This window comes from Xylophilus ampelinus (assembly GCF_003217575.1).
Taxonomy (GTDB): domain Bacteria; phylum Pseudomonadota; class Gammaproteobacteria; order Burkholderiales; family Burkholderiaceae_C; genus Xylophilus; species Xylophilus ampelinus.
Genome location: NZ_QJTC01000003.1, coordinates 112,038 through 168,946 on the forward strand (window position 1 = coordinate 112,038; position 56,909 = coordinate 168,946).

General features: G+C 69.4%; 47 protein-coding genes and 1 pseudogene (2 of these 48 cut by a window edge). 21 read left to right on the forward strand and 27 right to left on the reverse strand.

What is annotated here, in order from left to right; all coding sequences use genetic code 11:
• The 5 genes from DFQ15_RS03435 to DFQ15_RS03455 form a co-directional block, all read right to left on the reverse strand.
• Positions 1–506, reverse strand: the start of a protein-coding gene (locus DFQ15_RS03435; protein WP_110464628.1) for a TRAP transporter large permease. 790 nt of this gene lie to the left of the window's left edge; 506 of the gene's 1,296 nt are visible here — the first part of the coding sequence; its start codon is at positions 504–506; its stop codon lies beyond the left edge, outside the window.
• A 120-nt stretch (positions 507–626) separates the two neighbouring features.
• Positions 627–1,115, reverse strand: a complete 489-nt coding sequence (locus tag DFQ15_RS03440; RefSeq protein ID WP_110464629.1) for a TRAP transporter small permease — start codon at positions 1,113–1,115, stop codon at positions 627–629.
• A 132-nt stretch (positions 1,116–1,247) separates the two neighbouring features.
• Complete coding sequence (locus DFQ15_RS03445) at positions 1,248–2,213, reverse strand: TRAP transporter substrate-binding protein (protein ID WP_110464630.1); 966 nt, start codon at positions 2,211–2,213, stop codon at positions 1,248–1,250.
• Between the two features lie 56 nt (positions 2,214–2,269).
• On the reverse strand, positions 2,270–3,178 hold the full coding sequence (locus tag DFQ15_RS03450; RefSeq protein ID WP_110464631.1) for an SMP-30/gluconolactonase/LRE family protein: 909 nt from the start codon (positions 3,176–3,178) through the stop codon (positions 2,270–2,272).
• A 49-nt stretch (positions 3,179–3,227) separates the two neighbouring features.
• Positions 3,228–4,079: an NAD-dependent epimerase/dehydratase family protein gene (locus DFQ15_RS03455; protein WP_110464632.1), complete on the reverse strand. Its 852-nt coding sequence runs from the start codon at positions 4,077–4,079 to the stop codon at positions 3,228–3,230.
• 147 nt (positions 4,080–4,226) lie between these two features.
• Between DFQ15_RS03455 and DFQ15_RS03460 the strand changes: the two genes are divergently transcribed.
• The 6 genes from DFQ15_RS03460 (at position 4,227) to DFQ15_RS03485 (ending at position 10,626) form a co-directional block, all read left to right on the forward strand.
• Entirely contained in the window at positions 4,227–4,988 is a 762-nt protein-coding gene (locus DFQ15_RS03460; protein ID WP_233504249.1) for a FadR/GntR family transcriptional regulator, read from the forward strand.
• Between the two features lie 145 nt (positions 4,989–5,133).
• Positions 5,134–6,108: a Bug family tripartite tricarboxylate transporter substrate binding protein gene (locus DFQ15_RS03465; RefSeq protein WP_110464633.1), complete on the forward strand. Its 975-nt coding sequence runs from the start codon at positions 5,134–5,136 to the stop codon at positions 6,106–6,108.
• Between the two features lie 181 nt (positions 6,109–6,289).
• Positions 6,290–7,207, forward strand: coding sequence for a 5-dehydro-4-deoxyglucarate dehydratase (gene kdgD / locus DFQ15_RS03470; RefSeq protein WP_110464634.1), 918 nt, complete (start codon positions 6,290–6,292; stop codon positions 7,205–7,207).
• A gap of 48 nt (positions 7,208–7,255) precedes the next feature.
• Entirely contained in the window at positions 7,256–7,714 is a 459-nt protein-coding gene (locus tag DFQ15_RS03475) for a nuclear transport factor 2 family protein (RefSeq protein WP_110464635.1), read from the forward strand.
• 67 nt (positions 7,715–7,781) lie between these two features.
• On the forward strand, positions 7,782–9,128 hold the full coding sequence (gene gudD / locus DFQ15_RS03480) for a glucarate dehydratase (protein WP_110464636.1): 1,347 nt from the start codon (positions 7,782–7,784) through the stop codon (positions 9,126–9,128).
• Between the two features lie 49 nt (positions 9,129–9,177).
• Complete coding sequence (locus DFQ15_RS03485; RefSeq protein ID WP_110464637.1) at positions 9,178–10,626, forward strand: aldehyde dehydrogenase family protein; 1,449 nt, start codon at positions 9,178–9,180, stop codon at positions 10,624–10,626.
• Between the two features lie 24 nt (positions 10,627–10,650).
• On the opposite strand, the gene DFQ15_RS03490 is transcribed toward DFQ15_RS03485, so the two are convergent.
• The gene (locus DFQ15_RS03490; protein ID WP_110464638.1) at positions 10,651–11,658 is read right to left on the reverse strand and encodes a LysR family transcriptional regulator; all 1,008 of its coding nucleotides are present in this window, start codon (positions 11,656–11,658) and stop codon (positions 10,651–10,653) included.
• A 308-nt stretch (positions 11,659–11,966) separates the two neighbouring features.
• Between DFQ15_RS03490 and DFQ15_RS03495 the strand changes: the two genes are divergently transcribed.
• The 10 genes from DFQ15_RS03495 (at position 11,967) to DFQ15_RS03540 (ending at position 22,749) form a co-directional block, all read left to right on the forward strand.
• Positions 11,967–13,016, forward strand: a complete 1,050-nt coding sequence (locus DFQ15_RS03495; protein ID WP_110464639.1) for a 4-hydroxythreonine-4-phosphate dehydrogenase PdxA — start codon at positions 11,967–11,969, stop codon at positions 13,014–13,016.
• A 42-nt stretch (positions 13,017–13,058) separates the two neighbouring features.
• Positions 13,059–14,246 carry an L-rhamnonate dehydratase gene (locus DFQ15_RS03500; RefSeq protein WP_110464640.1) on the forward strand — a complete coding sequence of 396 codons (1,188 nt, stop codon included), beginning with the start codon at positions 13,059–13,061 and terminating at the stop codon, positions 14,244–14,246.
• Positions 14,247–14,255: 9 nt separating this feature from the next.
• Positions 14,256–15,059, forward strand: coding sequence for a cytochrome b561 domain-containing protein (locus tag DFQ15_RS03505; protein ID WP_199399804.1), 804 nt, complete (start codon positions 14,256–14,258; stop codon positions 15,057–15,059).
• Positions 15,049–16,158: an ABC transporter ATP-binding protein gene (locus tag DFQ15_RS03510; protein WP_110464641.1), complete on the forward strand. Its 1,110-nt coding sequence runs from the start codon at positions 15,049–15,051 to the stop codon at positions 16,156–16,158. Before DFQ15_RS03505 ends, DFQ15_RS03510 begins: the two co-directional genes overlap by 11 nt.
• Positions 16,159–16,188: 30 nt before the next feature.
• Positions 16,189–17,523, forward strand: a complete 1,335-nt coding sequence (locus DFQ15_RS03515) for an ABC transporter substrate-binding protein (protein ID WP_110464642.1) — start codon at positions 16,189–16,191, stop codon at positions 17,521–17,523.
• An 89-nt stretch (positions 17,524–17,612) separates the two neighbouring features.
• The gene (locus tag DFQ15_RS03520; protein WP_110464643.1) at positions 17,613–18,503 is read left to right on the forward strand and encodes a carbohydrate ABC transporter permease; all 891 of its coding nucleotides are present in this window, start codon (positions 17,613–17,615) and stop codon (positions 18,501–18,503) included.
• A complete protein-coding gene (locus tag DFQ15_RS03525; RefSeq protein WP_110464644.1) occupies positions 18,500–19,369 on the forward strand; it encodes a carbohydrate ABC transporter permease in 870 nt (289 codons plus the stop codon). The genes DFQ15_RS03520 and DFQ15_RS03525 overlap by 4 nt, the downstream gene beginning before the upstream one ends.
• 76 nt (positions 19,370–19,445) lie before the next feature.
• Positions 19,446–20,855: an extracellular solute-binding protein gene (locus DFQ15_RS03530; RefSeq protein WP_110464645.1), complete on the forward strand. Its 1,410-nt coding sequence runs from the start codon at positions 19,446–19,448 to the stop codon at positions 20,853–20,855.
• Positions 20,856–20,875: 20 nt separating this feature from the next.
• Positions 20,876–21,808: an SMP-30/gluconolactonase/LRE family protein gene (locus DFQ15_RS03535; protein ID WP_199399805.1), complete on the forward strand. Its 933-nt coding sequence runs from the start codon at positions 20,876–20,878 to the stop codon at positions 21,806–21,808.
• Positions 21,805–22,749: a YncE family protein gene (locus tag DFQ15_RS03540; RefSeq protein WP_110464646.1), complete on the forward strand. Its 945-nt coding sequence runs from the start codon at positions 21,805–21,807 to the stop codon at positions 22,747–22,749. Before DFQ15_RS03535 ends, DFQ15_RS03540 begins: the two co-directional genes overlap by 4 nt.
• A 130-nt stretch (positions 22,750–22,879) precedes the next feature.
• Here DFQ15_RS03540 and DFQ15_RS03545 read toward each other — a convergent pair whose 3' ends face one another.
• The 4 genes from DFQ15_RS03545 to DFQ15_RS03560 form a co-directional block, all read right to left on the reverse strand.
• Positions 22,880–24,472, reverse strand: coding sequence for a glycine betaine ABC transporter substrate-binding protein (locus tag DFQ15_RS03545; RefSeq protein ID WP_110464647.1), 1,593 nt, complete (start codon positions 24,470–24,472; stop codon positions 22,880–22,882).
• A 172-nt stretch (positions 24,473–24,644) separates the two neighbouring features.
• Positions 24,645–25,196, reverse strand: coding sequence for a DedA family protein (locus DFQ15_RS03550; protein WP_110464648.1), 552 nt, complete (start codon positions 25,194–25,196; stop codon positions 24,645–24,647).
• A gap of 39 nt (positions 25,197–25,235) precedes the next feature.
• Entirely contained in the window at positions 25,236–26,606 is a 1,371-nt protein-coding gene (locus DFQ15_RS03555) for a phospholipase D-like domain-containing protein (RefSeq protein WP_110464649.1), read from the reverse strand.
• Positions 26,607–27,958: 1,352 nt separating this feature from the next.
• Positions 27,959–29,539, reverse strand: a complete 1,581-nt coding sequence (locus tag DFQ15_RS03560; RefSeq protein WP_110464650.1) for a sensor domain-containing diguanylate cyclase — start codon at positions 29,537–29,539, stop codon at positions 27,959–27,961.
• Positions 29,540–29,787: 248 nt separating this feature from the next.
• Between DFQ15_RS03560 and DFQ15_RS03565 the strand changes: the two genes are divergently transcribed.
• Positions 29,788–31,545, forward strand: a complete 1,758-nt coding sequence (locus DFQ15_RS03565) for a methyl-accepting chemotaxis protein (RefSeq protein WP_110464754.1) — start codon at positions 29,788–29,790, stop codon at positions 31,543–31,545.
• 151 nt (positions 31,546–31,696) lie between these two features.
• Here DFQ15_RS03565 and DFQ15_RS03570 read toward each other — a convergent pair whose 3' ends face one another.
• Both DFQ15_RS03570 and DFQ15_RS17670 read right to left on the reverse strand, forming a co-directional pair.
• Complete coding sequence (locus DFQ15_RS03570; protein WP_310593101.1) at positions 31,697–32,368, reverse strand: glutathione S-transferase; 672 nt, start codon at positions 32,366–32,368, stop codon at positions 31,697–31,699.
• Positions 32,359–32,559, reverse strand: a complete 201-nt coding sequence (locus DFQ15_RS17670) for a hypothetical protein (protein WP_233504250.1) — start codon at positions 32,557–32,559, stop codon at positions 32,359–32,361. The genes DFQ15_RS03570 and DFQ15_RS17670 overlap by 10 nt, the downstream gene beginning before the upstream one ends.
• A gap of 102 nt (positions 32,560–32,661) precedes the next feature.
• Between DFQ15_RS17670 and phhA the strand changes: the two genes are divergently transcribed.
• Positions 32,662–33,558, forward strand: coding sequence for a phenylalanine 4-monooxygenase (gene phhA / locus DFQ15_RS03575; protein ID WP_110464652.1), 897 nt, complete (start codon positions 32,662–32,664; stop codon positions 33,556–33,558).
• Between the two features lie 102 nt (positions 33,559–33,660).
• Here the strand turns inward: phhA and rpoD are convergent, their stop codons facing one another.
• The 9 genes and pseudogenes from rpoD to DFQ15_RS03620 all read right to left on the reverse strand — a co-directional run bounded on the left by rpoD (position 33,661) and on the right by DFQ15_RS03620 (position 49,641).
• Complete coding sequence (rpoD, locus tag DFQ15_RS03580; RefSeq protein WP_110464653.1) at positions 33,661–36,078, reverse strand: RNA polymerase sigma factor RpoD; 2,418 nt, start codon at positions 36,076–36,078, stop codon at positions 33,661–33,663.
• 296 nt (positions 36,079–36,374) lie between these two features.
• Positions 36,375–38,360, reverse strand: coding sequence for a DNA primase (gene dnaG, locus DFQ15_RS03585; protein WP_110464654.1), 1,986 nt, complete (start codon positions 38,358–38,360; stop codon positions 36,375–36,377).
• Between the two features lie 23 nt (positions 38,361–38,383).
• Positions 38,384–39,958: an alkaline phosphatase D family protein gene (locus tag DFQ15_RS03590; RefSeq protein WP_110464655.1), complete on the reverse strand. Its 1,575-nt coding sequence runs from the start codon at positions 39,956–39,958 to the stop codon at positions 38,384–38,386.
• 396 nt (positions 39,959–40,354) lie between these two features.
• On the reverse strand, positions 40,355–44,764 hold the full coding sequence (locus DFQ15_RS03595; protein ID WP_110464656.1) for a translocation/assembly module TamB domain-containing protein: 4,410 nt from the start codon (positions 44,762–44,764) through the stop codon (positions 40,355–40,357).
• Between the two features lie 36 nt (positions 44,765–44,800).
• Positions 44,801–46,720, reverse strand: a complete 1,920-nt coding sequence (locus DFQ15_RS03600) for an autotransporter assembly complex protein TamA (protein WP_110464657.1) — start codon at positions 46,718–46,720, stop codon at positions 44,801–44,803.
• Positions 46,721–46,723: 3 nt separating this feature from the next.
• Positions 46,724–47,910: pseudogene (locus DFQ15_RS03605) on the reverse strand (vWA domain-containing protein).
• 26 nt (positions 47,911–47,936) lie between these two features.
• The gene (locus DFQ15_RS03610) at positions 47,937–48,539 is read right to left on the reverse strand and encodes a GNAT family N-acetyltransferase (protein ID WP_110464658.1); all 603 of its coding nucleotides are present in this window, start codon (positions 48,537–48,539) and stop codon (positions 47,937–47,939) included.
• On the reverse strand, positions 48,539–48,790 hold the full coding sequence (locus DFQ15_RS03615) for a hypothetical protein (protein ID WP_110464659.1): 252 nt from the start codon (positions 48,788–48,790) through the stop codon (positions 48,539–48,541). Before DFQ15_RS03615 ends, DFQ15_RS03610 begins: the two co-directional genes overlap by 1 nt.
• Complete coding sequence (locus DFQ15_RS03620) at positions 48,787–49,641, reverse strand: AAA family ATPase (RefSeq protein ID WP_110464660.1); 855 nt, start codon at positions 49,639–49,641, stop codon at positions 48,787–48,789. The genes DFQ15_RS03615 and DFQ15_RS03620 overlap by 4 nt, the downstream gene beginning before the upstream one ends.
• A gap of 122 nt (positions 49,642–49,763) precedes the next feature.
• Here DFQ15_RS03620 and DFQ15_RS03625 point away from each other — a divergent pair, with 122 nt between their 5' ends.
• Positions 49,764–50,438, forward strand: a complete 675-nt coding sequence (locus DFQ15_RS03625) for a c-type cytochrome (RefSeq protein ID WP_110464661.1) — start codon at positions 49,764–49,766, stop codon at positions 50,436–50,438.
• Between the two features lie 168 nt (positions 50,439–50,606).
• Here DFQ15_RS03625 and pcaG read toward each other — a convergent pair whose 3' ends face one another.
• Positions 50,607–51,236: a protocatechuate 3,4-dioxygenase subunit alpha gene (pcaG, locus tag DFQ15_RS03630; protein WP_374940997.1), complete on the reverse strand. Its 630-nt coding sequence runs from the start codon at positions 51,234–51,236 to the stop codon at positions 50,607–50,609.
• 10 nt (positions 51,237–51,246) lie between these two features.
• Positions 51,247–51,975 carry a protocatechuate 3,4-dioxygenase subunit beta gene (gene pcaH, locus DFQ15_RS03635; protein WP_110464662.1) on the reverse strand — a complete coding sequence of 243 codons (729 nt, stop codon included), beginning with the start codon at positions 51,973–51,975 and terminating at the stop codon, positions 51,247–51,249.
• A 177-nt stretch (positions 51,976–52,152) separates the two neighbouring features.
• Between pcaH and DFQ15_RS03640 the strand changes: the two genes are divergently transcribed.
• Positions 52,153–53,148 carry a LysR substrate-binding domain-containing protein gene (locus tag DFQ15_RS03640; protein WP_233504251.1) on the forward strand — a complete coding sequence of 332 codons (996 nt, stop codon included), beginning with the start codon at positions 52,153–52,155 and terminating at the stop codon, positions 53,146–53,148.
• A gap of 285 nt (positions 53,149–53,433) precedes the next feature.
• The gene (locus DFQ15_RS03645; protein WP_146228637.1) at positions 53,434–53,859 is read left to right on the forward strand and encodes a hypothetical protein; all 426 of its coding nucleotides are present in this window, start codon (positions 53,434–53,436) and stop codon (positions 53,857–53,859) included.
• Positions 53,860–53,940: 81 nt separating this feature from the next.
• Here DFQ15_RS03645 and DFQ15_RS17370 read toward each other — a convergent pair whose 3' ends face one another.
• The 4 genes from DFQ15_RS17370 to DFQ15_RS03660 form a co-directional block, all read right to left on the reverse strand.
• Positions 53,941–54,105: a hypothetical protein gene (locus DFQ15_RS17370; RefSeq protein WP_158528998.1), complete on the reverse strand. Its 165-nt coding sequence runs from the start codon at positions 54,103–54,105 to the stop codon at positions 53,941–53,943.
• Between the two features lie 310 nt (positions 54,106–54,415).
• The gene (locus DFQ15_RS03650) at positions 54,416–55,711 is read right to left on the reverse strand and encodes a tryptophan--tRNA ligase (RefSeq protein WP_110464665.1); all 1,296 of its coding nucleotides are present in this window, start codon (positions 55,709–55,711) and stop codon (positions 54,416–54,418) included.
• Between the two features lie 32 nt (positions 55,712–55,743).
• Positions 55,744–56,412 (reverse strand): site-2 protease family protein, encoded by a 669-nt coding sequence (locus tag DFQ15_RS03655; RefSeq protein WP_110464666.1) that lies wholly within the window; start codon positions 56,410–56,412, stop codon positions 55,744–55,746.
• Positions 56,413–56,587: 175 nt separating this feature from the next.
• Positions 56,588–56,909, reverse strand: the 3' portion of a protein-coding gene (locus tag DFQ15_RS03660) for an L-threonylcarbamoyladenylate synthase (protein ID WP_110464667.1). It continues 320 nt past the right edge of the window; 322 of the gene's 642 nt are visible here — the last part of the coding sequence; its start codon lies off the right edge, out of view; the stop codon is at positions 56,588–56,590.

Here is a 56,909-nt window from a genome sequence, read left to right on the forward strand (position 1 = left end):
GACACCTTGCCGCCCGCGGCCAGCGAATAGATGATCAGGTTGTGGCTGGTGGGCATCAGCGCGCCGACCAGGGCCGCGTGGGTCGTCACGTTGACCGCGTAGTCGGCGTGGTAGCCCTCCTTCTTCATCATCGGGATCATCACCGCGCCCATGGCCGAGACGTCGGCCACCGGCGATCCCGACACACCGCCGAAGAGGGTGCAGGCCACCACGTTCGACATGCCCAGGCCGCCGCGCACATGGCCGACCAGGTTCTTGGCCAGCGCCACGATCCGGTCGGCGATGCCGCCGTAGAGCATCAGCTCCCCTGCGAAGATGAAGAACGGGATCGCCAGGAACGAGAAGATGCCCATGCCCGAGGTCATCTGCTGGAAGCCGACCTCCAGCGGAAGGCCTTCGTAGGCGAGCGTCGCGAGAGCCGACAGCCCGATCGAGAACGCGACGGGTACGCCGAGCACCAGCAGCAGCGTGAAGGTGACGCAGAGAATCAGAAGAGGAATGGTCACGGCAGTACCTGGCCTATGAATTTTAAGAAGTACCGCAGAGCCGGCTTTGCCGGGCTGCTGGTGCTGCCCGCTGCGAGGGGGTCGGCGGCCACACGAAGTGGGCGAGCCTGGGGGTGTGCTTCATGACCAGGAAGGAGCAACTTCCTGGCCGCGAGCCAGGGCGATGATGTGCTCGACCGAGAACATCACGATGAGGACGCCGGCGATCGTCGCGGGCACGTATTTCCAGCCTTCGGACAGCGGCAGCGTGGGCAGGCGGTAGTCCCAGACCGACTGGGCGAGCGAGGCGCAGTTCCAGGCCATCGCCGCGCCGAAGACCAGCACCAGCGCGTGGATCAGGAATTCCATCTTGATGCGCACGCCCTCGGGCGCCAGCACCAGGAAGGATTCGAGACCGATGTGGCCGGCGTCGCGCACGCCGACGGCCACGCCGAACATCGTCACGTAGAGCACCAGCAGCAGGGCCAGGCTCTCGGCCCAGGTGGGCGTGTCGTTGAGCACGTAGCGGCCGAACACCTGCCAGCTGACCGCGCAGATGAGCGCGACCAGTCCGGCGATGCCCAGCCACATGCAGGCGCGGGCGAGCGCGCGGCAGAGTCGGGTGTACATGGATTGCTGTCCGAAAAAATTGGAGGTGGTGCGCCCATCCAGGAACACCGCGGAACCGGCTTCGCCGGGCCGCAGGTGTTGCCCCCGGTAGGGGGTTGGCGGCTACACGCAGTGAGCAAGCCTGGGGGCGAGCTAGTCCGCCTGCGCCCGCTTGACCAGATCTTTGAGTTTTGCGTCGGTAATGAACTTGTCGTAGACCGGCTTCATCGCGGCCTGGAACGGGGCCTTGTCGATCTCGAAGAACTCGGCGCCGCCGGCCTTGGCGGTGTCGAACGACTTGATCTCGCGCTCGGCCCAGAGCTTCCTCATGTGCGGCACCGATTCCTTGGCGGCCTGGCGCACCTGTGCCTGCTCCTCGGCCGAGAGGCGGTCCCAGGCGCGCTTGGAGAACAGCAGGATCTCGGGCGCCATCGAGTGCTCGGTCTTGGTGTAGTACTTGGCCACCTCGAAGGCGCGCGAGCTTTCGTAGGTGGGGTAGTTGTTCTCGGCGGCGTCGATCAGGCCGGTCTTCAGGCCGGTGTAGACCTCTCCCTGCGGCATCGGCGTGGCGTTGGCGCCCATGGCTTCCATGGTGCTCACCCACAGGTCGGATTGCTGCACCCGCACCTTCAGGCCCTTCATGTCGGCGATGCTCCTGACCGGCTTCTTGGCGGTGAACACCGAGCGCGAACCGCTGTCGTAGAAGGCCAGGCCGACGAAGCCCTGCTTCTCACAGGCCTTCAGGATTTCTTCGCCCACCGGGCCGTCGAGCACCTTGTGCATGTGGTCGACCGACTTGAAGAGGAAGGGCATGGTCGGCACCAGCGTCTCGGGGCAGATGTTGTTCATCGCGCCGACGTTGATCCGCACCATCTGCAGCGCGCCGATCTTGGCTTGCTCGATGGTGTCCTTCTCGCCGCCGAGGGCGCCGTTGTTGTAGACCCGCACCGTGTTCTTGCCGCCGGAGAGCGCCTTCAACCGCTCGCCCATGAACTTGACGGCTTCGACGGTGGGGTAGCCGTCGGGGTGGATGTCGGCCGAGCGGAACTCGTTCGCCTGGGAGGTCAGCGGCGCCAGGACCGCGATGGACAGTGCGAGGAGGGTGCGGTGGAATTTCATGCTTGTCTCTGTTTTTGCGTAGTGATGAAACGGTGGAAGGAAACGGGAACGGTGTTTTATCCGCGGCAGGCAGGCTCCGGAAGGCCCTGCACGCCGGGGCGCAGCGCGAAGACGCCGCCGGCCAGCGGCTGGTCGGACAGGTCGCCTACAGGGCGGATCGAGGTGACGAAAAGCGTGTCGAGCCCCGCGCCGCCGAAGGCGCACATCGCGGGCTTCTTGACCGGCACCGCCAGGGAGCGGTCGAGCCGGCCGTCGGGCGTGAAGCGGTGCACCAGGCCGGCGTCGTTTCCGCAGATCCAGTAGCAGCCGTCGGCATCGACCGCGGCGCCGTCGGGCCGGCCGGGCAGGGCGGTCATGTCGACGAAGACCCGCCGGTTCGACGGGGTGCCGGTGTCGGTGTCGTAATCGAAGGCCCAGACGGTCTGAACGTTCGGATGCGAATCCGACAGGTACATCGTCCGGCCGTCGGGGCTGAAACCCAGCCCGTTGGGCACGATCAGGGGCGAAATCGGCCGGTAGCCGTCGATCCGCGCCGACTTCTTGCTATCGAAATCGTAGCGATACAGCGTGCCGACCGGTGCGGCGGCCGCCATGTCGAGCAGCATGGTGCCGGCCCAGAGCCGGCCCCGGCGGTCGCAGCGGCCGTCGTTGAAGCGCATGCCGGGGCGGGCGTGCTCCACCGTCGCCAGCGGGTCGAAGCCCAGGGTGCCGTCGTCGTGCGGCTGCAGGTGGAACAGGCCCGTCTCGGAGCCGGCGACCCAGCCGCCGCCGTGGGCGTCTTCGCGGCGGGCGATGCAGGCCAGCATCTCGGGCGCGGTCCAGTGGCGGGTGGCGCCGTCGGCCGCGTTCCAGCGGTGCAGGCGGCGGGCCGGAATGTCCACCCACCAGAGCGCCTGGCCGCGCACGTCCCAGACCGGGCTTTCACCGGTGGCGCAGCGCGCGTCGAGCACGAGTTCCGCGGTCATCGGTCGTCTACCGGACGGTGGGCGGGGGCGGAATGCGGCGGGGGCCGGATCACGATTCGAACGGGCCGGCCTGGGTGAAGGCGCCGCCCTGGTAGACCGCGACCGCATCGGTCGGCGCCGGTGCCGGCTGACGCTCGACCTTGGCGCGGAAGACTTCCGACGTGTCCTGCGGCGTCCAGCCCAGGTGCGCGGCGGCATGGTTGTCCCACCAGACATCGCGGTTGGCCGACGCGCCGTAGACGACGGTGTGGCCGACGTCGGCCGCGAACAGACAGCAGCGCACCAGCTCGGTCAGGTCGCGGTAGCTGAGCCAGGTGCTCATCATCCGGCGGTCGCGCGGTTCGGGGAAGGACGAGCCGATGCGGATGCTGACCGTCTCTATGCCGTAACGGTCGAAGTAGAACTGCGCCAGGTCCTCGCCGTAGGACTTCGACAGGCCGTAGTAGCCGTCGGGCCGGCGCGGGCAGTGCGCGTCGAGCTTTTCGGTCTGGCGGTGGAAGCCGACCACGTGGTTGGAACTGGCGAACACCACCCGCTCGACGCCGTGGCGGCGCGCGGCTTCGTAGAGGTGGAAGGTGCCGCGGATGTTGGCCTCCAGGATTTCCTCGAACGGCCGCTCGACCGACACGCCGCCCAGGTGCACGACGGCGTCGCAGCCGGCGACCAGCGCATCGACCGCCTGCTTGTCGGCCAGATGGCAGGGCACCACTTCCTCCCGCGGCCCGGCGGCCGGTTCCAGGGCGGCGATGTCCGACAGGCGGATCACCTCGGCGAAGGGCCGGAGCCTTGCGCGCAGCTCCTTGCCGAGGCCGCCCGCGGCACCGGTGAGCAGCAGCCGCCGCAGGGTACGGGTGGCGGGCGCTTGTGCGGCGACGGCCTTCGGGTTTGTCTCTTCTGTCATAGGCGGTGCGAGGCTTTTTTTATGGACGAACGGGATATGTCATCTGTTGTCGTACAACGCTCGGATCATTATCATCAGGCAATGTCGAACATGTCAACGGTGGTTTCGACGGGGTCCACCCCCCCGGCAGACGCGGTGCCGTGCCTCATGGCGGGCGGAGCCGTGCGACAGCGCAAGCGTTCCCGCGGCCTGGCGCACGACCTGGTCGAAGACATCGGCGGCCGCATCCGTGCGAGGATGCTGGTGCCGGGCGACAAGCTGCCGACCGAGTCGGCCATCGTGCAGGCCTACGGCGTGAGCCGCACCGTGGTGCGCGAAGCGATCTCGCGGCTGCAGGCGGCGGGCCTGGTGGAGACGCGCCACGGCATCGGCACCTTCGTGCTCGAGTCCCGTCCCGGCGGCATCTTCCGGCTCGATCCCGCGGACATTCCCACCTCGATCGACGCGATCGCGGTGCTGGAGCTGCGGGTGAGCCTGGAGACCGAATCCGCCGGCCTGGCCGCGGCGCGGCGCTCCGAGCAGCAGCTGCGGGCGATGCGCGACGCGCTCGACGAGTTCGAGCGCAACGTCGCCATGGCCCAGGGCGACACGGTGTCGCCCGACTTCCGGTTCCACCTGGAGATCGCGAAGGCCACCGGCAACCGTTATTTCGCAGACATCCTGGGCCACCTGGGGTCGGCCCTGATCCCACGCACCCGCATCACCGCCACCCGGGTGCCGCAGGAAGACCAGTCGCACTACCTGCACCGGGTCAACCGCGAGCACGAGGAGATCTTCAACGCGATCGCCCGGGGCGACGCCGAGGCCGCCCGCGCCGCGATGCGGATCCACCTGACCAACAGCCGCGAACGGCTGCGCCGCGCCCGCGCAGCCGCGCAGTCGGACACCGGCCTGCCCGCCGTCGAATAGCCGCAAACCCCGCGAACCTTGCGGGGGTTTGCACCGAGTGTATTTTTTACCGGATGGTTGTACGATGACTGATGACAAGCGGTGCGACAGGCGCCGCGTTCCATCCGGACCCCGGAGCCCGTGCATCGCTTCAAGGAGACACGACATGAGCATTTCCCGCCGCGCCCTGCTGGGCTCTTCCGCGCTGGCCGCCCTCGGCGCCGGCGTCGCCGTGCAGGCCGCCGACACCTGGCCCGCCCGCCCGATCAAGCTGATCGTGCCGTACCCGCCGGGCGGCTCCTCGGACATCATCGCCCGCTCGATCGGCCAGTCGCTGTCGGAGGCGCTGAAGCAGTCGGTCATCGTCGAGAACAAGGCCGGTGCCAACGGCAACCTGGGCGCCGACTTCGTCTCCAAGTCGCAGCCCGACGGCTACACCCTGCTGCTGTGCGACGTGGGCGCGCTGGCGATCAGCCCCTCGGTCTACACCAGGCTGCCGTTCGATCCGTCGAAGGACCTGCGCGGCGTGACGATGCTGGCGTACTCGCCGCACCTGCTGGTGGTGCATCCGTCGGTCAAGGCGTCGAGCCTGCAGGAGCTGGTGGCGCTGTCGAAGACGTCCGACCTGAACTTCGCCGTCACCGCCTCCGGCAGCGCGCCGCACCTGGCCGGTGTGGCGCTGCAGCGCGCCACCGGCGCCAGGTGGGAATACGTGCCCTACAAGGGCGGCGTGCAGTCGATCCAGGACACGGTCGCCGGCCAGACGCAGATCCTGATGAACGGCATGCTGGCCACGCTGCCGCACGTGCAGAGCGGCAAGCTCAAGCTGCTGGCCGTCTCCAAGGGCACCCGCATGCCGCTGGTGGGCGACGTGCCGACCATCGCCGAGCAGGGCGTACCGGGCTTCGAATCGGGTACCTGGCAGGGCGTGATGGTCGCCAAGGGCACGCCCGACGCGCTGGTCGCCCGCCTGAACCAGGAACTGATCAAGGTCATCCGCACCCCCGAGATCCGCTCGCGCCTGGCAGGCCAGGGCGCCGAGGTGGTGACGATGGCACCGGCCGAGCAGGAAGCGTTCTTCAACAAGGAGCGCGCCCGCTGGTCCAAGGTGGTGAACGACGCCCAGATCAAGCTGGACTGAGAAGGCGCGAGAGGACCTACTGCGCAGCCCGATTGCGCACCTGCCGTCCTCACCGTACGGGAGTACGGCTCCGGTCCTCGCCGCACACTCGGGCTTGCTCGCTACGGTTCTTTCACGCCTTCTGCCCGCCCTTTTCCATTTCCATTTCCATTTCCTGAAACCTCAACACCACGCACACACCATGAGCTCCACTCCGCAAGAACTCAAGTCGATCATGGGCTCCGGCCTGCTGTCGTTCCCGGTCACCGACTTCGACGCCCAGGGCGACTTCGACGCCAAGGGCTATACCAAGCGCCTCGAATGGCTCGCGCCCTACGGCGCCTCGGCCCTGTTCGCCGCCGGCGGCACGGGCGAGTTCTTCTCGCTGACGCCCGACGAGTACCCCACCATCATCAAGACCGCGGTCGACGCCTGCGCCGGCACGGTGCCGATCATCGCGGGCGCCGGCGGTCCGACCCGCCAGGCGATCCAGTTCGCCCAGGCCGCCGAGAAGGCCGGCGCGCACGGCATCCTGCTGATGCCGCACTACCTGACCGAAGCCGGCCAGGACGGCCTGTACAACCACGTCAAGGCGATCTGCGACAGCGTCGACTTCGGCGTGATCATCTACAACCGCGCCCAGGCCCGCTACAGCCCCGAGACGCTTGCCCGCCTGGCCGACGCCTGCCCGAACCTCGTCGGCTTCAAGGACGGGGTGGGCGACATCGAGGCGATGGTCTCGGTCTACCAGCGCATGGGCGACCGCTTCAGCTACCTGGGCGGCCTGCCCACGGCGGAGGTGTATGCCGCCGCCTACAAGGCCCTCGGTACGCCGGTGTACTCGTCTGCCGTCTTCAACTTCATCCCCAAGACGGCGATGGCGTTCTACGAGGCGGTGCGCACCGACGATCTGGCCACGCAGCACCGCCTGTTGAAGGATTTCTTCATGCCCTACCTGGACATCCGCAACAAGATGGCCGGCTATGCGGTGAGCATCGTGAAGGCCGGCGCCACCATCGTCGGCCACGGCGCCGGCCCGGTGCGCCCGCCGCTGAGCGATCTGAAGCCGGCGGAAGTGGAAGAACTGAAGGCGCTGATCGACAGGCTCGGCCCGCAGTGAACGCTGCACCTTCGCAGCGCGCGTCATAAAAACCAACAGGAGACAAACATGTTCCACAAGACAGCGATCGCCCTCGTATTCACCGCCGCGCTGGCGGCCTGCTCGGCGATATCGCAGGGCGGCGGCAGCGCGTCCGCCGACGGCGGTGCCGGCGCCGCTGCCGCGGCCGAGAAGCTGCGCGTCGCGATGGTCGACCCGACCCGCCCGGCGCTCGATGCGCTGGTGGCCGACGACCTGAGCTACGGCCACTCCGGCGGCAAGGTCGACACCAAAGCCAGCTTCATCTCGGACCTGCTCGACGGCAAGTCGGACTTCGTCACCATCGCCATCACCGACCAGACGGTGAAGGTAGTGAAGGACGTGGCCCTGGTGCGCCACACCCTGTCGGCCCGGACCAACGACAGCGGCAAGCCCGGCAACGTGACGATCAAGATCCTGCAGGTGTGGCAGCAGCAGGGCGGCCAGTGGAAGCTGCTGGCCCGCCAGGCGGTGCGGCCGCCGGTGTGAGCCCCCGGGCGCCCGGAGATTCCGGGCGGCTCCTTTCCCGTTTCCCCCTTCGCGTCCACCGACCGCCATGACCGCCACCGCCATCGCCCGCAGCACGCCCACCATCACCGACCTGCGCGTCGTGCCCGTCGCGGGCCGCGACGGCATGCTGCTCAACCTGAGCGGCGCGCACGCGCCGTTCTTCACCCGCAACCTGCTGATCCTGACCGACAGCAGCGGCGCCACCGGCGTCGGCGAGGTGCCCGGCGGCGAGAAGATCCGCCAGACGCTGGAAGACGCGCGCGGCCTCGTCGTGGGCCAGCCCGTCGGCGACCACCACGCCATCCTCAACCGCATGCGCGCACGTTTCGCCGACCGCGACAGCGCCGGCCGCGGACAGCAGACCTTCGACCTGCGCATCGCGATCCATGCGGTGACGGCCGCCGAGTCGGCGCTGCTCGACCTGCTGGGCCAGCACCTGGGCGTGCCGGTGGCGGCCCTGCTCGGCGAAGGCCGGCAGCGCGACAAGGTGCGGATGCTGGGCTACCTGTTCTACCTGGGCGACCGCAATAAGACCGACCTGCCCTATGCGAGCGAGCCCGACCAGGCCGATGACTGGCTGCGCCTGCGCCACGAGGAGGCCATGACGCCCGAGGCGATCGTGCGGCTGGCCGAAGCCACCCACGCCCGCTACGGCTTCCAGGATTTCAAGCTCAAGGGCGGCGTGCTGCGCGGCGAGGAGGAGGTCGAGGCGATCCGCGCGATCCACGAACGCTTTCCCGATGCCCGCGTCACCCTCGACCCCAACGGCGGGTGGCTGCTGAAGGACGCGGTCCGCCTGGCCCGCGACATGCAGGGCGTGGTCGCCTATGCCGAGGACCCGTGCGGCGCCGAGGGCGTGTTCAGCGGCCGCGAGGTGATGGCCGAGTTCCGCCGCGCCACCGGCCTGCCCACCGCCACCAACATGATCGCGACCGACTGGCGCGAGATGGCGCATGCGCTGTCGCTGCAGTCGGTCGACATACCGCTGGCCGATCCGCACTTCTGGACGATGGCCGGCTCGGTGCGGGTGGCGCAGTTGTGCCAGACCTTCGGGCTGACCTGGGGCTCGCATTCCAACAACCATTTCGACGTGTCGCTGGCGATGTTCACCCATGTCGGCGCGGCCGCGCCGGGCCGCGTCACCGCGATCGACACCCACTGGATCTGGCAGGACGGCCAGCGCCTGACCAAGGCGCCGCTGCAGATCGAGGGCGGTTATATCGAGGTGCCGAAGAAGCCCGGCCTGGGCATCGAGCTGGACATGGTCGAGGTCGAGAAGGCGCACCAGCTCTATTTGCAGCACGGCCTGGGCGCCCGCAACGACGCGCAGGCGATGCAGTTCCTGGTGCCCGGCTGGACCTTCGACCCGAAGCGGCCCTGCCTGGTGCGCTGAGCGCCCATCGCGTGCCGCATCCGTCAAAAATCAACCGACAGGAACCCTCATGAGCGAATTCGACAACCTGGTCAACGGCGAATGGACGGCCGGCGTGTCCCTGAGCGAGAACCGCAATCCCTCGAACCTGGCCGACGTGGTGGGCCGCTACGCCCAGGGCGATGCGGCGCAGGTCGATGCCGCGGTGCGGGCCGCGCTGGCCGCCTTCCCGGCCTGGTCCACCAGCGGCATCCAGGCCCGCAGCGACGCGCTCGACAAGATCGGCACCGAGATCCTGGCGCGCCGCGAGGAACTGGGCACGCTGCTCTCCCGCGAAGAGGGCAAGACCCGGCCCGAAGGCATCGGCGAGGCCACCCGCGCCGGCCAGATCTTCAAATTCTTCGCCGGCGAATGTTTGCGCCTCTCGGGCGAGACGATTCCGTCGGTGCGTCCCAACATCGGCGTCGAAGTCACCCGCGAGCCGATCGGCGTGGTCGGCCTGATCACCCCGTGGAACTTCCCCATCGCGATCCCGGCGTGGAAGATCGCCCCGGCGCTGGCCAACGGCTGCTGCGTGGTGCTCAAGCCCGCCGACCTGGTCCCCGGCAGCGCCTGGGCGCTGGTCGACATCATCCACCGCAGCGGCATCCCGGCCGGCGTCTTCAACCTGGTGATGGGCCCCGGCCGCGTCATCGGCGACGCACTGGTCAACCACGACGGCATCGCCGCGATCAGCTTCACCGGCTCCACCGGCGTCGGCAAGCGCATCGCCGAGCGCTGCGTGCAGACCCACAAGAAGGTGCAGCTGGAGATGGGCGGCAAGAACCCGCAGATCGTGCTGGACGACGCCGACCTGGCCCAGGCCGTCGAGCTGAGCGCCCAGAGCGCCTTCTACTCCACCGGCCAGCGCTGCACCGCATCCAGCCGCCTGATCGTCACCCAGGGCATCTACCCGAAGTTCATCGAGGCGCTGAAGGCGCGGATGGGCAGGATCAAGGTGGGCGATGCGCTCACCGCGGGCACCGACATCGGTCCCGTCGTCAGCCAGTCGCAGCTGGAGCAGGACCTGAGCTACGTCGAGATCGGCAAGGCCGAGGGCGCCACCGTCTACGCGGGCGGCGGCCGGGTGGCCTGCCACACCGGCAGCGGCCACGACGGCTACTTCATGGCCCCGACGCTGTTGACCGACACCACCCAGGCCATGCGCGTCAACCGCGAAGAGATCTTCGGCCCGGTCGCCAGCGTCATCCAGGTCAAGGACTACGAGGAAGCGCTCGCGACGGCAAACGCCACCGAGTTCGGCCTGTCGGCCGGCATCGCCACCACCGGCTTGAAGTACGCGACCCACTTCAAGCGCCACAGCCAGGCCGGCATGGTGATGGTCAATCTGCCGACGGCGGGGGTGGACTACCACGTGCCGTTCGGCGGTCGCAAGGCCAGCAGTTACGGCCCGCGCGAGCAGGGCAGGTACGCGCAGGAGTTCTTCACCGTGGTGAAGACGGCCTACACCCTGGCGTAATATCGGTTGCTATCGAAAAGATAGCTACTGGTCGGCGAAGGGCTTGCGCTGCAGGCCCTTTTTCTTTGGAAGTGCCGCCGCAGGGGCGGCAGGCGCATCGACCGCCGCGGCCGGTGCGTGCAGCAGCTCCACGAAGTGCCGCAGCGCTGCCGAGGCCGGCCGGTCGCTGCGCACGATGCTGCCGTAGGCGGCCAGCCGGTTGCGGATGGGACAGGGCAGCACCCGCAGCAGGCCGTGCTCCGCATAGCGTCCGGCGATCGACCAGGGGATCACCGCCACCATGTCGGTGCGGGCGATCAGGTCGGTGGTGGTGAGGATCGACGCGGTCTCGACCAGGCCCGGCGGCAGCGGCAGGTGGTGGGCGGCGAATTCCTGCTCCATCGCCTCGCGCATCGGGCTGCCGGCGGGCTGCAGGATCCAGGGATAGGCCTGCAGTGCGGCGAACGTCACCGTGCGCGCCCTGGCCAGCGGATGGCTCACCGCGACCACCACCGACAGCCGCTCGTCCGACAGCGGTTCGAACACGCAGTCGCCGCCGGTGCCGCCCGGCATGCGCCCGATCACGACGTCGAGCCGGCCCTCGCGCAACTGCTCCATCAGCCGGTCGCTGGTCCCCACCGAGATCTCCACCGACAGCAGCGGGTACAGCGCCTTCAGGCGCACCAGCGCCAGCGTCAGGTCGGCCGGCGAGGCCGCCATGATGCTGCCGATGAACAGCTTGCCGGCGCTGCCCAGGCGCAGGCCCTGCAGTTCGCGCCGCAGCGCCTCCAGTCCGCCGCGCATGCCGCGGAAGTATTCGGTCACGCAGGCGCCGGCCGCATTGACCCGCAGCCCGCGGCCCACCCGGTCGAACAGGCGGTAGCCCAGCGTGTCCTCCAGCTCGTGGAGCATCTTGGTGGCGGCGGGTTGGGTCATGCCCAGTTCGGACGCGGCCGCGCGCAGGGTGCTGCGCTCTTCGATGGCCAGTACCAGGGCCACCTGGCGCATGCGCATGCGGTTGAGCAACCGGGGAACGGCGTCGGTGAAGGGCATTGTTTCGATAGCCTGAGGTGATCGATCCATCAGCTATTTTCATTGTACGGAATGCGTCCGGCTTCCTACGATGGCGCTCCGGACCGTGCACACCGAAAGGCACGCGGGAGACAAGACATGACCCGCTCCTCGCCATTGCCGCCCTGGCCTTCGCCCAGGTGGCGCCCCTCGGCGCATCCGTCCGGTCCGCGCCGCGGGACTGGCGACGCGGGCGCGGTTCATCGCCTTCCACGACGCCGAGTCCAAGCGCTGCGGCGACGTGATCCGCAAGAACAACATCAGGCTCGACCGAGCCCGGAGCCCTCCCCATGACCACCACCGCAGAACGTCCCGTCGTCGCGCTCACGCTCGGCGATCCCGCCGGCATCGGCGCCGAACTCGTCGCCCGGCTGCTCGCCTGGCCCGAGGCCGCGCAGCGCGCCAATATCGTGCTGGTCGGCGACCCGTGGCTGTGGGAAGAGGGCCAGCGCATCGCCGGCGTGCGGGTGTCGACCGATGCCGTCGCATCGCTCGACGCGGTGCGCGACCGGGCCGACGGCGCCCGCCCGGCCTTCCTGGCGATGGACACGGTGGCGCAGGCCGAGGTGGTGCGCAGCCGCGCGCAGGCCATCGGCGGCCGCTCGGTGCTGCGGGTGCTCGACCTGTGCATGGACGCCGCCCTGGCCGGCGCCCTCGACGCGATCTGTTTCGCCCCGCTCAACAAGCAGGCGATGAAGATCGGCGGCATGCGGCACGAGGACGAGCTGCACCACTTCGCCGAGCATCTGGGCGTGACCGGCTACTTCTGCGAGTTCAACACGCTGGGCGACCTCTGGACCTCGCGCATCTCGTCCCATGTGCCGCTGAAGGACGTCGCGGGCTACCTGAGCGTGGAGCGCATCCAGCAGGCCGCCGAGCTGATCTACCGCTCGCTGCTCGCAAGCGGCGTGGCGCAGCCGAAGGTGGCGATCGCGGCCTTCAATCCGCACGGCGGCGACGGCGGCGTCTGCGGCCGGGAGGAGGTGGACATCATCGTGCCGGCGGTGCAGGCGCTGCAGACCCGCGACTGGCCCACCGACAGCCCGTTCCACGGCCCCTTCCCGGCCGACACCGTCTTCCTGAAGGCCCGGGCGGGCGACTACCAGGCCGTCGTGACCATGTACCACGACCAGGGCCAGATCGCGATCAAGCTGCTGGGCTTCTCGCGCGGCGTCACGGTGCAGGGCGGCCTGCCGATCCCGATCACCACGCCGGCGCACGGCACCGCCTACGATATCGCCGGCCAGGGCCGGGCCAGCGTCGAGGCGATGTCGCACGCCTTCCGGATCGCCTGCCGCATGGGGGCCGCCCAGCGTCGCAAGGCCCGCGTCGCCGCCTGACCGCGGCCCCGTACGTTTCCACCGTCCAGCCCCCGCATCGCCATGAAAATCAGCTCCGTGCGTGCCCGCGTGTTCCAGTGGAAGGGCAAGACCGTGCCGCCGCAGGGCAACTTCTGCTCCAACGCGATGGACCTGCTGTATTCGCCCGCCGAGAGCATGAGCACCTTCCGCTTCCACTCGTGGACGGTGGTGGAGATCGAGACCGACGACGGCATCGTGGGCCTCGGCAACGTGGCGCTGGCGCCGAAGATCGCCAAGGCCATCGTCGACGAGTACCTCGCGCCGCTGGTGCTGGGACAGGACCCGTGGGACTACGAATACCTGTGGCAGCGCATGTACCGCGCCACCCACGCCTGGGGCCGCAGGGGCGTGACGATGGCGGCGATCTCGGCGGTCGACCTGGCCCTCTGGGACATCCTGGGCAAGAGCGTGGGGAAGCCCGTGTTCAAGCTGCTCGGCGGCCGCACCAAGGAAAAGATCCCCTGCTACTACTCGAAGCTCTACCGCACCGACTTGAAGGCGATGCAGGACGAGGCGCAGAAATTCCTCGACCAGGGCTTCAAGGCCTTCAAGATGCGCTTCGGCTACGGCCCGGCGCACCTGCAGCACGGGGTACGGGAGAACATCAAGTCGGTCGAGGCGGTGCGCGAGGTGATCGGCTACGACACCGACCTGATGCTCGAGTGCTACATGGGCTGGAACCTGGAGTACGCCAAGCGCATGCTGCCCAAGCTCGCCAGGTTCGAGCCGCGCTGGCTGGAGGAGCCGGTGATCGCCGACGACATCGACGGCTATGCCGAACTCAACGCGATGAACATCATCCCGATCTCGGGCGGCGAGCACGAGTTCGGCCTCTACGGCTTCAAGCAGCTGCTCGACAGGAAGGCGGTCGGCGTCGTGCAGTACGACACCAACCGGGTCGGCGGCATCACCGCGGCGCACAAGATCAACGCGCTGTGCGAGGCGTTCAGCGTGCCGGTCATCCCGCATGCCGGCCAGATGCACAACTACCACCTGACGATGAGCACCCTGGCCTCGCCGATGGCCGAGTACTTCCCGATCTTCGACGTGGAAGTGGGCAACGAGCTGTTCTGGTACATCTTCGACGGCGAGCCGATCGCCGAGAACGGTTTCCTGCAGTTGAAGGACGACGTGCCGGGCCTGGGCCTCTCGCTCAAGACGGAGTACCTCGACCAGTTCGACATCGTCACGGTGCATGACACGCTCTAGTCGGCCGCCATGGACCTCGCCGCCTGCCTGCCCTGGCTGCTGGCCCCCGCCAGCGGGGCCGCCGAACACCACCTCGCCCCCTGGGCCGCGTGGCACGGCCGGCTCATGGTGCTGGCCTGGGCGGTGCTGCTGCCGCTGGGGGTGCTGGTCGCCCGCTTCTTCAAGGTGATGCCGGGACAGGACTGGCCCCGGCGGCGCGACCACAAGGCCTGGTGGCATGCCCACCGCACCCTTCAGACGGCCGGCCTGGCGGCGATGGCCGCCGCCCTGTGGCTGGCCTGGGGCCGCGGCGGCGGCGCGACGGCCGCAGCGCGCTGGCATGCCGGGATGGGCCTGGCGGTGGCGGTGCTGGGCGCGCTGCAGGCGCTCGGCGGCTGGCTGCGGGGCAGCAAGGGCGGGCCGACCGATCCGCGCGGCATGCGGGGCGATCACTACGACATGAGCCGCCGCCGCATCGTATTCGAGCTGCTGCACAAGGGCCTGGGCTACCTCGCCCTGCTGCTGGCGGTGGCGACGGTGGCGCTGGGCCTGGCGGTGGCCGATGCGCCGCGGTGGATGTGGCTGGGCGTGGGCCTGTGGTGGATCGCGTGGGTCGTAGCGTTCGCCGTGCTGCAAAGGCAGGGGCGCTGCATCGACACCTACCAGTCGATCTGGGGCCCCGCGAACCTTCACCCCGGCAACCGAAGGCCGCCCATCGGATGGGGCGTGCGCCGCCAGGACTCCGCTATGGATCCTTCGCTTTTTAGAACATGGCGGTCAATGCCGCAGGCATCCGATCGCAAAATTCGCTACATACGGCACGATGACACATGACAAGAATGGCTCCTGTGACGACGTCGCGGGACTCGAATTGCAAGGCGTCGTCAAGCGTTTCGGCGAAGTGACGGTGGTGCAGGCGATGGACCTGCGGGTGCGCGCCGGCGAGTTCGTGGTGCTGCTGGGCGAGTCGGGCTGCGGCAAGTCGACCACCCTGCGGATGATCGCCGGCCTGGAGACGACGACCCAGGGCCGCATCCTCATCGCGGGCCGCGACGTGACCGACGCGCCGCCCAAGCAGCGCGACATCGCGATGGTGTTCCAGAACTACGCCCTGTACCCGCACATGGACGTGGCCGAGAACATGAGCTTCGCGCTGCGGCTGGCCGGCACGCCGCGCGCCGAGATCGACCGCCGGGTGCAGGAGGCGGCCCGCATCCTCGACATGGGCCACCTGCTGCGGCGCAAGCCCAAGGAGCTGTCGGGCGGCCAGCGCCAGCGGGTGGCGATCGGCCGCTCGATCGTGCGGGAGCCGGCGGTGTTTCTGTTCGACGAGCCGCTCTCCAACCTCGACGCCAAGCTGCGCGGCCACATGCGGGCCGAGTTGGCGGTGCTGCACCAGCGGCTCGGCAAGACCACCGTCTACGTGACCCACGACCAGGTCGAGGCGATGACGCTCGCCTCGCGCATCGTGATCTTCGACAAGGGCCTGATCCAGCAGGTCGGCACGCCGCGGGAGGTGTTCGACCGCCCGGCCAACCTGTTCGTCGCCGGCTTCATCGGCATGCCCACGATGAACCTGCTACCGGCCACGGTGCGCGCCGACGGCGGGCTGCAGGGCGAGGGGTTCCTGCTGCCGTCGCCGGGCGCGCCCGGCCCGGCCGCCGGTGCCGAGGTGGTGGCCGGTGTCCGGCCCCAGGCGCTGCGCATCGCCGACGACGCGCCGCCGGCCCTGCGCATGCAGGTCGCGATGGTCGAGTACCTGAGCACCGAGAGCGTGCTGGTCGGCCATCTCGACCACCACCCGACCACCCGGCTTGCCGCGGTGGTGCCGGGCCACCGCACCGATCTGGTCGGCTCCACCGTGCCGCTCGCGGCCGACCCGGCGGCCCTGCATGTCTTCGACCGTGCCACCGGCCGCAATCTCGCCGCCTGACCCCCTGAAAACCATCCTCCAGGAGACCCCATGCAACGTCGCGACATCGTCCGGGCCGGCGGCCTGTCCCTTTTCGGCGCCGTGCTGCCCTTCGGCAGCAGCCGGGCCCAGGACCGCTATGCCAAGTACCGCGGCCAGAGCGTGGTCGTCAGCGTCCCGGCGCATCCGCACTACGAGGCGATGCTCAGGCTGCTGCCGGCCTTCACCAGGGAAACCGGCATCAAGGTCGAGGTCGACAAGCTGCAGATCCTGCGGATGAAAGACAAGCAGCTGCTCGAGATGGCCAAGCCCCAGGGCGACTACGACCTGGTGAGCTACGTGGTGATGTGGAAGGGCGAGTACGTCAAGAAGAACCTGGTCCGCGAGCTGGAGCCGTTCATGAAGAACCCCGCGCTGGCCGACCCGGCCTTCGACCTGCAGGACATCGTGCCCGCCTACCGGGAGAACATCGGCCTGGTCGGCGGCCCGCGCGGCTATCTGGCGGGCGCCGGGGCCAAGCTCTACGGCCTGCCCTACGGTGCCGAGACCTCGATCCTCGCCTACCGCCACGACATCTTCGCCAGGCACGACCTGAAGCCGCCGCAGACCTACGCCGAGCTGCAGGGGCTGCTGCCGATCCTCCAGGCCAGGCAGGGCATCGGCGCGCTCACCTCGCGTGGCCAGGCCGGTCACCAGTGCGTCCACGCCTGGCTGCTGCACCTGAACCCGCTGGGCGGCAAGGTGTTCGACGCCGACTGGCGGCCGCGCTTCAACGACGAGGCCGGCGTCAAGGCGCTCGCCTTGCTCAAGCAGGTCTCCGACACCGGCCCGGCCGGTATCCCGAGCTACGGCCAGGGCGAGATGATGACCGCCTTCCTGCAGGGCCAGGCGTCGATGTACCTCGATTCGACCATCGTCTTCGGCCAGGTCAACGACCCGGCCCGGTCCAGGATCGCGGGCAAGGTCGGCTACGCGCTGCATCCGAAGGGCGCTCGGTACGCGTCGCAGTCCGGCGGCCTGGGCCTGGCGATTCCGCGCAACGCCAAGAACGCGGACGCGGCCTTCTTGCTGATGCAGTGGCTGACCTCCAAGCAGCAGGACGTCGCGGTGGCGAAGGCCGGCGGCGTGCCGATCCGCGACAGCACCCTGGCCGACGCCGACCTGGTGCGCCAGTACCCCGAGTACATCACCCTGCGCGAGCAGCTCAAGTACTCCGACCCCGACTGGCGGCCGATCATCCCCGAGTGGGACGAGATCAACATCCAGGCGCTGGGCGTGGCGATCTCCGAAGCGCTCACCGGCAAGAAGACGCCGAAGGACGCGCTCGACGGCGTGGTGCCGAAGGTGACCGAGATCATGCGCCGCGGCGGATACCTCAAGGCCTGAACCGCCGGCAGGTCGATTGCTATGGTTTCTGTAGATGAAGGTCGGCGCGCGGCGCCGGCTGCAGACCTCTTTCTTGCGAAAGTTTCACGATGAAAACACCCGCCTGGGTGCCGCTCGTCTACGTCGGCCCCGCGGCCGTCGTGATGGCGGCGGCCTGCCTCTATCCGGTGCTGTCGGCGCTGCAACTGGGCTTCTACGACTGGAGCATCGGCACGCCCTGGTCCGACGCCCGCTGGGTCGGCCTGGAGACGTTCCTGCGCACCCTGCAGGACCCGGCGGTCTGGCGCTCCCTGCGCATCACGCTGCTGTTCGCCTTCGTCTGCGTCACCGCCGAGATGGTGCTGGGCATCGCGCTGGCCCTGGCGCTGGAGGACCGGCCGGGCCGTCCGCTGCGCGGCGTCGCGCTGTTCCGCATGCTGTTCATCCTGCCGATGATGATCGCGCCGATCGCGGTGGGCCTCACCTGGCGCTACCTGTTCGATGCGCAGTTCGGGCTGGTCAACGCGCTGCTCGGCGTGTTCGGGGCGCAGCCGGTGGCCTGGCTGGCCAACGAGCATATGGCCTTCGCGGCCATCGTGATCGCCGACATCTGGCAGTGGACGCCTTTCGTCTTCATCATGATGATCGCAGCGCTCGCCAACGTCGATACCGCGGTGCTGGAAGCCGCCCGCATGGACGGCGCGAACTGGTGGCAGACCACCTTCCGGGTCAAGCTGCCGATGGTGATGAACGTGATCGTGGTCACGCTGCTGATGCGGCTGATCGACGCGTTCCGGGTGCTGGAGGTGGTCTACATCCTCACCTTCGGCGGGCCGGGCGACTCCACCGAAATCCTGTCGCTGCACATCTACAAGACGGCCTTCGTCGGCCAGCAGCTCGGTGCCGCCGCCGCCGTCTCGGTGCTGCTGCTGGCGGTCGTGGCGGGCCTCTCGTGGTTCGCGCTGCGCCTGTCCGACCCCCTGCATGAGGAGCGGCCATGAGCATCCTCGACCGCACGCACCCCGAGACCCTGCGTCCGGGCGTCCTGGCGGCGCGCCTCGGCGACCTGCTGCACTACGTCGCGCTGCTGGCGCTCGCCCTCTTCTGTGCGACGCCGATCGTGGTGATGTTCGCCACCTCGTTCAAGCTGCAGAGCGACCTGTTCACCCAGGGGCTCCATTTCGTCTTCGTGCCGACGCTGCAGAACTACCGCGACGTGCTGTTCGACGATCACTTCGACCGCTACCTGGTCAACAGCCTGGTGGTCGGCGTGGCCTCCACCGCGATCACGCTGCTGCTGGGCTGCATGGCCGCCTACGGGCTGGTGCGGCTGCGGTTCCGGGGCCGCAAGGCGATCGGATACACCACGCTGCTGCTGCGCACCGTGCCGCTGGCGGTGCTGGCGGTGCCGGTGTTCATGGTGTGGACGCGGGCCGGCATCGCCAATTCGCTCGGCGGGCTGGTGCTGCTCTACGTGGCGGTCAACCTGCCGTTCACCATCTGGCTGCTCTACGGCTTCATCCAGCAGGTGCCGGTGGAGCTGGAGGAGGCGGCGGCCATCGACGGCTGCGGCCCGCTCGCGGTGTTCTGGCGGGTCGTGCTGCCGCTGATCCGGCCGGGCCTGGCCGCCGCGGCGATCTTCACCTTCCGCATCGCCTGGAACGAATTCATCCTTGCCCTGGTGCTGACCGACCGCGCGACCCGTACCCTGCCGGTGGCCGCCTCGCTCTACGTCACCGATATCGGCGTCGACTGGGGCAAGGTCATGGCGCTCGGCAGCCTGATCGCGATCCCGCCGCTGGTCTTCACCTTCCTGGCCGCGCGCCAGATCATCACCGGCCTGACGGCGGGCGCGGTGAAGGGATGAGCACGGCTATGCGACGCGAGAGGCTCCGAGATGGTATCCAGTGGTAAATTGCCGAGCATCAACTAAGGAAAACTCCATGGAGCGACGGCATTTCCTCGCAGCCGGCATGACCGCTGCTGCTGCATCTGCATTGCATGCGCAGGATCTCTATCGACCGTACCGCGGCCAGAAGATCGTGGTCAGCTATCCCGGTCCGCATCCGCACTACGACGCGGCGCAGACCCTTTTCGACCGCTTCACCTCCGAGACCGGCATCTTGGTCGAGCGCGACCGTACGCCCTACCTCGACATGCACGACAAGCAGGTGGCCGAGATGCGGCGCCAGCAGGGCGGCTACGACGTTGTCACCTACCTGCTCACCTGGAAGAACGAGTATGCGCGGCGGGCCCTGTTGCGTCCTCTCGACGACATGTTGGTCGGCCCGCTGGCACAGCCGGGCTACGCGCTGCAGGACATCATCCCCGGCTACCTCGAATCTATCGGCCGGGTGGGCGGCCCGGGTAGCTATCTGCCCCGTTCGCCCGCGCAGCTCTACGGGCTGCCCTATGGTGCCGAGACCAGTGTGCTCGGCTACCGGCGCGACGTGCTGGAGCGGCTCAAGCTGCCGATTCCCACCAACTACACCGAGTTGCTGAGCGCCTGCGAGATGGTGCGCGACAAGGAAAAGATCGGCGGTCTGGCGTCTCGTACTTCGGCGGGCCACCAGATCGTCCATGCCTGGCTGCTGCACCTGACCCCGCACGGCGGCCAGGTGTTCGACGGCAACTACCACGCCGTGCTGCAAAACGAGGCCGGCGTGCGCGCTGCCGAGGTGCTGGCGCGCATCGTGCAGACCGGCCCCGAGGGCCTCGGCGCCAACGCCGGCTTCGGAGAAATGCAGGAGGCCTTCCTTTCGGGCCGCAGCGCGTTCTACCTCGACAGTCTGACGGTGATGAATCTGGCCCACGATCCGAAGCGCTCGCGGGTCGCCGGCAAGGTGGCGTATGCGATGCATCCCACCGCGCGCACCTGGTCGGGCCTGACCGGCGGCTTCGGCCTGGGCGTCCCGGCCAACGCGCGCAATCCCGAGGCGGCTTTCCTGTTCATCCAGTGGCTCACCAACAAGGAGAACGACCTGCGCGTGGCGGTCTCCGGCGGCAATGCCGGGCGCTGGTCCACCCTGTCGGATGCCGAGTTCCGCTCGCGCCGGCCGGAGCAGAGCATTTTGCCGTACGCATTGAAGATCGCCAACCCGGCCTGGCGGCCGCTGATCCCCGAGTGGGACACGATGGCCCGCGACGTGATCGGCCAGGCACTGCCCGACGTGCTGAGCGGCAAGCGCACCGCGGCGGCGGCATTGGCGGCCTGCGTAGCGCCGCTCGATGCGATGGTCGCCGCATCCGATTGGCGCAAGACGCGCACCGGCCGCGCCGCCGACGGGGACCCGGCCGCCGCCCAACACGTCGGTGCCGTGCCGGCCGCTTTTTCTTCTTCCTCCACCGCCTGACTTCCGCGCCTTCGGAGCGTATGACGACGATCCGTCCCGAGATACTGGACCCGCGCTTCGCGCCGGTTGCCGAGGGCGCCGTGCTGCAGCGCCTGTGCACCGGCGCCACCTGGAGCGAAGGCCCCGTCTGGATGCACGAGGACGGCGCGGTGCTCTGGAGCGACATCCCCGCCAACCGCATGCTGCGCTGGTCGGCGGCCGACGGCATGACCGTCTGGCGAGACGGCGTCGACTTCGCCAACGGCCATACCCGCGACCGCGACGGCGCCCTGCTGCACTGCTCCCATGGCCGCCGCGCCATCCTCCGCACCCGGGTCGGCTCCGACGGGGTGCTGGCTTCCACGCCCGACGAGGTGGTGGTGGACCGGTTCGAGGGCCGGCGCCTCAATTCGCCCAACGACCTGGTGGTGCGCAGCGACGGCACGATCTGGTTCACCGATCCTCCCTACGGCATCCTCAGCAACCGCGAGGGCTACGAGGCGGCGTCCGAGCAGACGGCCAACCACGTCTTCTGCTACGAGCCCGCCACCGGCCGCCTGCACGCCGTGACCGACCAGGTGCAGGAGCCCAACGGCCTGGCCTTCTCGCCCGACGAATCGGTTCTCTACGTCAGCGACACCTCGGCCGCACTACGGCGCCCGGGCCGGGGCAACCACCACATCGTGGCGTTCGACGTCGAAGGCCTGCGGCTGCGCGGCATGCGGGTGGTGGCGGTGGTGTCCCCGGGCCTGCCCGACGGCATGCGCATCGACCGCCACGGCTGGATCTACACCAGCAGCCTCGACGCGGTGCAGGTGCTGCACCCCGACGGTACGCTGCTCGGCCGCATCCCGGTGCCGGAGAAGGTGGGCAACCTCACCTTCGGCGGCCCGCGGCGCGACGAGCTGTTCATCGCGGCATCGACCTCGCTCTACCGCATCCGACTCGAAACCCAGGGCATTCAACAGCCATGACCCGCGACATCCTGCTGCTGGTGGAGAAATGCAGCCACTGCTTCAGCTACTACGACGCCGACACCGGCGAACGGCTGGCCAGCATCCCGCTGCCGGATTTCCCGCACGAGTTCGTGGTCGACCGCGAACGGCGCTTCGCCTACGTGGGCCACTACGGCGTGGAGACGTCCGGCCACCCGGGCGAAGGCGGCACCCGCATCCTGCAGATCGACATCGCCGCCCGCACCCTGGCCCGCACCATCGACATCGCACCGTTCAACCGGCTGCACGGCATCCAGATGGACGCGCACGGCCGGCTGTACGCGCTCAGCGAAGACCGGGCGCAGCTGGTGGTGATCGACCGGCCCGCGACCGACACCGCGCCCCGCCGCGCGGTGCCGGTGGGCGGCATCAAGAGCCACCTGTTCGCCCTGGCCCGCGACGGGATGACGGCCTATGCGATGAACCTGCTGTCGCATACCGTGACCAGGGTGCGCCCCCACGACGCGACGGCGGCGCCGGTCGCCTGCGCACCCGGCGAGAAACCCGAGGGCTATGCGCTCAGCCCCGACGAGAAGACGCTCTACGTCACCTGCCGCTGGAGCAACACCCTCTGCGCGATCGACACCGAGACGATGCAGGTGACCCGCCGGGCGCCGTCGCGCGACGACGCGACGCGGCTCTACCTCTACCGCGACGGCCGGCTGGTGGTGAGCAACTACGGCGACCGCAGCCTGTCGGTGGTCGACCCGGCCACCCTGCAGGAACTGCACCACATCCCGATGGAGGCCCGTGCCGTCGCCCTGAGCTACCACCCGACCAAGCCGATCGCCTACGTGAGCCAGGACAACGACAAGGTCGGCGTCTTCGACATGGAGACGCTGCGCTTCGTGCGCTTCATCGCCACGCAGCGCGAACCGGACGTGTCGTTCCTGCTGCCGATGCGACCGCCGGCGGCCTGATGCCCGGCTGCGAGGGAGCTGGTAGAGGCCAGCCCAGCCTTCTCGAAAACACTTTGCTATAAGAATAATAGCAACATGTCGGCGTCTTTCGGCGGCTCCGGCCACTTTTCATTCAAAGACGTGCTGCGCGTCAGCGCCCTTGCGCTGCCGCTGCCTGCCGGCGCCGCAGCACGCGCTCCAGGCATTCGAACACCGCCTCGCTCGCCAGCGCCAGGATCGCCGCAGGCAGCGCGCCGGCCAGCAGCAGGCCGCGGTCGTTGAGCGCCAGGCCGGTGACGATCCGCTCGCCGTAGCCGCCCGCGCCTATGAAGGCGGCGATGGTCGCGGTGCCGATGGCGATCGCGGTGGCGGTGCGCACGCCGGCCATCAGGGTCGGCAGGGCCAGCGGCAATTCGACCGCCAGCATCCGCTGCCCCGGCGTCATGCCCAGCGCCAGCGCCGCCTGCCGCGGCCCTGTCGGCACGGCGGCCAGTCCGGTGGCGGTGTTGCGCATGATCGGCAGCAGCGCATAGAGCATCAGCGCGGCCAGCGCCGGCACGCTGCCGATGCTGCCGGTGAGCGAGATCAGCATCGCCAGCAGCGCGAGCGAGGGCACTGTCTGCAGCAGCCCCGCGGCGCCCAGCATCAGCGCCCGCAACCGGGGCCGGTAGGCCACCGCCATCGCCAGCGGCACGCCGGCCAGCAGTGCCAGGCCGATCGAGGCGGCCACCAGCAGAAGGTGCTGGCGTGTCAGCCGCCAGAGGTCGGGGCCCCAGAGCTTGGCGGCGAACCCGCGGATCGCCGCCGGCGGGGCCGCGTCGGCGGTGGCGGCCCCTGCCGGTGGCGCGGTCGCGTCCGCGTCCGCGTCCGCTTCTGCGTCGGCGGAGGAGACGGAGGCGGAGGCGGAGCCCGCCGCGGGTGCACCCGCCTGCCGGTGCCATGCCTGGGCGATCGCCTCGAACGGCTGGCCGTCCACCTCGGCCCGCGCGTTCATCCGCACCATCTGCGCCTCGTCGATCCGGCCCTGCAGCCGCTGCAGGGCCGCCCACGCCGCCGGGAAGCGTTGCGGCACGTCCAGCCGGTAGAGCAGCACCGCGTCGTAGCGCGGGAAGTAGCTGTCGGCGTCCTGCAGCACCCGCAGGCCGCGGCGCTCGATCTGCGCGTCGGTGGTGTAGATGTCGACGATGTCCACCTGGCCGCGGGCCAGGGCGTCGTAGGCCAGGCCGTGGTCGAGCGCCTGCGGTGTCTGGGGCAGGGCATGGTGCCGTGCCAGGCCCGGCCAGCCGTCGGCCCGGCCCAGGAACTCGTTCGACAGGCCCAGCCGCAGGTCGGGGTGCCGCGCCAGATCGGCCAGGGTGCGGATACCGCGCCGCTCGGCCGCGTCGGCCCGCATCGCCAGCGCGTAGCCGTCGTTGAAGCCCAGCGGCACCGCCACGCCCAGGCCCAGCGGCGCGAGCACGGTGCGCAGCGCGGCCAGGCCGGTGGCGCCGGGCCGCCGCAGGATCTCCTGCGCGATGGTACCGGTGTATTCCGGGTACACGTCGATGCTGCCGCCGCGCAGCGCCGCGTACACGATCGCGGTATTGCCCAGTCCCTGCGACACCCGCGTCGCCGCCCCCGTGGCGGCCGCCTGCTGCGCCACGATCTCGGCCAGGATGTAGCTCTCGGTAAAACGCTTGGACCCGATGCGCAGAGTCTCGGCCGCCTGCACCCCGAACCCCGCCAGCAGCAACGCCACCGTCAAAACGGCACGCCACCAGCCACCAAACCCGTCAACCCAGCGCGCGCCCCTCCCAGGGACGCCGTGGAACCGGCTTTGCCGGGCCACGGGCGTCGCCCCAGGAAGGGGGCTGGCGGCTAAGCGCAGCGAGCAAGCCCGGGGGTGAGCGAAAGTCCTTTGGAGGTGTGCCAAAGCTCTAGTCCATGCGGATATGCCGGATCGCCACCACCAGGCCGACCGCCGCCGCGATCCCGATCAGCACGTATTCGTACGGCCGCAGGCTGCCGATCATCGACTTGATCAGCTCGCTCGCCCAGATGCCGAAGAACGAGACGATCACCGCCCAGACCACCGAGGCGAAAGCGCTCAGCGGCACGAATAGCGCGGCGCGCATCCTGGTCATGCCGAGCGCGACCGGGAACACGATGCGCAGGCCCCAGGCGAAGCGCATCAGCATCACCGTCCAGATCGGATGGCGGTGGACGAAGCCGAAGGCGCGGGTGAAGCGCTTCTGCATCTTCGGGTGCCGCGCCAGCACCTGCTGGCCCTTGTGCCGGCCCAGGAAGAAATAGAACTGGTCGCTCAGGAAGGCCGCCGCCGCGCCGCAGGCGATCAGCGGCCAGATTTTCAGATAACCCTCGTGCACCGCGTAGGCGCCCAGCAGGAGGATGGTTTCGCCTTCGAGCAGGCCGGCGAAGAACACGGCGTAGTAGCCGTAGTCCTGCAAAAGTTCGGAAGGGTGGAACATGGGGCGGGGTTCTTTTGCGATGAATGAGAAGAACGGCAATCAGAGCTGGAAGGCGACGGTCAGCAGCAGGCCTTCGGTGATATCGCGCAGCAGCGAGGGCGGCCGGGGGTCGAAGTCGTGGCCGGTGGCGGCCAGCACGGCGATCCAGTCGGCCAGCCACTCGATCTCGGCCGGGCTGTAGAAGACGACGGCCGCCTCGTGGTTGATCAGCAGGCTGCGCAGGTCGAGGTTGATCGATCCGCACATCGCCAGGCTCTCGTCGACCACCACCGCCTTGGCATGTGCCATCGCCGGCAGCATCCGGAACCGCACCCCGACGCGCGACAGCTCCCGCATCGCCCGCATGCGCACGAAGTCGGCCAGCCGGTGGTTGGAGCGGGTGGGCAGCGCCACCGTGATCTCCACGCCGCGCCGCGCGGCCAGCCGCATCGCGTCGCGCAAAAAGTTGTCGGGCACGAAGTAGGGCGTGACGACCAGGATGCGGTTCTGCGCGCGGAAGCAGGCATCGATCATCAGGGCCTGGGCGGTGTCCTCGGTCTGGTCGGGGCCGCTGGGCAGGAACTGCGCGAGCGCGCCGTGCGGCACCTCTGCCGGGCTCGCCACCGGCCGCGGCGCGTGGCCGCGGGCCGAAGCCCAGTCCTGCTCGAACTGATGTGCCGCCGCCGCCGCCACGCCGCCGTGCAGGTCGAACGACAGATCGACCCACGGCGTCTCGCCCGCACGCCCGTTGAAGTATTCGGTCGCCAGGTTGCGGCCGCCGCACCAGAGCCAGGCGTGGTCGGCGATCAGCAGCTTGCGGTGGTTGCGCAGGTTGCGCGGGCCGCTGCGGCGCAGGCTCAGGAACGGTCGGAAGACGGCGACCTCGGCGCCCGCCTCGCGCAGCGCATCGAAGGCGTTGCGCGGCGCCAGCAGCGCGCCGTAGCCGTCGAGCAGCAGCCGCACCCGCACGCCCTCCCGTGCGCGCGCCGCCAGCCGCGCGACGGTTTCGCGGCCGACGTCGTCGTCGCCGATCAGGAAGGTGCAGACGTCGATCCGGGAGCGCGCCTGCGCGATCGTGTCCCAGAGCGCGGCCAGCGCCTCGCTGCCGTCGTGGTGCATCCGCACGCTGCAGGCCGAGGGCGGCGCCAGGCCGAAGCTCTCGATCAGCTCGGCCGCCCAGTGCCCGAGCGGGATGGCCGGCCGCGCCCGCGGCAGGCGGGCCGGGCGCAGCTTGCGGCTGCCGAAGACCAGGTACATCGGCAGCACCAGGTACGGCAGCAGCGCCAGACCCATGACCCAGGCGATCGCGCTGGAAGGCGCCCGCTGCTCGCCGCGCGCACGGGTCGTGATGACATAGGCCAGGACCGCCAGGGTGCCGAACAGCAGGTGCTCGGGGATGGTGGGCAGCCTGTCGAGGAGGGAGCGCAGCATGGGTGGGAAGTATGGGGGGACGGGGTGGGGGAGGGTGGTAGGACTTGGGCGCTTGATGTTGCGGCTGCTAACGGGTCGGGTGCGTTGGGATCGCTTGGCCCCCTGCGAGGGCGTGAGGGCGGCGGTCGGCTTGGCATCCATGGGCTACTGATACGCCGACTGCTCGGCTGTCTTGTCTTGCTCCCTCTCCCTCTGGGAGAGGGTTGGGGTGAGGGCCGCGCCCGGCTGATTTGTGTCGCTGCTGCTCGTCGCTGCGTTGCCTGTTTTGGGTCCGGAGGCGGGGATTTCGCCCCCGCGGGCGAGTCCCTTTCTTTGCTTCGCCAAAGAAAGGAACCAAAGAAAGGCGACCCCACGTGCTGCGTCCCTCCGCTGCGCTGCGGGCAACCTGCGGTGCTCGCGGCAGGCGGGGTCCGCGCAAACTCGCTGCGCTCAGACATGCGCGGCCCTTTTTCCGCCTGCCGCTGCGCTCCTCGGCGCATCCCGAGGGGCGGGGGTGCGGGGACTCTCGGCTGCTGCCGGCTGCGCGGCAGTTACGCCTGGGGGGGGAAAGCGGCAATAAAAACGGCAATAGCACCTGCACTGTCGCTGGCGCTGTAGCTGGCGCTGTAGCTGTAGCTGTAGCTGGCAACGGCAACGGCACCGAGGCAGATGTTTGAAAGAAAAGTGGCTGTAGCCGGCGTACAGCGCCGACGGTTAGCTATTGATTTAGTAGCGTTCGTGCAAAAGGGTAATGCGACGATGGCCCGGGCCACCCATACTCCAGCCCTCTCTCCGCGAGCAAGAGGCAGTGAAACCGAAGCGTCAGACAGCCGAGCAAAGCCACGATCCGCCCCTCGTGCCGAGCGAAGCAAGGGCACCCCCAGGCCGAGCGCAGCGATGGCCCGTGTGGACCCCGCTCCCGCTCCCCAGCCCCTCTGCGGCGTCGAGGAGCGCAGCGGGCGGCGGATCAGGTCCCGCGATTGTCTGAGCGGAGCGCAGCGCAGCGAGTTGGAGCGGGACCCCGCCGCACGCGAGCACCGCAGAGCAGTCCGGCGCAGCCGGACCGCCGCAGCGGGGTCGCCTTTCTTTGGTTCCTTTCTTTGGCGAAGCAAAGAAAGGGACTCGCCCGCGGGGGCGAAATCCCCGCCTCCGGACCCAAAACAGGCAACGCAGCGACGAGCAGCAGCGACACAAATCAGCCGGGCGCGGCCCTCACCCCAACCCTCTCCCAGGGGGAGAGGGAGCCAGATATAGCAGCCAGCCAGCCAGCCAGCCAGCCAGCCAGCCAGCCAGCCAGCCAGCCAGCCAGCCAGGCCAGGCCAGGCCAGGCCAGGCCAGGCCAGGCCAGGCCGGATTACGCCAGCCACCCACCCCTACGCCAACATCACCCGATTCTTCCCCGCCTTATTCGCCAGATACATCGCCTGATCCGCCCGCTTCAACGCATCCCCCGGCGTATCGCTGGCCGACACCGCCGACACCCCCGCGCTGAACGTGATCAGCACCTTGTCGTTGTTCGCCAGGAAGTACCGCTTCGTCAGCTCCCGCTGCAAACGCTGCAGCACCGCCACGCCCTCTGCCGGCGGCGTGTCCGGCATGACCACCACGAACTCCTCGCCGCCGTAGCGGGCCAGCGTGTCCTGCGCCCGCAGCGATTCGCGCGCCACCTGCGCCAGGTGCACCAGCGCCGCGTCGCCACTCGCGTGGCCCAGCCGGTCGTTGATCTGCTTGAAGTTATCGATGTCGAGCAAACCGATGCAGACGGCGGTGCCGGCCCGGCGGGCGCGAGCCACCTCGCGGTCGGCGGCTTCGTCCAACCCCTTGCGGTTCAGCGCGCCGGTGAGCGGATCGTGGCGGGCCTGGGCACTGGCGTTTTCGAGGGCTGCCTGCAGGCGTCCGATCTCGGCCTGGGTGGCGGCGGTCTTGTCCTGGAGCGACTGCAGCTCGTCGCGGTGGACCCGGCTGTCGAGCGCCATCGCGCGGGTGGCGGAGATCACTTCCTGCAGCACCGGCGCCATCTCCTCCAGCGAACGCACCTCGCCCAGCCGGTCGGCGCACTGCTCGATCTTGTCTTGGTAGACGCCGCTCGACGCGGTCATCTGCGACAGCCGCGCGATGAAGCTGGCCAGCATGTCCTTCATCTGCTCCTGCGCATCCAGACTGCGCTGGCGCGATTCGGACTGCTTGACGATCACGTCCTTCAAACGCTTCTGCAGGTCGTCCAGGCGCAGCGTCAGGGGCGGCTCGGCGGCGGCCTGCAGCGCGTCGGCCTGGCCCTGGAGCCAGCGGTCGTCCAGGCTCAGCTCTCCGATGTTCTGGAAGATCAGCTGCAGGGAGGCGAGCAGCCCGGCCCGGATCGCCGACTGGTCCTCGGCCGCGAACGACAGGCGAAAGCCCAGGTCGGCCAGCATCGGCTGCAGCACCTCGGCGGACGAAGGCGCGCGCAGGGCATGCAGCAGGGTGTCGGCGGTCTGCTGGAGCCGGGCGTCCTCGGTGCCGAGGGCGGGCATCACGTTCTCGACCAGGCGGGCGATCTGCTCCAGCAGGGTGGCGGGCAAGGTCTCCGCCACGGGCGTCGGCGCGCGCTCCGCAGGGATCGGGGCGGAGCCCTGCGCCGCCGCGTCGGCTCCCGGCGCCGCGACCGTCGCATCCTGCGCGGCGGAGGCGCCCAGGCCCAGCTGGGCATACCCGGCGATCGCGCGCTGTAGGTCGGTCCAGCTCTTTTGCTGTACGGCCGCGTCGAACTGGGTCAGAAGCCGCTTCTGCACCGGCGTCTCACCCGGCAGGGCGCGGGCGATACGGCCCAGGGGACCGTCGGGGAACGGGGTCGGTGTCGCGGTGCCGGCGATCTCGTCGTAGAGCGTCTGGTAGTTGTCGGGCGATGGCGCCAGTTTGCGGGTCGCCAGCAGCTTGAGAGTGTCCCGGGCGATCTCGGAGGGCGGGCGTGCGGACATGTCGATGCGCTCTGTAACCAATAGTCAGGTGCCGAGTGTGACAGAGCGAACCCGCCGCGGGCATCCATACGCGGCGACAGGCCATTGGAGGCATGTCGCAATGCGGCAACGGCAGGAGTGCTAGAGTTTCCTTGAATCGTAAGTTTTGAAACTAATTTGTTTCCTTTCGCGTAGTGATGCTCGGACGTGCCTGCTCGGGTGTATACGTTGTGAAAAACAGTTGCCGGCATTTCAGCCAAGGAGTCATGATGAATATTTTGAGAAAAATGAAATTGGGCACGACCTTGGGTGTCGGCTTTGCCGTTTTGATTATGTCGGGCCTTTTGCTGGCTATTTTCGGAAAATCACAGCTGAATTCGTTGGGCAAAAACATTCAGTTCATTGCCGATGACCGTGTTGCGAAGGTTTTATTGGTACAGGATGTAAAAGATAATGTCAATATTATCGCGCGCGCCGCGAGAAATATCGCGCTCCTGAGCGATTCCGAGAAAATGGCTTTCGAGAAGAAGCGCATAGACGACGCGCGCATACGCAACACCGAAGCATTGAACAAATTGCAGCAGATGGCGTCCGCCCCCGAGGAGCAGCGCCTGGTGGCCGAGGTCAATACGACGAGAGTTCCCTACAACGCGGGTATTGACAAAGCTGTCGCACTTGGATTGGAAGGTAAAAATGTAGCGTCGCGCGATACGCTCATGAACGAGGTCAACCCGTTGCAGGCGGCCTTTTTCAAAGCGCTGGAAACCTTGGTCGAACAACAGCGCAAAATCCTGCTGGAAACGGTCGCCAGTTCGCAAAATGAGGCCGCGGCCTCCGGCATCACCATGCTGATCGTGGCGGCCATCGCGGCGGTCGCGGGTGCTTTGCTGGCGTGGGGCATTACCCACAGCGTCAAATCGCAGCTCGGCGGTGAACCCGCGTATGCCGCCGCCATCGCGCAGGAGGTGGCGCAGGGCAACCTGGCGATCGATGTCCGGCTGCGCAAGAGCGACAGCCACAGCGTGCTGGCCGCGATGGAGACGATGCGCGCCAGCCTGAGCCGCGTCGTCAGCGAAGTGCGCCATGGGAGTGAATCCGTCGCCACCGGCGCAGGCCAGATCGCGACGGGCAACGCCGACCTGAGCCAGCGCACCGAAGAGCAGGCGTCGAACCTGCAGCAGACGGCGGCGTCGATGGAGGAAATGAATTCCACGATCAAGCAGAACGCCGACACGGTCCGCACTGCGACGCAGATGGCGCAATCGGCCAGCAGCACGGCCAGCCGCGGCGGAGATGTGGTCGGCGAGGTGGTGCGCACGATGGAGGACATCTCCGCCAGTTCGCGCAAGATCGGCGACATCATCGGCGTGATCGACAGCATCGCGTTCCAGACGAACATCCTGGCCCTGAACGCGGCGGTGGAGGCGGCGCGGGCCGGCGAGCAGGGCCGCGGATTCGCGGTCGTGGCCAGCGAGGTGCGCAGCCTGGCGCAGCGCAGCGCCACGGCGGCCAAGGAAATCAAGGTCCTGATTGGCGAGAGCGTGGCGAAGGTCGATACCGGATCGCGGCTGGTGGGCGATGCCGGCGCCACGATCGGCGAAGTGGTCGACCAGGCCCGCCGTGTCGCCGACCTGATCGGCGAGATCGGCGCGGCGACCCACGAGCAGGCGCAGGGCATCTCGCAGGTGAGCGACGCCGTCAACCAGCTCGACCAGGTGACGCAGCAGAACGCGGCGCTCGTCGAGGAGTCCGCGGCCGCGGCCGACAGCCTCAACTACCAGGCCGCGCGACTGGTGGAAGTGTTGAGCGTGTTCCGGATCGATGCGGCGGCGGCGCAGGCGTCGCCGCCGCTGCCGGAAAAGCGCAGCCGGCCAGCCGCACCCTCCGGGGCGCCCGTGCCGAAGAAAGTGGCTTTGGCCCGGGGCCCCGGGGATCGCTCCGCACCCGTGGTTGCACAGAGCAAGCGCGTCGCGCAGCAGCAGGTCGCCTTGTCGGCCCCGAACGCCGACGACTGGGAAAAGTTCTGATCCGGGCGGCGGCCTCTTAGAGCGGCTAACACAACCCAGCGAAGCGGTTCTGGCTAGGCGCCGCATCGCAGACAGTACGAGTAGTACGACAAGGTGCGGCAACGACGCCAGAAGGGTTGTGTTAGCCGCTCTTAGGGGGCTGCTGCGGCCGTCAGCCCGTCGGCGGGAACCACGCCGCACCGGGCCGGCCGTCCCACGGCGGGTAGCGGTGCATCGTCCGTGCGAACGCCGCGCTGCCGGTCCAGGCGGCCAGCCAGGCGTGCAGGTGCGGCCAGGGTTCGGCGGCGAAGCCGTCGGGCTCCACCATCGCGAACTGGCGCACGAAGGGCAGGATCGCCGCATCCGCCAGGCCGGGCCGGTCGCCGAAGAGATGGGGGGTGCGGTGCAGTCGCGTTTCCAGGGTCCGCAGCCAGGCCGCGCCGGTGTCCCGCGGCGCGGCATCGGCCCGAGCGGCGCCGGCACGGTCCGGGTACTTGAAGCCGTCCAGCGCGGGCTTGAAGACCGTGTCGCACGCCTCTATGAGGGCCTGCATCTCGCCGGCGCTGCCGCGGGCGGGCTGCAGCCAACCGGCGGGATCGCGGATCTCCAGCGCCCAGCGCATGATGTCGAGGCTCTGGTCGAGCACGCGGCCGTCAGCCAGCACCAGCACCGGCACCGTGCCCTTCGGCGATGCGGCGAGCAGCGCGGCGGGCTTGTCGCGCAGCACCACCTCGCGCAGTTCGCAGCGCACGCCGCCGGACAGCAGCGCGGCCCGGGCGCGCATCGCGTACGGGCAGCGCCGGAACGAGTACAGGACCGGCAGCGTCTGCGCGTTCAGTTCCACGGTACCGCGCCGGGGGCCGCGTCGTCGGCATCCTCGGCCATCCGCTCGCGCAGGGCGCGTTCGGCGTCGGCCAGTTCCTTTTCGCGCCGCTGCCGCTCTGCCGGCGCCAGGTTGGGCAGGTCGCGTGCGAACTGCTGGCTGATCCATTTGAGCTTGAGCGCCAGCGAGGCGGCGGTGTCGGGCGTGGTCATGCGGCTTTCGGGGGGCGCAAAGACGGATTAGACCAGCGCCCTTCCGCAGCCTGGTGCCTGCCGCCGCTACAGTGCACGCAGACAACAACGAGAGGAATCCGCATGGACCACGCCGCCGAGACACCACCCCGCCTCCTGCACGGCGCCGCCGCCGGTGCCGACCGTCCGCCCGAGCGGCCCGACTGGACGATTCCGCAGGGCTGGGAGCGCTACACGCCGCAGGAGCACGCGACCTGGCGCACCCTGTTCGTGCGCCAATCGAAGCTGCTGCCCGGCCGCGCCTGCGAGGCCTTTGTCGCCGGCATGCAGGCCCTGCCGATCGGTGCCGAGCAGATTCCCGACTTCGAGCGGCTGAGCGAGGTGCTGATGCGCCACACCGGCTGGCAGGTGGTGGCGGTGCCGGGGCTGGTGCCCGACGAAGTGTTCTTCGACCACCTGGCGAACCGCCGCTTTCCCGCGGGCCGGTTCATCCGCACGCCGGCGCAGCTCGACTACCTGGAAGAGCCCGACGTCTTCCACGACGTCTTCGGCCACGTGCCGATGCTGATGAATCCGGTGATCGCCGACTTCGTGCAGGCCTACGGCCAGGGCGGTTTGCGGGCGCAGGCGCTGGGCGTGCTGCCGCAGCTGGCGCGGGTCTACTGGTACACGGTCGAGTTCGGCCTGGTGCGCGAAGCGGCCGGCCTGCGCATCTACGGCTCGGGCATCGCATCGTCGTACACCGAGAGCGTCTTCGCGCTGGACGACGCGTCGCCCAACCGCATCGGTTTCGACCTGGAGCGGGTGATGCGCACCCGCTACCGGATCGACGACTTCCAGGAAACGTATTTCGTGCTCGACCGGCTGGACGACCTGCTGCGGCTGGCCGAGGTCGATTTCGGACCGCTGTACGAGCGAGTGCGGCGCCTGTCCGAATACGAGCCGGGCGACGTGCCGCCGACCGACCGGGTGCTGCACCGTGGCACCGGCCGCTACCACGCGGGGCGCAAGACAGTCTGACGGCCGGTTTCCGGACGGCACCGCGCTATGGAAAAAGAGCGCCTGGTCGTTGCGGAACAGCGGCCAGGCGCTCTTTTCATGCTCGTTTCCGGGCGACGGCACTTAAAGCGTGTCGATGAAGCTGCGCAGTTTGTCCGAGCGGCTCGGGTGCTTGAGCTTGCGCAGGGCCTTGGCTTCGATCTGGCGGATCCGCTCGCGGGTCACGTCGAACTGCTTGCCGACTTCTTCCAGCGTATGGTCGGTCGACATCTCGATGCCGAAGCGCATCCGCAGCACCTTGGCTTCGCGCGGGGTCAGGCCGTCGAGGATGTCCTTGACCACGTCGCGCAGGCCGGCCTGCATCGCCGCCTCGATCGGCGCGGTGTTGGCACCGTCCTCGATGAAATCGCCCAGGTGGCTGTCGTCGTCGTCGCCGATCGGCGTCTCCATCGAGATCGGCTCTTTCGCGATCTTCATGATCTTGCGGATCTTGTCCTCGGGGATCTCCATCTTCTCGGCCAGGATGGACGCATCCGGCTCGAAGCCGAACTCCTGCAGATGCTGGCGCGAGATGCGGTTCATCTTGTTGATCGTCTCGATCATGTGCACCGGGATGCGGATCGTGCGGGCCTGGTCGGCGATCGAGCGGGTGATCGCCTGGCGGATCCACCAGGTCGCGTAGGTCGAGAACTTGTAGCCGCGGCGGTATTCGAACTTGTCGACCGCCTTCATCAGGCCGATGTTGCCTTCCTGGATCAGGTCCAGGAACTGCAGGCCGCGGTTGGTGTACTTCTTGGCGATGGAGATCACGAGGCGCAGGTTGGCCTCGATCATTTCCTTCTTGGCGTCGCGCGACGCGCGCTCGCCGTCGTTCATCCGCTTGTTGATGCCCTTCAGCTCCGGCAGCGGCACGACCACCCGCGACTGGATGTCCATCAGCTTCTGCTGCAGTTCCTGGATCGGCGGGATGTTGCGGGCCATCACCGTGCTCCAGGACTTGCCCGAGGCGACCTGCTTCTCGACCCACTTCAGGTTCAGCAGGTTCGGCGGGAAGTCCTTGACGAAGGTCTCCTGCGGCATGCCGCACTTGTCGACGATGATGCGGCGCAGTTCGCGCTCCTTCTTGCGCACGTCGTCGACCTGGGCGCGCACCATGTCGCACAGCTTCTCGATGGTCTTGGCGGTGAAGCGGATCGTCATCAGCTGCTCGCTGAGCGCGGCCTGGGCCTTCAGGTACGCAGGAGTGCCGTAGCCTTCCTTGTCGTAGACCTTGTGGACCTGCTCGAACAGCTCGCGCATCCTGTCGAAGCGCGACAGCGCCTCGCGCTTCAATTCTTCCAGCTTCTTGGTCAGCGCCTTGGAGCCGCCCTTGCCGTCGTCGTCGTCTTCCTCGTCGAACTCGTCGAAGTCCTCCTCGGCCACGTAGTCGTCGGCTTCGTTGGGGTTGGAGAAGCCGTCGACGATGGTCGAGATGACGACCTTGCCTTCGCGGATGTCCTCGCCCATCACCAGGATCGCGGCGATGGTGGCGGGCGACGCGCTGATCGCCTCCATCATGGCCTGCATGCCGCCTTCGATGCGCTTGGCGATCTCGATCTCGCCTTCGCGGGTCAGCAGCTCGACGGTGCCCATTTCGCGCATGTACATGCGGACCGGGTCGGTGGTGCGGCCGAATTCGCTGTCGACGGTGGAGAGCGCGGCCTCGGCTTCTTCCTCGGCTTCCTCGACAGTGGCGGCGGTGGGGGTGACGTTGTTCTGGAACAGCGTCTCGGCGTCGGGCGTCTGCTCGTAGACCGCGATGCCCATGTCGTTCAACATGGCGATCACGACTTCCATCGTCTCGGCGTCGACCAGCTTGTCGGGCAGGTGGTCGGAGATCTCGACCTGCGTCAGGTAGCCGCGGGTCTTGCCGAGCGTGATCAACGCCTTCAGGCGCGAACGGCGCTTGGCCATGTCCTCTTCCGACAGGACGGTCTCGTCCAGCCCGAATTCCTTCATCAAGGCGCGTTCCTTCGCCTTGCTGATCTTCATGCGCAGCGGCTTGACCTTCTCGGCGGGGGCGGCGGCTGTGGCGTCGCCCGTCTCTGCGACGGCCGCGGTCTCGGCTTCCGGCTCTTCTGCGAACTCGGCCTCGATGTCCGACAGGTCGGTGTCGTCGCTGTCCACCTGGGCCTTTCGCACCGCCGTCTTGACCGCGGCGGCGGCCTTGGCCGGGCGGCCCGGCTTCTTCTTGGTCGCCGCCAAGGCCGCGGCGTCGTCGCCAAGCACGGCGGCTGCTGCGGCGGCAGGCGCCTTCGCCACCTTCGCCACCTTCGACTTGGTGGCCTTGGCGGCGTTCTTCAGCAGTTCGTCGGCTGCGTCTTGGAGTTTCGAGGCGGCGGACTTGGGAACGGTCACTATCGTGGCTTTCTTCGCGGCGGCAGGGGCGGCGGCCCGGACTGCCGGCTGGGCAGCGGCTTTCGGCGGTCGCGCTGCGGGTTTGGAAACGGTCTTGGCGGGCGGGGCGGACTTGACGGACTTCGCGGGCTTTTGAGCAGGCATGACGACCTCGGGATCAAAGACGGACACACAGAAGATGCAAGGCGCCACGAACCCGGCGCTGGCAGAAACGGCACGGACCCGGGCCCGCTGCCTGTGCTGCAGAGGGTCCGGCGCTGCCCGGTACCTGCTGCAAATGAGGAGAAATCCTCGGACGGCAAGATGTCTGGGCGATCATTTGGGGTGCAGTCCTTGCGGGGATGGGGCGGTCGTGCGCAGTGGCATCGGTGGGCCGTATCCGGAGGTGCTGCTGTCGCTCTTGCCGTCAGCTAACCGCGCATTATAGTGCGGCGGGATTCCTACATGGGGACGGGGCGGGCCGATACAAGAGCCTTGCGCTGTTCGTCGAGGGCGCGCCAGCGCTGCATCGCGGCCGGGTCGGTCGCCGCCGCGGCGATCGCCTCGCTCTGCTGGCGCTTGATCTGCTCGATGAATTCGAGCCGCAGCACGCCGCGCAGTTCGGCCTTGATATCGCGCAGGTCGGCCTCGGCCACCGTCTCGGCGTGCGACCCGGCCATCAGGCGCAGGGCGGTGGCTTCGCAGTCGTGGCCCTCCAGGCCCTCGCGGATCGCCGCCCAGGGCAGCGGGCCGTGCTCGTGCAGCTGGCTCTCCAGCCAGACGAACAGCGGGCCGTGCGGCGCGGGTAATGCGCTCAGCATGACGTGCTCGTCCTGCGACAGGTCTTCCATCGCCGCCATGTGGGTCAGCAGCAGGCAGGCGGCGTGGTCGGCGCGGCTCGGCGGTGCGGTGCGGGCCCGGCGGGCGCCGCCGGTGGCGTCGCCGTAGTCGCCGTAGCCCTCGTGGTCGCGGACATCCTGGAAGCCCGACTTGCCGCGGCCGTCGGCGCGCCACGGCCGGCGGCCGGCCCGCGGGTCGGCCGCCGGCGGGCGGGGCGGCTGGTCGGGCGCGCCGGGGTCGGCCGGCTCGGGCGCGCGACGTTCCGCCCCGCGCCCGCCGCGGCCCGCCTCCCTGGCGGCCCACAGCTCCGACAGGCCGCGCGCCTCCAGCTGCACCGCCTCGGCGATCTCGGCGATCAATTGCAGCCGCAGCGCGCCCTCGGGCAGGGCCTGCCAGAGCGGCCGGGCCTGGCTGGCCATGCGGGCGCGGCCCTCGGCGGTCTCCAGGTCGCAGCCCTCGCGGGCGGCCTCCAGCAGGAAGCGGCTGAGCGGCACCGCGTCGGCCACGTGCCGGGCGAAGGCCTCGGCGCCGTTCTCGCGGATGAAGCTGTCGGGGTCGTGCTCGGCCGGCAGGAACAGGAACTTGACCGAGCGGGTGTCTTCGGCGAAGGGCAGGGCCGCGTCCAGGGCCTTGCGCGCCGCACGCCGGCCGGCGCCGTCGCCGTCGAAGCTGAAGACCACCGTGTCGGTGAACCGGAAGAGCTTCTGCACATGCTCGTGGGTGCAGGCGGTGCCCAGCGTGGCGACCGCGTTGGGGAATCCCAGCTGGGCCAGGGCGACCACGTCCATGTAGCCCTCGGTCACCAGGGCGTAGCCGTGCTCGCGCAGGGCCGAGCGCGCCTCGAACAGGCCGTACAGCTCGCGGCCCTTGCTGAAGACCGGCGTTTCGGGCGAGTTGAGGTACTTGGGCTTCTCGTCTGTCAGCACCCGGCCGCCGAAGCCGATGCATTCGCCCTTGACGTTGCGGATCGGGAACATCACCCGGTCGCGGAACCGGTCGTAGCGCTTGCGCTCGGATTCGGGCACGCCGTCTTCTTCCTCGCCGACGATCACCAGGCCGCTCTCGGCCAGCAAGGGGTCGTCGTAGGCCGGGAACACGCTGGCCAGGCCGCGCCATCCGGGCGGCGCGTAGCCCAGGCCGAAGCGCCGCGCCACCGCGCCCGACAGGCCCCGGCCCTTGAAGTAGTCGATCGCCCGCTGCGATGTCTTCAGCTGCTTGCGCCAGGCGTCGCCGGCGCGCTCCAGCACGTCGCTGAGGGTAGCCTGGCGCTGGCGTTGCTCGGCGGCCCGGGCGCGCTCGGCGGGCGAGACGTCGTCCTCGGGCACTTCCAGGCCCTGCTGCTGGGCCAGGTCCTTCACCGCGTCGACGAAGCCCATGCCGACGTACTCCATCAGGAAGCCGATCGCGTTGCCGTGCGCGCCGCAGCCGAAGCAGTGGTAGGTCTGGCGCGACGGGCTGACCGAGAACGAAGGCGACTTCTCGTTGTGGAACGGGCACAGGCCGGTGAAGCTGGCGCCGGCCTTCTTCAGCTGCACGTGCCGGCCCACCACCTCGACCACGTCGGTGCGGGTCACGAGTTCCTGGATGAACGACGGGGGAATGGCCACCGGGGGATTATCCCGGCAGCCGGTCAGCCGCGATGCACGCCCGGCCGTCCGTCCTCGACATGGAAGCGCGCCAGGGTGGCGATGCCGCTGTCGGCGCGCGCCGGATCGTCGACCACGCGCAGCGCGGTGTCCCAGCCGCGCGGCGTGAGATCCGCCAGGGCGTAGCCGCGCTTCTCGCAGTCGGCGAAGACGACCTGCGGATTGCGCCGCACCAGTGCGTCGACCCGCTCCTGCGTGGTGCCGGAGAAGGACGAAACCGAGGTGCCGCAGAACTCGCTGGCGATCACCGGCCCGGCCGCGCGGGCGCCGTCGGCATGCAGGTTGCAGACGTAGTTCTGATGGATGTCGCCGCCCACGAAGACGGTGTTGCGCGGCGCATGCCCGGCGATGGCGCCGATCAGCCGGTCGCGGGCGGCGGGATAGCCGTCCCAGCTGTCGGTCGGCACCGTGGCATGGCCGGCCGGGCCGTAGTGGCGGGGCGAGAACAGGGTCTGCTGGGCCAACACCGTCCAGCGGGTGGCATCGCCGGCCGCGTCCTCGGCCAGGCCCGCATCGAGCCAGCGCTCTTGCGCGGCGCCCAGGAAGCTGCGGCCGGGCGACTGCAGTTCGGGGCATTCGTCCTCCCGCACCGCGCCGGCGCTGCTTCTGGAGGGGTCGCGGCAGGCCTGCAGGTCCTTGAACTGGCGGCCGTCGAGCACATGGAAGCGGGCCAGCCGGCCGAAGGCGTAGCGCTCGTTCACCCGCACCCCGCCCAGGGTGCCCAGGCCGGCCATGCCGCGCACCAGGGCGTCGCTGCGCAGCGGCATGTTCTCGTAGAACGCCTGGTAGGCGGCGCCGCGTTGCGCCAGGAAGTCGGCGGGCGCGGCGCGGCCGTGCAGGCCGGCGTAGTCGTTCTCGACCTCGTGGTCGTCCCAGGTGACGATCCAGGGGCAGGCGCGGTGGGCGGCCTGCAGGTCGGGGTCGCTCTTGTGCAGGGCGTAGCGGTCGCGGTAGTCGGCGAGCGTCACCGCCCGGTGCAGGGCGTGGATGCGGGCCAGCGGCCGGTCGGGTTTGCGGGGCGTGGCGGTCTCGTAGATGTAGTCGCCCAGGAACACCACCAGGTCGGGCTGCTCGGCCGCCAGGTGGCGCCAGGCGGCGTAGTAGCCGTGCTCCCAGCGCTGGCAGGAGGCGAAGGCGAAGCGCAACCGCGCGGCCAGGGTGTGCGCCGCCGGGCTGGTGCGGGTCCGGCCCGGCGTGCTGACCGCGTCGCCCGCCATGAAGCGGTAGTGGAACCAGCGGTCGGGCGGCAGGCCCGCCAGCTCTACATGCACCGCATGTCCCAAAGCCGGCAGGGCGGCTGCGGTGCCGCTGCGCACGATGCGGCGAAAGCCTTCGTCGTCGGCGATTTCCCAGCGCACCGGCACCTCGGCAGCCGGCTGCGGCAGGGCGGCGGTGTCGAGCCGGGTCCAGAGGACGAAGCCGTCTTCCGACGGCGAGCCGCTGGCGACGCCGCAGGCGAAGGGGTCGGCCCGCAGGCCGCGGGCGAGGGCGTGGCGAAGCGGCGGTGTGCCGGTCGCGGCGAGGGCGGCCGCCAGGCGCAGCCAGAGTCTTCGGTCCATGGAGGGTGGCCGGGAATGGTGGGGCCGCTAGCGTAGCGGAGCGCCGGGGGCGGCGGAGGCTCGGGGCGTGCGGCGATGGCACCCTCCGCGACCGTTATCCGAATGAAAACTACCTCTGGTCGGCGCTGGTAGACGGCTGCTAGCTATTAAAAGTGTAGCAACTGGATGGGCGGCGACAGGGACCGCCGCGAGCCGATACACCCACGCACCGGCGGACAACATCGAGCCATCCACAGCAGGGTCCGTCCAGGTGCTTCAGCGATGGCGGGCTCACCAGGCAAGCCACCGCCTGGTGGGTGGCGATGGGTACCGTGGCGGCAGCGTTGGCAAGGACCGCGACACCGCAGCCGTGCCTTGCCTCGGCTTTGGCGGGTACGTCACAGTGCATGACACGCCCTAGTCGTAGGTGATCGTGTAGACGAGGTCGACCGCGCTCTTCGCGCCGGTCTGGCCGCGCAGCTGCAGCCGGCGGGTCAGGTCGTAGAAGATGTAGAGGGTGCCCAGCGTGCCCGACAGGCTGCGCTCGTAGGTCAGGTAGACGTTCTGCGACACCCGCTTGCCGAAGGTCAGCGCCGCGGCCGAGGCATCGCTGCCGCTGCCCGGACCCTTGAATCCGACCTCGTCCAGCCCTACCTTGGCCGCGATGTTGCCCGAGCCGCCCCCGCCGCCGGAGAGAAGCGCCAGCGCGGCCTGCTGCAGCAGCGCGGCCTCGGCGCCGCCGCTGGCGGCGGCCCGGCCCAGCACCACCCACGAGAGCTTCTCGGCATCGGGCAGGTCGGGGTCGGAGTACAGCCGCACCACCGGCGACTGCGCGCTGCCGGTGATCTGCACGCCGGCCCGCACGGCGATGTTGGGCCGTATCGCCAGGATGTCGAGCGCCGGGTTGTCGTAGGCGCCGCTGAACCGCGCCAGGCCCGATTCGATATCGAGCTGCTGGCCGTAAGCGCGGTAGCGGCCCTGCACCGTGCGGATGTCGCCGGTGACCCGCGGCGGCACGCCCAGGCCCATGGTGCTGGCGATCTCCAGCTTGCCGGTCAGGCGGGTGGTGAGGCCCTTGCCCTGCACCGCGAAGTCGTCGCCCATGTCGAAGGTGACGACGATGTCGGGCGGCTGCGCGGTGTCGACCCGGGTCGCTGCCTGGTCCTCGCGCTCGGCGGCCCTGGCGGCCTCGCGGTCCTTGGCCGCCGAATGCACCACCACGTCGGAACCCAGGCCGGGCGCGCCGCCGTCGGGCAGGATGATCGCGGCCCGGTCGGCCGTCAGCGCGCCGCGCAGGGTCAGCCTGCCCTTCTCCAGCCGGGTCTGCAGGTTGCCCGACAGGGTCACCTGCCGGTCGGGCCGCACCGAGACGCGCAGCGCGCGGATTTCGGTGTTGAGTGCGACGCGGATGCCGTCGCCCCAGGCCAGGTCGCCGCGGGCGGTGAGCGATCCGCCGTCGTCGCCCGCCAGGCCGCGGCCGGTGGAGCGGCTGCCGGCGATGCCCGCGATGCGGGTGCTGCTGCCGGTGCCGCCCTGCAGGGTGAGCTCGGTGATCTCCAGCCGGTCATCGCGCAGGGTGGAGCGCAGCCGGCCGTTGCGCAGCTCGACGCCGTCGACCACCGAGCGCACCGACAGGCCGTCTGCGTCGAGCGTGCCGTTCCACCGCGGTGCCGCGCGGTTGCCGCCCAGCGTGGCGGCGGCCTGCAGCGAGCCCTGTACCCGCCAGCCGGGCGGCGCCAGCACCGACCAGACGCCGACGTTCGGCAGCCGCGCATCGAGCTTGCCGGCCAGCGGCGCGTCCTCGGCCCAGCGCCAGCCGCCGTCCGCGCGCTGCAGCCGGGTCGAGGCGCTGGCGGTGATCTGGCCGGCGCGCTCGCTGTCCCACAGCAGTTCGGCCGCCAGGGCGTCGCCGTCGGCCTTCAGCTCGACCCGCGCCTGGCGGATGCCGGCGGCGGTGGTGGGCGCGTTGCTGGAGCTGGCCGCGCCCTGGATGCCGGTGCCGGTGCCGCTGCTGCTGACGCGGGTGACGGCCGGCGCCTCGCCGGTCTCCACCCGGATGTCGCCGCTCTGGCGGGCCAGGCTGGCGCGGGCCCGCAGACTGTCGCCGGCATCGATGTCCCAGTCGCCGTCGAACACCAGGTTCCCGGCCAGGCCCAGGTCGGCCAGGGCGTCTTTGCCGCCGGCGGTGAAGGCCTGCGCCCAGGCCATCGGCAGACCGGTGAGCCGGCCGCGCGACTGCAGCCGGTGCGCGGCGGGGGCCTTGTCGCGGGTGGTCTGGCTGTAGCGCACAGGCTCCCAGGCCAGCCGCACCGTGCCGTCGACCGGGCCGCGCAGGCTGGCCTGGCCGGCGGTGGCCTCGACCGACAGGCCCCGGGCCTCCTGCCGCACGGTGGCGGACACGGGTGCGTCCAGCACCAGGTTCCACGGGCCGGACAGGGTGCTGTCCTGCGCCTCCAACTGCAGCCGGTCCAGTGCCAGGCGCCACTTGCCCGGGCCGTCCATGCCGCCGCTGGCGGCCGTGCGCAGGTTCGCGCGACGGGTGCCCATCGTGGCATCGCCCTGCAGGGAGAGCGTGGCCTGGGCCAGGCTGCCGCTCACCTCTGCACGCAGCTTGCGCAGGGCGATGGTCTGGGGCAGGCCGGCTTTCACCGCGGCGGCGGGTGTCGTTGCCTTGCCGGCGGCAGAGGCGGGGACGACGGCGGCGTTCCCCGCGGCCTCGGTCCCGGTCGCTGCAGTGGCTGCCGGGGCGGGCATGCCGGTCGCGGCAGTCGTGGTGGGGGCTGCGGCGCCGGCCGATCCGGCAGCGGTGGCCGGGGCGGTCGCGGCGGTCGCGGTGCCGGCGGCCGGTGCCGCAGCGGGCAAGCGTACCTCCAGGCGCGGCGCGTCCAGCGTGGCCTGCAGGGTCAGGTCGCCGCCTCGGGGTGCCGTGCCGTTCGCCAGGCGCTGCTGCAGCGACTTCCATCCGCCCTGCCAGCGGCCGTCGAGCTGGACGGCGCCGTCCAGGCCGATGCCGGCGAAGACGCCCGACAGGCCGGGCAGCCGGGCGATCCAGGCCTGCATCCGCGCCGCATCGCGCATCCGCAGCGACAGCTCGCCGTTGCCGCTGGCGGGCGCCATGCGCCCCTGCACCGTGCCGGCGGCGCCGGGCAGCACGAAGCTCAGCTGGCCTTCGCCCGCCTGCTCGGGCACGCGGACCTCGGCGGTGCCTTGCAGCGAGGCGTCGGTGGCCTGCACCTGCAGCCGTGCCAGGTCGAGCACCCGCCCGTTCCACTCGCCCTTGGCGGCGAGGCTGCGCAGGCCCAGGCCGTCCAGCGGCGAGCCGGCCGGCGCGGCGCGGTCCTTGCGGGGGGACTGCGCTTTCGCCGGAGCGGGGCCGCTGGCCTGCAGGTCCGCGTCGAACAGGATCGCGCTGCCCCGTGTCTCGGCCTTGGCCGTGCCGCCGATGGCCGGGCCTTCGAGCCGGGTGTACAGGGCGCCCGGACGGATGTTGCGCAGGGTGGCGTTGACATTCCAGGCCGCAGGCGTTTCAGGCGTGGCGGAGGGCGGCGAAGGCGGTGCGGAAGAAGAAGTGGCAGGGGATGCAGAGCCTGTCGGCGGCGTGGGGGGCGCGGCGGTGGCCGCGGCATCGGACGGCACCGCCGGCGTGAAACGGGCCTCCAGCCGGATCTCGCCACCGCCGGTGCGGACGGTGGCTTCGGGCACCGTCCAGGTGCCTTGCTGCAAGGTGGCGAGGGCCTGCAGTTCGTCGACCGGCAACCGCTTCTGGTCCCAGGGTCCGGCGATCGCGTTGCCCAGGTCGGCGCTGGCGCGCAGGCCGTCGGCTTCTGGCTGGACCTGCACCTGGCCTTCGAGCAGGGTGGTGGGCAGTTGCGGCCAGAAGGCGGCCAGGTCGAGCGCCGCCAGCCGGGCATCGAGCTGGACCAGGGGCTGCGGCAGCCACGGCGCGATTTGGGCCTTCAGGTCGGCGCTGGTCGCGGGCGCGGTGCCGGTCTCGGTCTGCTGGAGCCGGGCGGCGACGGCCAGGCGCGCGGCCTCGGTCGCCAAGCTGCCCTTGACGGTGGCCTGGCCCTGCAGTGCGACGCTGGTGCCTTCCGTGCCGGGCACGGCGGTGCGCAGCCGGGTGGCGAGCGCGGCGTCGAGCGCCATCGGCGCGGCGCCCTGCAGCGTGGCCCGGCCGCTGTAGTGGCCCTCGGCCACGTCGATGCCGTCGACTTCGAGTTGGTGGGTGCCGCCGGTGTAGCGGTAGCGGCCGGCCAGGTTGCGGGCCTGCAGCGGCGGCGGTCCCGACCAGTCGATCGCATCGACCTGGAAGGGCAGGTCGACCTCGACCGGCAATGTCAGTTCCTGCAGCGGCCGGGTGGGGCTGTCGTCGCCCGGGCCGCGCTTCTCGGCGACGACGCGGGCCACATGCAGTTCGCCGAGCTGGACGCGTTTCTTCAGCAGCGGCCGCCATTGCCAGCCGATCGTGGTGTCGTGCAGCTCGACGGCCAGCGTCGGGCTCTCGTAGCGCAGCCAGCCGATCCGGCCGCCGGCGCGGGCCGATCCGCTCACGTCGCGCGACTGCAATGTCCGGCCGGCGGGCATGCGCTGCGCCACCTGCGCCAGCACGGTCGCCAGCGAGCTGGACGAGCCGGTCCAGACCCATGCGGCGCCCAGCAGCACGGTGACCAGGGTCAGCACCACCACGAAGGCGAGCGCCACCTTGCGTATCACCGAATGCCCGCGGGGTGTGCGGGGATCGGGAGCGGAGGCGCGGCCGCCCGGGGAGCCTGGACGCGCCCCTTCCAGCGGGTCGGGACGCGGAGCGTCGGGGGACGTGGGTGCCATGTGCGACGAGTATTGCCAGCCCGCGCCGGCGCGGCGTCAGAAAGTGAAACCGAGGCGCAGGTGCAGCCGCAGCCGCTTGGTGTCCACGCCGTAGGCGACGTCGGCCTGCACCGGGCCGACCGGGCTGCGCCAGCGCACGCCGGTGCCGACGCCCACCTTGGCTTTCAGGTCGCCCACCTTGTCGGCCACCGCGCCCGCGTCGACGAAGACGGCGCTCTCGAACTCGGTCATCTCGCCGTTCCAGACCACCGGGCGCTGCCACTCGACGCTGCCGACGCCCAGATAGCGGCCGGCGAAGATCTGGTCGCCCTCGGTGCGCGCGCCGATCTGGCGGTAGCTGTAGCCGCGCACCGTGGTGTCGCCGCCGGTCAGGAACATCAGGGTGGCCGGCACCTGAGCGTCGGCCCGGGTCATGACCGCACCGGCCTCGGCCCGCAATTGCAGCCGGCTGCGCCGGGCCTCGCCGCCGTCGGCCGGCCGCACCGTGCCCAGCGGCACGAAGTACAGGCCGCGTGCATAGGTGCGGAAGAAGGGCGCCCGCTCGCCCATCAGCGTGTAGCCGGGGCCGATCTCCAGCGCCATGCCGTAGCCGCGGGTCGGTGCGGTGGGGTTGTCGAAGTAGCGGCCGGTCCAGCCGTAGTTGACGCTCAGGGCCGAGGCCGACGGCGGCGCATTGAGGCCCTGGTTGGCCGCGTAGTCGTACTGCAGGTAGTAGTTGCGGTCGATCCGGTCGGTGCTCTTGCCGCGGCCTGCGCGCAGCCGGCCGCTGTTGACCTCGTAGCTGCCCGAGGTCTCGCGCTTGACCAGCTCGGAGGTCACCCAGCGCCAGCCGCGGTCGTCGGGCAGCGAGGACTGCTCCGAGCCGAACGACTTGGTCTTCTGGTCGATCGAGATCTTCGAGACCGCCCGCCAGCCGATGATCGGCAGCTGGTTGTGGGTGTGGTCCAGGCTGACCCGCGGGCCGCTGTCGGTGCTCAGGCCCACGCCGAACACCACCTTCTGCAGCCGGGCATCGCGCACCTGGGCGATGACCGGGGCGGTGAGCGGGTCGGGCGCGTTGGGGTCGAGCGTCAGGAACACCGAGTCGAAATAGCCGCTGGCGGCCAGCCGCTGCTGGGCCTGCAGCAGCCTGGCCTGGTCGTAGTCGGCGCCCACCGGCAGCAGCGACAGGCGCTGCGCCACCTCGGGCGGATAGCGCTCGGCGCCGCGCACCTGGATCGCACCGAAGCGGTAGGCGGGCCCCGACGCATAGGTCACCGCCAGCCGCGCCTGCCGGGTGTCGGCATCCACGTCGGCCTTGCTGCTCTCCACCTTGCTGGTGGGGAAGCGCTGGGCGTTGAGCCGGCGCAGGCCGCCTGTCTTGGCCGCGTCCCAGCCGTTCTGGGTGAAGCCCTGGCCGGGCCGCAGCGACCAGCCGTTGCGGATCGCGGTGCGCTGCTCGGCGGCGCGCGGGTCGTCGGCGATGGCGCCGGTGAAGTCGATCTTCACGTCGGTGATCCGGGTCTGTTCGCCCGGGTCGACCGCCACCACGATCTGCCGCGGTGCTTGGGCCTCGGGCGTCTCGCGCATGTCGAGGGTCAGGCGGGGCGCGAAGTATCCGAGCGTGGCGAGCAGCTCACGCGCATTGGCTTCGGCCGCGCCCAGCAGGCGGGACAGCTCGCGCGCGTCCAGGTCGGCGAGCGACCGGTAGCGCTGCAGCTCCATGTGGCGGGTGAGGTAGTCACGGATCTCGTCGGGGGCGCGCACTTCGAGGGTGAAGGCATCGCGCCCGTCGCCCGCAGGTTTGTCCTGGGCGTCGGCGCTGCTGCGTACCTGGGTGCCGTCGTCTGCGGCGGAGGCCTCGTCCTTCTTCTTCAACAGGCTGCAGCCTGGCAGCGCGAGTGCGGTGCAGAGAAAGAAAAAGGAGAGTGCCGGTAAACGGGAGGAGGAAGAAATGGAGGAGGGGCGCCCGGGCATCGCCTATTTTGACAGGAGGCGCATCGTTTCCTCGAGGCCTCTGAGTGTTAAAGGGTACATGCGGTTCGACATCAGCTGCTGGATCACCGCGATGCTCTGCCGGTACTGCCAGACGCCCGGCGACTCGGGGTTGATCCAGGCGTGGTGGGGGAACGCGTGGGTCAGCCGCTGCAGCCATTCGGCGCCCGGTTCCTCGTTGTCGTACTCGACGCTGCCGCCCGGCTGCAGGATCTCGTAGGGGCTCATCGTGGCGTCGCCGACGAAGATCAGCTTGTAGTCGCGGTTGTACTTGCGCAGGATGTCGTGCGTCTCGAACTTCTCCGCGAAGCGGCGGCCGTTGTTCTTCCAGACGAAGTCGTAGACGCAGTTGTGGAAGTAGTAGAACTCCAGGTGCTTGAACTCGCTGCGAACGGCGGAGAACAGCTCTTCGACCCGGCCGACGTGCTCGTCCATCGAGCCGCCCACGTCCATCAGCAGGAGCAGCTTCACGTTGTTGCGGCGCTCCGGCACCATCTTGATGTCGAGGTAGCCGGCATTGGCGGCGGTGGAATGGACCGTGTCGTCCAGGTCCAGCTCGTCGGCCGCGCCCTGGCGGGCGAACTTGCGCAGCCGGCGCAGCGCCACCTTGATGTTGCGGGTGCCCAGCTCCTGCGTGTCGTCGTAGTCCTGGTAGGCCCGCTGCTCCCACACTTTCACCGCGCTCTTGTTACTGCCCGGCCCGCCGATCCGCACGCCCTGCGGGTTGTAGCCGCCGTGGCCGAAGGGCGAGGTGCCGTTGGTGCCGATCCATTTGCTGCCACCCTCGTGCCGCTCCTTCTGTTCTTCGAGCCGCTTCTTCAGCGTCTCCATCAGTTCGTCCCAGCCCATCTTCTCGATGGCGGCCTTCTGCTCGGGCGAGAGTTGGCGGTCGAGCAGCTTGCGCAGCCAGTCGGCGGGCAGTTCCTGGCTGAAGTCGGTCAGCAGCTCGACGCCCTTGAAGTAGGCGGAGAAGGCGCGGTCGAACTTGTCGAAGTGCTTCTCGTCCTTCACCAGCACGTGCGGGAGAGGTGGTAGAAATCGTCGAGCGTCCAGGCACCGTCGGATTGCGGGCCCACCACGTCGGCCTGCAGTGCTTCCAGCAGGGTGAGGAATTCCTTCACCGAGACCGGCAGCTTCGCGCTGCGCAGCGTGTAGAAGAAGTCGATCAGCATGGCGGCACTCCTTGGGCGGCAGGGCCTCAGGCGGCGGCCGCGCGGCGCTCCAGCAGGTACTGCAGGTGGGCGCGGGTCTCGGGCCATTCGCCGCTGCGCAGGCTGTACATCACCGTGTCGCGGATCGTGCCGTCGCGGCGCAGCGCGTGGCCGCGCAGCACGCCGTCCTTGCGGGCGCCCAGCCGCTCGATCGCCTGCTGCGATGCGAAGTTGAAGTTATCGGTTCGCCAGCCCACCACATGGCACTGCAGCACGTCGAAGGCGTGGGTCAGCATCAGCAGCTTGCAGGTGGTGTTGACGTGGGTGCGCTGCCAGCGCCTGGCGTACCAGGTGTAGCCGATCTCGACCCGCCGCAGGGCCGGCACGATGTCGTGGAAGCTGGTGGTGCCGCGCACCTCGCCGGTGGCGGCGTCGGTCACCGCGAAGGCGAAGCGGTCGCCGGCCGCGCGCATGCGCAGGGCAGTCTCGATATAGTTCCGGGTGTCTTCGGGCGTGGGTACCGAGGTGATCCGCAACCGCCACAGTTCGCCGTCGGCCGCGGCGGCGCGCAGGCCGTCGACATGCTCCAGCCCGAGCGGCACCAGGACGATGTCGCCCGCCTTCAGGACGACCGGTTCCACGAACGCCATCACACGCCCCTGTGCAGCGGGCCGTAATGCCGCGCGAAGGCCCGGCGCGCCAGCTGCACGCCACCGCCGCCGCCGATGCCGACCAATGCGATGCCCAGCATCGCCCGGGTGCCGTAGCCCTCGATGCCGAAGGCGTCCAGCCCCAGCCACAGGCCCGCGAACCGGCCCAGCACGGCCCCGACCAAAAAGCCCGTCGCCTGGGCCAGGCCCAGCAGCAAGAGCTGGCGCGGTGGAGGCGTGCCGCTGCTCATCGGTTGCGGCTGTTCATGAAAACCAGCTTCTCGAACAGCGTCACGTCCTGTTCGTTCTTCAGCAGGGCGCCCACCAGCGGCGGCACCGCGACCTTGCTGTCGGGGCTGTGCAGGGCCTCGACCGGAATGTCCTCGGCCACCAGCAAGCGCAGCCAGTCGATCAGCTCGGAGGTACTGGGCTTCTTCTTCAGACCGGGCAGGTTGCGCACGTCGTAGAAGGTCTTAATCGCGGCGGAAAGCAGCTCGCGCTTCAAGGACGGAAAATGCACGTCGACGATCTTCTGCATCGTCTCGGCGTCGGGGAACTTGATGTAGTGGAAGAAGCAGCGACGCAGGAAGGCGTCGGGCAGCTCTTTCTCGTTGTTGGAGGTGATGAACACCAGCGGCCGGTTGCGGGCCTTCACCAGCTCGCGCGTCTCGTAGCAGTAGAACTCCATCCGGTCCAGCTCGCGCAGCAGATCGTTGGGGAATTCGATGTCGGCCTTGTCGATCTCGTCGATCAGCAGCGCCGCCGGCCGGTCGGCGGTGAAGGCCTGCCATAGCACGCCTTTGACGATGTAGTTGTGGATGTCCTTGACGCGGTCGGAGCCCTCGATGCCGGCGAGCTGGCTGTCGCGCAGGCGGCTCACCGCATCGTATTCGTACAAACCCTGTTGCGCCTTGGTGGTCGACTTGATGTGCCACTGCAGGAGCGGCATCCCGAGCGTCTCGGCGACCTCCTCGGCGAGCATCGTTTTTCCGGTGCCGGGCTCGCCTTTTACGAGAAGGGGACGCTGCAGGGTGATGGCCGCATTCACCGCCAGCATCAGGTCCTGCGTGGCGACGTAGTTCTGGGATCCTCGGAATTTCATGGAGTGTCTGCGTGGGAAAGGCGGGACATTCGGAGACCCGCGAAATCCGCGATCGAGAGGGGCTCGACACCTATAATCAAGGGCTGACCAGCGTCTGAACCTCACCGGATTGTGCGCGCAAAATGAATAAGCTGTTGACCGCGATGCTTGCCCTGGCTGTCGCTTCCGTGACCGCGTTCGCTCCCGCTTTCGCCCAGGAAGCCAAGGGCGACGTGAAGGCCGGCGAGAAGAAGGTGTCGATGTGCATCGGCTGCCACGGCATCGTGGGCTACCAGGCCAGTTTTCCCGAGGTCTACAAGGTGCCGAAGATCTCGGGCCAGAGCGAGAAGTACATCGCCGCCGCGCTCAACGCCTACCGCGCCGGAGACCGCAAGCACCCCACGATGCGCAGCATCGCCGACAGCCTGACCGACCAGGACATCGCGGACGTCTCGGCCTATTACGCCCGGCACGGCAAGGACGCGTCCGCCACGCTGGCGGACAAGCCCTCGCGCGAGCCGAACGCCCAGGTCGCCGCACTGCTGCAGAAGGGCATCTGCGTGTCCTGCCACGGCGCCAATTTCTCGAAGCCGATCGATCCGAGCTATCCGCACCTCGCGGGCCAGAACGCCGACTATTTGTTCGTCGCGCTCAAGTCGTACAAGACGGGCAACAACGCCGATAACATCGGCCGCTCCAACGGCGTGATGGCGGGCGTGGCCAAGCAGTTCTCCAATGCCGAGCTGAAGGCGCTGGCGGGCTACATCGGATCGCTCGACGGCGACCTGAAGACCGTGCCCGAATCACGCTTTCGCTAGAACGTGCGAGAAGAACCTACTGCGCAGCCCGATTGCGCCTCACCGTACCGCAGTGCGGCTCCGGTCCTCGCCGCACACTCGGGCTTGCTCGCTACGGTTCTTTGGCACCTTCTTCCGTCATAGAAAATGCCGCTGTCCAGCGGCATTTTTATGGAGCGCGGCACGGCGTCACACGTCGAAGAACACGGTCTCCTTCGGGCCCTGCATGTGGATGTCGAAGCGGTAGACGATGCGGCCGTGGGCGTCGGTGCGCTGCGCGACCAGCGTCGGGCGGCGCTCTGCGGGCACCGCGGCCAGCACGGCGTCACGCGCGTTCGCCTGCGCCTCGTCGCTGAAATACACGCGGGTGAACGCATGCAGCGGCATGCCGCGCATCAGAACGATCAGGTTGATGTGGGGCGCTTCTGCAGGCGAATGGGCACCGGGCTTGAGCGTCTGGAAGACGTAGCGGTGCTGCGGATCGGTGCCGGTGCCGCAACGGCCGAAGCCGCGAAAGCCGTTCTGCCGCGACGTGGTGCGCGGCGCCTCCGACGCCTGGGCGTAGCGGCCCTGCGCGTCGGCCTGCTGGATCTCGATCATCGCGTCGGCGATCGGCTGGCCGTCGCCGTCGTACACCACGCCTTCGAGCAGGATCTGCTCGCCTTCGGCATGCGCAGAGGCGACGACCGCATCGAACGGCTGGTCGAAGTCGTACTGGTACTGCGCGGCGGTCAGGCCGTAGGCGAAGTAGGGGCCGACGGTCTGCGAAGGGGTCTGGCCGAAGTTCTCGCGCAGTGCGCTCATCAGGTGTTCGTGCATCGCGGTCTCCTTATTTCCTGGTTTCGAACGGCGTCTCGTCGGTGCCGCGCAGGACGATGTCGAACTGGTAGCCGAGGGCGAAGCCTTCCTCTGTCAGGTCGAGCGTGAAGTCGGCGACCAGGCGGTTGCGCGCCTTCGCGGGCGTGGCCTGGAAGATCGGGTCGTACTGCAGCAGCGGATCGCCGGGGAAGTACATCTGCGTAACCAGTCGGCTGGCGAAGTACTGGCCGAAGAGCGACAGGTGGATGTGCTGCGGACGCCAGGCGTTGGGGTGGTTGCCCCACGGGTAAGCGCCGGGCTTGACGGTGAGGAAGCGGTAGCGGCCCTCGTCGTCGGTCAGGCAGCGGCCGGCGCCGAGGAAATTAGGGTCGAGCGGCGCGTCGTGCTGGTCGACCTTGTGCACGTAGCGGCCGCTGGCGTTGGCCTGCCACAGCTCGACCAGCGTGTTGCGCACCGGGCGGCCGCGCTCGTCGACCACCCGGCCGGCCAGCACCATCCGTTCGCCTATCGGCTCGCCGTTGCGGCGCGCGTTGCGGGTCAGGTCGTGGTCGAGCGCGCGGATGCTGTCGTGGCCGTAGACCGGCTGCGAGAGTTCGCCCAGCGCGGCCTTCAACGGCAGCAGGGGCCGCGTCGGCGAACGCTTGATGGTGGACTTGTAGTCCGGCGACAGGTAGGCCGAATGGCTCTGCCAATCGCGCGGGGTGAGGAGGGTGCCGGGGCTTTCGGTAGAGCCGTTCATGGGGAGTCTCCTGGCGTGGGGCGGCGTATCGGCCGGAATGGTCAGTTCTGCATTCTCCGGCCGGGTTTGCATGCGGTAAATTGAGCGATTCCGAAGATTGCATAACCAAAGGTGATGAAAACCGCCCACTCGCCTGCGCCTGCGCCTGCGCCTGCGTCCGTGCCCGTGCCCGTGCCCGTGCCCGTGCCGTCCCCGCTGGCCGAGAGCTTCGCCCGCCAGGTGCAACTGCGCCATTTGCGCTGCCTGGTGGCGGTGGCGCAGGAGCGGCATCTGGCCAAGGCTGCGGCGCGCCTTGCGCTGACGCAGCCGGCGATCTCCAAGACCCTGTCGGAACTGGAAGCGCTGGCCGGCGCCCGCCTGGTGGAGCGAGGCGTGGCCGGGCGGCGCGGGGTGCAGGGCCTGTCCGCCGCCGGCGAGCAGTTGCTGGCCCACGCACTGCGGGTGATGGAGGCGATCGATGCCGGCGCGCAGGCGCTCGCGCCCGCCGCCGGCGCCGGGCCGGCGCGGCTGCGCATCGGCGCGCTGCCCAGCGTGGCGCCGGCCCTGCTGCCGCGGGCGCTGGCGCAGCTGCGTGCACGGAGGCCCGACCTGCAGATCACCGTGCGCACCGGCACCAACGCTGCGCTGCTCGACGATCTGCGGTCGGCCGAGCTGGATCTGGTGGCGGGCCGGATGAGCGATCCGCAGCTGATGGAGGGCCTGAGCTTCAGCCTGCTGTACCAGGAGCCGCTGGTCCTGGTGGCGCGGACCGGGCATCCGCTGGCCCGCCGCCAGGTGCCGGTGCAGGCGGTGTTGCAACATCCGCTGGTGGTCTACGGGCAGGGCACCGTGCCCCGTCACTACACCGAGAGCTTCTTCGCCTCGCACGGCATGGCGCTGCCGGCCCACACGCTGCAGACGCAGGACGTGGCGCTGGCCCGGCTGGTGGTGCTGCGGTCGGACGCCGTCTGGATCACGCCGCTGGGCGCCGCGCGAGACGATCTGGTCGAGAAACGGCTGGTGCGCCTGCGAATCGACACCTCCGGCACCGAGGAGCCGGTCGGGTTGCTGCTGCGGACCGATGCTGTTCCATCGGCGGCTCGCGATGAGATGGCGGCGCTGCTGCGATCGGCGGCGGCGGCGCTGGTCGCCGTACCGGGTCGTGCGGCGCGCAAGGGAAGGCCGGGAAGCTGATGGGGCACCAGTGCCCCGCGGACGAGGATCGCTCTTAAATTAATAGCTGGTAGCCGGCTTAGGATGACGGCTTGAGGCCTAAACGCTCGTGAAATCGGATTCCGGCGCAGCCCGGTCGCCTGGCGGGTTTGCCGGATGCTGCGCCTATCCTGCTTCGCCCGTGGCGTAGGCAGATTTCGCCCGACGGGGTCCGGTGCTTGCCGGCCTTCCCGTTCCACGAAACAATCGCCTGTTGCCCGCGGGCGCCTCCCTGTCGGCGGCGCCGTGGGCGAGTCGGAGAACTCCATGCGCTTCATGCCCCCCGGTTTCGTGTCCCGCGCCGCCCTGGCCGCCGTTCTGTGCGGCGGCAGCCTCGGGGCATCGGCCACCTGCTATACCGTGTACGGTCCCAACAACGCCGTGATCTACCGGGCCGACCGTCCGCCGGTGGATATGCGCTACGCCTTGCACGAGACGGTGCCCAAGCGCTTCGGAGCGGGGGCCACGATGATGTTCACCCTGGCCAACGACGCATGCCTGGGCATCGGATCGGGCGAAGGCAGCACCGGCCCCACCACCGGCTATCTGGCCCAGGTAGCCGACCGCGACACGATCAGCGCAGATGCTCTGGGCGTGCGCCGGGCCGGCCGCAACCCGGGCCCGTCGCACGCGATGGGCGACGTGGTCACCGCGCCCCGCACCATCCGCTCGTCGCCCACCGTTCGCCCATAACAAAGCCGCAGACCGGTCATCCGGCGTGCGGCGTGGTCGACACGGCAGTGGCTATGCCGGGCATGTGCCCGGTAACGAGGCTTATTGCTCGAACGTACCTGCGGGGAACAGTTCGTCCACCTGGAAAATTCCCAGGTCGGTCGCCTCGGCCGCGTGGTCGGGCAAGAGGGCGGCTGCAGCAGCGCTGATGGCCACTAAAATGGTGACGGTGAAGGCGGTGAACGCCGTGCGCATCGAACGTCTCATGGTGCATCCCTCGGAAATTGAGAGGATTTGACAGCGGCGGCCGGCGGGCTCGTGACGGACATCGCCCTTTGCAGCATCGGTAAACTGCCTACAGCCGTGCTGGCGAGAATACGGGAACCGGCATGCAAAAGGCGTAAAAAAAGCGGTGGGGCGCGTAACGGGCGTAAGCAAGCCGTGCCTGGATGCGTTCCGATGTTACGGGTGTAAGCGCTTCCGGCCTGTTCCATCTCGCCGATCGTGCCCCCAGCGCTGTCGTGCGATGCCGCTCGGCATGCAGCGCCGCGTCCGCCCGTGTCGAAGGCAAACCGGCTCAGGCCTTCGCCGCGGCCAGGGCCTGCAGGGCGGCCGCGACGGCCTCGGTGTCGGTCGGGCCTTCCGCGCAATCGGCCAACCGCGCAGCCAGGTCGGCGCCCGGCTGCTGCAACGCGTCGATCGCCTGGGCCGCATCGCGGGGGGCCGCGTAAGCGCGGCTCTGCAGCCGCAGCGTGCCGTCGGCGCCGAGCAGCTTGAACCGGAACCGGCCGTCGGCCTCGCGGTACTGCTTGAAGGTCGGCAGGGCCGTACGGGGAGGGCGGGGGGGGGGCGCGGCGACGGGCGCGCCGGCCAGGCGGCGCAGGCCGACGGCTTGGCGCAGCTCGGCCATCAAGGGCGTCGCCAGGGCCCGAGCCTTCACCGCGCCGGCTATCAGGATGTCCTCGATCTTCGCGGGGTCGGCGATCAGCGACTGGTAATGCGCCCGCATCGGCGCCACTTCGCGGTCGACGCGCTCGAACAGCGTCTGCTTGGCGTCGCCCCAGCCGATGCCGTCGGCATAGGCCTGGCGCAGCGCGGCGGTTTCCTCCGCCGAGGCGAAGGCCTGGTAGACCTGGAACAGGGCCGAGCCCTCGGTCTGCTTGGCCTCGCCGGGCGTGCGCGAGTCGGTCACGATCGAGGCGAGGCGGCGCTTCAGCTCGGTCTGCGGCACGAAGAGCGGGATCGTGTTGTCGTAGCTCTTGCTCATCTTGCGGCCGTCGAGGCCGGGCAGCAGCGCGACCGATTCCTCGATCTGGGCCTCGGGCAGCACCAGGTGCTCGCCGTAGAGGTGGTTGAAGCTCGACGCGATGTCGCGGGCCATCTCGATGTGCTGGACCTGATCGCGGCCCACCGGCACCCGGTGTGCTCTGAACAGCAGGATGTCGGCGGCCATCAGCACCGGGTACATGAAGAGGCCGGCGCTCACCTCGGCGTCGGGATCGTTGCCGGCCGCCGCGTTGCGGTCGACGGCGGCCTTGTAGGCATGCGCCCGGTTGAGCAGGCCCTTGCCTGCGACGCAGGTCAGCAGCCAGGTCAGCTCGGGGATTTCGGGGATGTCGGACTGGCGGTAGAAGGTGACGCGCTCCGGGTCCACGCCTGCCGCTAGCCAGCTGGCGGCGATCTCGAGGGTCGAGCGCTGGATTCGGGCCGGCTCGCCGCACTTGATCAGGGCGTGGTAGTCGGCCAGGAAATAGAAGCTCTCGGCACCGGGCTGGCGGCTGGCGGCGACGGCGGGGCGGATCGAGCCGACGTAGTTGCCCAGGTGGGGCGTGCCGGTGGTGGTGATGCCGGTCAGGAAACGGGTGGGGCGCATGGGCGGGAATGTCGTAGAAAGGAGAGGCGCGGTCAGCGCAGCAGCGAGACCAGCGGCGTGATGAGGAAGTTGATCGCGCTGTAGCCGACCGACATCAGGGGCTGCAGCCAGTAGGTACCCACCAGCCCGGTGACGACCAGGGCCAGCACGATGAAGAAACCGTAGGGCTCGATGCGCGAGACCATCTGCGACTGCCTCCACGGCAGCAGGCCCACCAGCACCCGGCCGCCGTCGAGCGGCGGCAGCGGAAAAAGGTTGAAGGCGCACATCACCAGGTTGACCAACACCCCGGCCCGGGCCATCTTCAGGAAGAAAGGCTCGTCGACGTCCAGGGCCACCAGCGCGACCATCGCCACCGCCCACAGGATCGCCTGCACGAAGTTGGAGAGCGGCCCGGCCAAGGCCACCCATATCATGTCGCGCTTGGGGTCGCGCAGGTTGCCGAACTGCACCGGCACCGGCTTGGCATAGCCGAACAGGAAGGCGCCGGAGGTCAGGAAATACAGCATCACCGGCATCAGGATGGTGCCGACCGGGTCGATGTGCTTGAGCGGATTGAGCGTGATGCGGCCCATCATCAGCGCGGTGTTGTCGCCGAAATGGCGCGCCGCATAGCCGTGGGCGGCCTCGTGAACGGTGATGGCGAACAGCACCGGCAGGGCATAGACCATCACGGTCTGGATCAGGTTGGCGAAATCCACAGGCGATTGTCTCAGAGGGTTATGGCGGCAAACAGGGCGGAATCGCAGATGCGAGGAAAAGCGGTGGAACCGTAGCGAGCAAGCCCGAGTGTGCAGTGAGGACCGGATCCGTACTCTCGTACGGTGAGGATCGGAACTGCGCAATCGGGCTGCGCAGTAGGTTCTCTCGCCTTTTCTACTCGGGCATTCCCAGGGCCGAAAGGCTCGCGCTGCCGCGGCGGACCAGCACCGGATCTTCGCCGATGCCCATCGGCACCAGGTCGATCACGGTGGTGGGCTCGGCCGGGCAGGCGCCCGCATCGACCACTGCGGCCAGCAGCTTCTCGTAGCGTGAGCGGATGTCGGCCGCGTCGTTGAGCGACTCGGTCTCGCCTGCCGGGATCAGCGTCGTAGCCAGCAGCGGTGCGCCGTGCGCTTCCAGCAGCGCCTGCAGCACCTTGTGGTCGGGCACGCGCAGGCCGATGGTCTTGCGCTGCGGATGGCTCAGGCGGCGCGGC

Bases quoted from the DNA above. Each gene is read 5' to 3' on its own strand.
- DFQ15_RS03515 (WP_110464642.1), top strand. From the start codon at position 16,189: ATGCAACGTCGCGACATCGTCCGGGCCGGCGGCCTGTCCCTTTTCGGC.
- DFQ15_RS03565 (WP_110464754.1), top strand. From the start codon at position 29,788: ATGAATATTTTGAGAAAAATGAAATTGGGCACGACCTTGGGTGTCGGC.
- phhA (WP_110464652.1), top strand. From the start codon at position 32,662: ATGGACCACGCCGCCGAGACACCACCCCGCCTCCTGCACGGCGCCGCC.
- DFQ15_RS03495 (WP_110464639.1), top strand. From the start codon at position 11,967: ATGACCACCACCGCAGAACGTCCCGTCGTCGCGCTCACGCTCGGCGAT.
- rpoD (WP_110464653.1), bottom strand. From the start codon at position 36,078: ATGCCTGCTCAAAAGCCCGCGAAGTCCGTCAAGTCCGCCCCGCCCGCC.
- DFQ15_RS03600 (WP_110464657.1), bottom strand. From the start codon at position 46,720: ATGCCCGGGCGCCCCTCCTCCATTTCTTCCTCCTCCCGTTTACCGGCA.
- DFQ15_RS03525 (WP_110464644.1), top strand. From the start codon at position 18,500: ATGAGCATCCTCGACCGCACGCACCCCGAGACCCTGCGTCCGGGCGTC.
- DFQ15_RS03510 (WP_110464641.1), top strand. From the start codon at position 15,049: ATGACACATGACAAGAATGGCTCCTGTGACGACGTCGCGGGACTCGAA.
- DFQ15_RS03535 (WP_199399805.1), top strand. From the start codon at position 20,876: ATGACGACGATCCGTCCCGAGATACTGGACCCGCGCTTCGCGCCGGTT.
- kdgD (WP_110464634.1), top strand. From the start codon at position 6,290: ATGAGCTCCACTCCGCAAGAACTCAAGTCGATCATGGGCTCCGGCCTG.
- DFQ15_RS17370 (WP_158528998.1), bottom strand. From the start codon at position 54,105: ATGAGACGTTCGATGCGCACGGCGTTCACCGCCTTCACCGTCACCATT.
- DFQ15_RS03475 (WP_110464635.1), top strand. From the start codon at position 7,256: ATGTTCCACAAGACAGCGATCGCCCTCGTATTCACCGCCGCGCTGGCG.
- DFQ15_RS03650 (WP_110464665.1), bottom strand. From the start codon at position 55,711: ATGCGCCCCACCCGTTTCCTGACCGGCATCACCACCACCGGCACGCCC.
- DFQ15_RS03590 (WP_110464655.1), bottom strand. From the start codon at position 39,958: ATGGACCGAAGACTCTGGCTGCGCCTGGCGGCCGCCCTCGCCGCGACC.
- DFQ15_RS03455 (WP_110464632.1), bottom strand. From the start codon at position 4,079: ATGACAGAAGAGACAAACCCGAAGGCCGTCGCCGCACAAGCGCCCGCC.
- DFQ15_RS03500 (WP_110464640.1), top strand. From the start codon at position 13,059: ATGAAAATCAGCTCCGTGCGTGCCCGCGTGTTCCAGTGGAAGGGCAAG.
- pcaH (WP_110464662.1), bottom strand. From the start codon at position 51,975: ATGAACGGCTCTACCGAAAGCCCCGGCACCCTCCTCACCCCGCGCGAT.
- DFQ15_RS03615 (WP_110464659.1), bottom strand. From the start codon at position 48,790: ATGAGCAGCGGCACGCCTCCACCGCGCCAGCTCTTGCTGCTGGGCCTG.
- DFQ15_RS03620 (WP_110464660.1), bottom strand. From the start codon at position 49,641: ATGAAATTCCGAGGATCCCAGAACTACGTCGCCACGCAGGACCTGATG.
- DFQ15_RS03625 (WP_110464661.1), top strand. From the start codon at position 49,764: ATGAATAAGCTGTTGACCGCGATGCTTGCCCTGGCTGTCGCTTCCGTG.
- DFQ15_RS03555 (WP_110464649.1), bottom strand. From the start codon at position 26,606: ATGCTGCGCTCCCTCCTCGACAGGCTGCCCACCATCCCCGAGCACCTG.
- DFQ15_RS03595 (WP_110464656.1), bottom strand. From the start codon at position 44,764: ATGGCACCCACGTCCCCCGACGCTCCGCGTCCCGACCCGCTGGAAGGG.
- DFQ15_RS03505 (WP_199399804.1), top strand. From the start codon at position 14,256: ATGGACCTCGCCGCCTGCCTGCCCTGGCTGCTGGCCCCCGCCAGCGGG.
- DFQ15_RS03450 (WP_110464631.1), bottom strand. From the start codon at position 3,178: ATGACCGCGGAACTCGTGCTCGACGCGCGCTGCGCCACCGGTGAAAGC.
- DFQ15_RS03560 (WP_110464650.1), bottom strand. From the start codon at position 29,539: ATGTCCGCACGCCCGCCCTCCGAGATCGCCCGGGACACTCTCAAGCTG.
- DFQ15_RS03610 (WP_110464658.1), bottom strand. From the start codon at position 48,539: ATGGCGTTCGTGGAACCGGTCGTCCTGAAGGCGGGCGACATCGTCCTG.
- DFQ15_RS17670 (WP_233504250.1), bottom strand. From the start codon at position 32,559: ATGACCACGCCCGACACCGCCGCCTCGCTGGCGCTCAAGCTCAAATGG.
- DFQ15_RS03460 (WP_233504249.1), top strand. From the start codon at position 4,227: ATGGCGGGCGGAGCCGTGCGACAGCGCAAGCGTTCCCGCGGCCTGGCG.
- DFQ15_RS03490 (WP_110464638.1), bottom strand. From the start codon at position 11,658: ATGCCCTTCACCGACGCCGTTCCCCGGTTGCTCAACCGCATGCGCATG.
- DFQ15_RS03440 (WP_110464629.1), bottom strand. From the start codon at position 1,115: ATGTACACCCGACTCTGCCGCGCGCTCGCCCGCGCCTGCATGTGGCTG.
- DFQ15_RS03520 (WP_110464643.1), top strand. From the start codon at position 17,613: ATGAAAACACCCGCCTGGGTGCCGCTCGTCTACGTCGGCCCCGCGGCC.
- DFQ15_RS03445 (WP_110464630.1), bottom strand. From the start codon at position 2,213: ATGAAATTCCACCGCACCCTCCTCGCACTGTCCATCGCGGTCCTGGCG.
- DFQ15_RS03540 (WP_110464646.1), top strand. From the start codon at position 21,805: ATGACCCGCGACATCCTGCTGCTGGTGGAGAAATGCAGCCACTGCTTC.
- DFQ15_RS03530 (WP_110464645.1), top strand. From the start codon at position 19,446: ATGGAGCGACGGCATTTCCTCGCAGCCGGCATGACCGCTGCTGCTGCA.
- DFQ15_RS03645 (WP_146228637.1), top strand. From the start codon at position 53,434: ATGCGCTTCATGCCCCCCGGTTTCGTGTCCCGCGCCGCCCTGGCCGCC.
- DFQ15_RS03485 (WP_110464637.1), top strand. From the start codon at position 9,178: ATGAGCGAATTCGACAACCTGGTCAACGGCGAATGGACGGCCGGCGTG.
- pcaG (WP_374940997.1), bottom strand. From the start codon at position 51,236: ATGCACGAACACCTGATGAGCGCACTGCGCGAGAACTTCGGCCAGACC.
- DFQ15_RS03550 (WP_110464648.1), bottom strand. From the start codon at position 25,196: ATGTTCCACCCTTCCGAACTTTTGCAGGACTACGGCTACTACGCCGTG.
- gudD (WP_110464636.1), top strand. From the start codon at position 7,782: ATGACCGCCACCGCCATCGCCCGCAGCACGCCCACCATCACCGACCTG.
- DFQ15_RS03465 (WP_110464633.1), top strand. From the start codon at position 5,134: ATGAGCATTTCCCGCCGCGCCCTGCTGGGCTCTTCCGCGCTGGCCGCC.